General features: G+C 62.9%; 34 protein-coding genes and 2 pseudogenes. 22 read left to right on the top strand and 14 right to left on the bottom strand.

The window, feature by feature from the left end:
• Positions 1 to 348: 348 nt before the first annotated feature.
• Positions 349 to 549 (top strand): annotated as a pseudogene (locus CKO27_RS24640) (hypothetical protein); the annotation flags it as partial.
• Positions 550 to 801: 252 nt separating this feature from the next.
• Here the strand turns inward: CKO27_RS24640 and CKO27_RS18220 are convergent.
• Both CKO27_RS18220 and CKO27_RS18215 read right to left on the bottom strand, forming a co-directional pair.
• The gene (locus CKO27_RS18220) at positions 802 to 1,083 is read right to left on the bottom strand and encodes an XRE family transcriptional regulator (RefSeq protein ID WP_200376347.1); all 282 of its coding nucleotides are present in this window, start codon (positions 1,081 to 1,083) and stop codon (positions 802 to 804) included.
• Positions 1,080 to 1,463, bottom strand: a complete 384-nt coding sequence (locus tag CKO27_RS18215) for a type II toxin-antitoxin system RelE/ParE family toxin (RefSeq protein ID WP_200376346.1) — start codon at positions 1,461 to 1,463, stop codon at positions 1,080 to 1,082. The genes CKO27_RS18220 and CKO27_RS18215 overlap by 4 nt, the downstream gene beginning before the upstream one ends.
• Positions 1,464 to 1,717: 254 nt before the next feature.
• Here CKO27_RS18215 and CKO27_RS18210 point away from each other — a divergent pair, with 254 nt between their 5' ends.
• The 7 genes from CKO27_RS18210 (at position 1,718) to CKO27_RS18180 (ending at position 11,032) form a co-directional block, all read left to right on the top strand.
• Positions 1,718 to 2,026, top strand: a complete 309-nt coding sequence (locus tag CKO27_RS18210) for a helix-turn-helix domain-containing protein (protein WP_200376345.1) — start codon at positions 1,718 to 1,720, stop codon at positions 2,024 to 2,026.
• Positions 2,027 to 2,308: 282 nt separating this feature from the next.
• Positions 2,309 to 2,890 carry a GspH/FimT family pseudopilin gene (locus CKO27_RS18205; RefSeq protein WP_276570182.1) on the top strand — a complete coding sequence of 194 codons (582 nt, stop codon included), beginning with the start codon at positions 2,309 to 2,311 and terminating at the stop codon, positions 2,888 to 2,890.
• The gene (pilV, locus tag CKO27_RS18200) at positions 2,887 to 3,405 is read left to right on the top strand and encodes a type IV pilus modification protein PilV (protein WP_200376344.1); all 519 of its coding nucleotides are present in this window, start codon (positions 2,887 to 2,889) and stop codon (positions 3,403 to 3,405) included. Before CKO27_RS18205 ends, pilV begins: the two co-directional genes overlap by 4 nt.
• On the top strand, positions 3,402 to 4,844 hold the full coding sequence (locus CKO27_RS18195; protein WP_200376349.1) for a PilW family protein: 1,443 nt from the start codon (positions 3,402 to 3,404) through the stop codon (positions 4,842 to 4,844). Before pilV ends, CKO27_RS18195 begins: the two co-directional genes overlap by 4 nt.
• 35 nt (positions 4,845 to 4,879) lie before the next feature.
• Complete coding sequence (locus CKO27_RS18190; protein WP_200376343.1) at positions 4,880 to 5,356, top strand: pilus assembly PilX family protein; 477 nt, start codon at positions 4,880 to 4,882, stop codon at positions 5,354 to 5,356.
• Between the two features lie 151 nt (positions 5,357 to 5,507).
• Positions 5,508 to 10,505: a pilus assembly protein gene (locus CKO27_RS18185; RefSeq protein ID WP_200376342.1), complete on the top strand. Its 4,998-nt coding sequence runs from the start codon at positions 5,508 to 5,510 to the stop codon at positions 10,503 to 10,505.
• Positions 10,506 to 10,585: 80 nt separating this feature from the next.
• The gene (locus tag CKO27_RS18180; RefSeq protein ID WP_200376341.1) at positions 10,586 to 11,032 is read left to right on the top strand and encodes a type IV pilin protein; all 447 of its coding nucleotides are present in this window, start codon (positions 10,586 to 10,588) and stop codon (positions 11,030 to 11,032) included.
• 736 nt (positions 11,033 to 11,768) lie between these two features.
• On the opposite strand, the gene CKO27_RS18175 is transcribed toward CKO27_RS18180, so the two are convergent.
• A complete protein-coding gene (locus CKO27_RS18175; protein WP_200376340.1) occupies positions 11,769 to 12,773 on the bottom strand; it encodes a response regulator in 1,005 nt (334 codons plus the stop codon).
• 89 nt (positions 12,774 to 12,862) lie between these two features.
• On the opposite strand from CKO27_RS18175, the gene pgl reads away from it, so the two are divergent.
• The gene (pgl, locus tag CKO27_RS18170; RefSeq protein ID WP_200376339.1) at positions 12,863 to 13,564 is read left to right on the top strand and encodes a 6-phosphogluconolactonase; all 702 of its coding nucleotides are present in this window, start codon (positions 12,863 to 12,865) and stop codon (positions 13,562 to 13,564) included.
• A 13-nt stretch (positions 13,565 to 13,577) separates the two neighbouring features.
• On the opposite strand, the gene CKO27_RS18165 is transcribed toward pgl, so the two are convergent.
• From CKO27_RS18165 to CKO27_RS18140, 6 genes are all read right to left on the bottom strand, one after another.
• Positions 13,578 to 15,308, bottom strand: coding sequence for a nickel-dependent hydrogenase large subunit (locus CKO27_RS18165; protein WP_200376338.1), 1,731 nt, complete (start codon positions 15,306 to 15,308; stop codon positions 13,578 to 13,580).
• Positions 15,305 to 16,579 carry a (Fe-S)-binding protein gene (locus CKO27_RS18160; protein ID WP_200376337.1) on the bottom strand — a complete coding sequence of 425 codons (1,275 nt, stop codon included), beginning with the start codon at positions 16,577 to 16,579 and terminating at the stop codon, positions 15,305 to 15,307. The genes CKO27_RS18165 and CKO27_RS18160 overlap by 4 nt, the downstream gene beginning before the upstream one ends.
• Entirely contained in the window at positions 16,576 to 17,238 is a 663-nt protein-coding gene (locus CKO27_RS18155; RefSeq protein ID WP_200376336.1) for a hypothetical protein, read from the bottom strand. Before CKO27_RS18155 ends, CKO27_RS18160 begins: the two co-directional genes overlap by 4 nt.
• Positions 17,235 to 18,344 (bottom strand): hydrogenase small subunit, encoded by a 1,110-nt coding sequence (locus tag CKO27_RS18150; protein ID WP_200376335.1) that lies wholly within the window; start codon positions 18,342 to 18,344, stop codon positions 17,235 to 17,237. The genes CKO27_RS18155 and CKO27_RS18150 overlap by 4 nt, the downstream gene beginning before the upstream one ends.
• Positions 18,345 to 18,362: 18 nt before the next feature.
• Positions 18,363 to 18,821, bottom strand: a complete 459-nt coding sequence (locus tag CKO27_RS18145) for a hydrogenase expression/formation protein (protein ID WP_200376334.1) — start codon at positions 18,819 to 18,821, stop codon at positions 18,363 to 18,365.
• A 178-nt stretch (positions 18,822 to 18,999) separates the two neighbouring features.
• Positions 19,000 to 19,509: a HyaD/HybD family hydrogenase maturation endopeptidase gene (locus tag CKO27_RS18140; RefSeq protein WP_200376333.1), complete on the bottom strand. Its 510-nt coding sequence runs from the start codon at positions 19,507 to 19,509 to the stop codon at positions 19,000 to 19,002.
• A 121-nt stretch (positions 19,510 to 19,630) separates the two neighbouring features.
• On the opposite strand from CKO27_RS18140, the gene CKO27_RS18135 reads away from it, so the two are divergent.
• Positions 19,631 to 19,870: a HypC/HybG/HupF family hydrogenase formation chaperone gene (locus CKO27_RS18135; protein WP_200376332.1), complete on the top strand. Its 240-nt coding sequence runs from the start codon at positions 19,631 to 19,633 to the stop codon at positions 19,868 to 19,870.
• A gap of 49 nt (positions 19,871 to 19,919) precedes the next feature.
• On the opposite strand, the gene CKO27_RS18130 is transcribed toward CKO27_RS18135, so the two are convergent.
• Positions 19,920 to 20,180, bottom strand: coding sequence for a hypothetical protein (locus CKO27_RS18130; RefSeq protein ID WP_200376331.1), 261 nt, complete (start codon positions 20,178 to 20,180; stop codon positions 19,920 to 19,922).
• A gap of 190 nt (positions 20,181 to 20,370) precedes the next feature.
• On the opposite strand from CKO27_RS18130, the gene CKO27_RS18125 reads away from it, so the two are divergent.
• Complete coding sequence (locus CKO27_RS18125) at positions 20,371 to 20,988, top strand: hypothetical protein (RefSeq protein ID WP_200376330.1); 618 nt, start codon at positions 20,371 to 20,373, stop codon at positions 20,986 to 20,988.
• Positions 20,989 to 21,180: 192 nt separating this feature from the next.
• Entirely contained in the window at positions 21,181 to 22,089 is a 909-nt protein-coding gene (locus CKO27_RS18120; RefSeq protein ID WP_200376329.1) for an alpha/beta fold hydrolase, read from the top strand.
• Here the strand turns inward: CKO27_RS18120 and CKO27_RS18115 are convergent.
• The 3 genes from CKO27_RS18115 to CKO27_RS18105 form a co-directional block, all read right to left on the bottom strand.
• Positions 22,073 to 22,771, bottom strand: coding sequence for a thiopurine S-methyltransferase (locus tag CKO27_RS18115; RefSeq protein ID WP_338116109.1), 699 nt, complete (start codon positions 22,769 to 22,771; stop codon positions 22,073 to 22,075). The two genes, CKO27_RS18120 and CKO27_RS18115, sit on opposite strands and share 17 nt — an antisense overlap.
• A gap of 37 nt (positions 22,772 to 22,808) precedes the next feature.
• Positions 22,809 to 23,663, bottom strand: a complete 855-nt coding sequence (locus CKO27_RS18110; protein WP_200376328.1) for an HDOD domain-containing protein — start codon at positions 23,661 to 23,663, stop codon at positions 22,809 to 22,811.
• A 141-nt stretch (positions 23,664 to 23,804) separates the two neighbouring features.
• On the bottom strand, positions 23,805 to 27,764 hold the full coding sequence (locus CKO27_RS18105; RefSeq protein WP_200376327.1) for an ATP-binding protein: 3,960 nt from the start codon (positions 27,762 to 27,764) through the stop codon (positions 23,805 to 23,807).
• Positions 27,765 to 28,262: 498 nt separating this feature from the next.
• Between CKO27_RS18105 and CKO27_RS18100 the strand changes: the two genes are divergently transcribed.
• The 10 genes and pseudogenes from CKO27_RS18100 (at position 28,263) to CKO27_RS18055 (ending at position 44,102) form a co-directional block, all read left to right on the top strand.
• Entirely contained in the window at positions 28,263 to 30,575 is a 2,313-nt protein-coding gene (locus tag CKO27_RS18100) for a hybrid sensor histidine kinase/response regulator (protein ID WP_200376326.1), read from the top strand.
• A gap of 32 nt (positions 30,576 to 30,607) precedes the next feature.
• Entirely contained in the window at positions 30,608 to 32,602 is a 1,995-nt protein-coding gene (locus tag CKO27_RS18095; RefSeq protein ID WP_200376325.1) for a TonB-dependent receptor plug domain-containing protein, read from the top strand.
• 19 nt (positions 32,603 to 32,621) lie between these two features.
• Positions 32,622 to 33,257, top strand: a complete 636-nt coding sequence (locus CKO27_RS18090) for a YfiR family protein (protein ID WP_200376324.1) — start codon at positions 32,622 to 32,624, stop codon at positions 33,255 to 33,257.
• Positions 33,258 to 33,372: 115 nt separating this feature from the next.
• The gene (locus CKO27_RS18085; RefSeq protein WP_200376323.1) at positions 33,373 to 36,987 is read left to right on the top strand and encodes an EAL domain-containing protein; all 3,615 of its coding nucleotides are present in this window, start codon (positions 33,373 to 33,375) and stop codon (positions 36,985 to 36,987) included.
• Positions 36,984 to 37,427, top strand: a complete 444-nt coding sequence (locus CKO27_RS18080; RefSeq protein WP_200376322.1) for an HIT domain-containing protein — start codon at positions 36,984 to 36,986, stop codon at positions 37,425 to 37,427. Before CKO27_RS18085 ends, CKO27_RS18080 begins: the two co-directional genes overlap by 4 nt.
• A 218-nt stretch (positions 37,428 to 37,645) precedes the next feature.
• Positions 37,646 to 38,869, top strand: a complete 1,224-nt coding sequence (locus tag CKO27_RS18075; RefSeq protein WP_200376321.1) for an efflux RND transporter periplasmic adaptor subunit — start codon at positions 37,646 to 37,648, stop codon at positions 38,867 to 38,869.
• Positions 38,866 to 42,027 (top strand): efflux RND transporter permease subunit, encoded by a 3,162-nt coding sequence (locus tag CKO27_RS18070; RefSeq protein ID WP_200376320.1) that lies wholly within the window; start codon positions 38,866 to 38,868, stop codon positions 42,025 to 42,027. Before CKO27_RS18075 ends, CKO27_RS18070 begins: the two co-directional genes overlap by 4 nt.
• 897 nt (positions 42,028 to 42,924) lie before the next feature.
• Positions 42,925 to 43,293 carry a DNA-binding protein gene (locus CKO27_RS18065; RefSeq protein ID WP_200376319.1) on the top strand — a complete coding sequence of 123 codons (369 nt, stop codon included), beginning with the start codon at positions 42,925 to 42,927 and terminating at the stop codon, positions 43,291 to 43,293.
• A pseudogene (locus tag CKO27_RS18060) lies at positions 43,290 to 43,816 on the top strand (RES family NAD+ phosphorylase). Before CKO27_RS18065 ends, CKO27_RS18060 begins: the two are co-directional and overlap by 4 nt.
• A gap of 46 nt (positions 43,817 to 43,862) precedes the next feature.
• On the top strand, positions 43,863 to 44,102 hold the full coding sequence (locus CKO27_RS18055; protein ID WP_200376318.1) for a hypothetical protein: 240 nt from the start codon (positions 43,863 to 43,865) through the stop codon (positions 44,100 to 44,102).
• A gap of 149 nt (positions 44,103 to 44,251) precedes the next feature.
• Here the strand turns inward: CKO27_RS18055 and sucB are convergent.
• On the bottom strand, positions 44,252 to 45,024 hold a 773-nt coding region (gene sucB, locus CKO27_RS18050; RefSeq protein ID WP_200376317.1), incomplete at its 5' end, for a dihydrolipoyllysine-residue succinyltransferase.

The raw sequence follows: 45,024 nt of genomic DNA, 5'->3' as shown, positions 1-45,024 counted from the left end.
GCGAAGCGGGGGCGGGATCGCCGGGGACTCATGGATCCGGACGCTGTGACGGGCGTCGATCGTCGTTTGGCCCATAGCGGCCATCACTGGGAACGCGGGCCTCTTCCCGCGAGGCGGGCGAGACGCCCGCGTTCCCCAGCCGGACGGGACATCCGTCCCGTCCGCAAGGTTTGAGTCGCCCCGGTGGGAGCGGCTTTTAGCCGCGACGAGCGCCGACGCGAGGTTGTTCGCGGCTGTAAGCCGCTCCCACGGGTGTGCTCGTTTGTCGTCATCGCTACCGCGACGCCAACCCGCCAAAGCCGACATCGACCTAGCGGCACAACGCTACAAGCTGATTGGAGAACAGACATGAGCACCCACACCCATTCACCCGCCGTTCCCAAGGAACGCGACACGCGCATCATCGACAGCAGCGGCAACGTTTTCATCGATCTGGGTTTCGATCCCGCCGAAGCCGAGGTGCTAAAGCTGCGTACCGAGGTGATGATCCGCACCGCCGAACAGTTGAAGGCACATGGCTGGACGCAAGCCGAGGCCGCGCGACAGCTCGGGATTACCCAGCCGCGCGTCTCGCGGCTGATCAAGGGGGAAAGTGGAAGACTTCAGCCTGGACATGCTGCTGACACTGGCGACGCGCGCTGGACTGAGGACGGAACTACGCCTGACGGCGTGAAACCCTCCCAGCCGGACGGGGCATTCGCCCCGTCCGGAACCGCTTCAACCGTGCTTGCCGGATGCCCGCAAACATTCGGGACGGGGCGAATACCCCCGCCTAAGAAAACCACGTCCCGCTTGAAGGACTCAGCCCGTCAACTCAATCCGCAGGTTCTTGCCCAGCGCCCTGGCCGCTCCGGTAAGCGTGGTCAGCGTCAGACTGGTGTCGTTCTCATCGAGCAAACGATTCAGTGCAGCACGACTGGTGTGCATTTTTTTCGCCAGGGCCGTTTTGGTCAGGTGTTGCGCCTTCATTTCCTGCGCGATCTGCCACGCCACCACTCGCTTGATCGCCACGGCAGTGGTTTCTTCAAGTGTGGCTTCTTCCGCCAGGAAGTCGTCAAAACGGCTGCCCATGTGCTGATTCATCGTGCGCTCCTCAATTGTTTCAGACGGCTCCTAGCGATATCGAGTTCTTCCAGCGGCGTGGCCTGTGACGTTTTGATGAAACCGTGCAGCAATACCATGGTGTGATCCTCGACAGTGAACAACACCCGAGCGATGCGGTCAGCCAGATAAATGCGGACTTCCCAAAGATCCTTAGCCAGTTTGCGTACCAAAGGCATTCCCAGAGGCCAGCCAAACTGCACGGTCTTGATGTCCTCGCCAATAGTGCGCCGCTCGGCGGCTGGCAAAGACTTCAACCAATTGCGCACAGGTTCGTTGCCGCTATCCGTGGCGAAGAAGCGAACATCTAAAATTGGCAGATTCATTGGCTGAATCGTATCAATAAAGGTACGTTTTGGCAACTCACCGCTCATAATTCCCAGCCGGACGGGGCATCCGCCCCGTCCGGAACCGTTTCAACCGCGCTTGCCGGCTGCCCGCAAACGTTCGGGACGGGGTAAATACCCCGTCCCGCCTAAGATATTGCGCCTAATACGGGATTCCCGCATTATCGACCCATGCGCACCGTGATCGAAACTCCGACCTATCTGATCGAGATCTATCCGAAGTCGGAACAGACCAGCATCCAACCCAACGACATCAAAAAGGCCAGCCGATGAACATTGACCGCATCGCCAACGCCATCGAACAGGACGCGGGCGAAACCTTGCCGGGCCTGCGCGAGAGCCTGGCCGAGATGCACGACGGCATCGCCGCACGCATCACGACCCCGGAACAGATGCTCGTCAGATCCGCGCGCCAGGCGCTCGGTCTCTCGCAGCCGCGGTTCGCCGACCTGATTCAAACCCCGGTAGCGACGTTGCGCGACTGGGAGCAGGGGCGATTCGTACCGCCGGGCGCGGTGCTGTGCTTGCTGAGAATCGTCGCGAAGCATCCCGAGGTATTGACCGAACTGGCCGCCTGAGCGGCTATCTCAACGCCTCGCCGTTGATTTGAAAATCCCTGTACGCCTGCTCCTAAACGCCCGACTCGGTCTTGGCAGGAATCGTGCTTAGACCACGGGGCATCATGATTTGTGAGGTAGCACTCAACCCCGCTTCTGGTCGCGTTCTAGAATTACGGGTAATCCGGGAAAAAGCGGCCTGATTGGCTTGTATCTAAACGCTATCGAAGCGGCTCGGGTTGCTAGCCCTTGGCTGTCCGCCGCGACTAGAGACCCAGTATCAACACAGAGTCATCGATCACCATGTCAAAGCGAACCCAGTCAGTATCCCGCCGCCGTCAGCCCCAAACACTGCGGAGAACCCCTGGCTTTACGCTGGTCGAATTGGTCATGACCATCGCGATGGCGGCCATTCTCCTCTCGGTCGCGGTGCCGAGTTTTCAGGAGGCCATGCGAACCAACCGCATCGCGGCCTTGACCAATGAGTTATCCACTTCGCTGCAACTGGCTCGCTCGGAGGCCGTTTCCCGTGGCCGGCGGGTGACTGTCTGTAAGTCCGATGACATCCTGGCAACGTCCCCCGCCTGTGACTCGAGCGCCGATTGGCAGGATGGGTGGCTGGTGTTTCTGGATAGCAATGGGGACGGCGACCGCAACACCAGTACCGGAAGTACCGAGACTTTATTACGGATAAGTCAGCCTTCGAGCGATACTGTTGTGATAACTTCTAACGGCTTTCCTGACAATGTGCGCTATCTCGCAGATGGAAGTATTTGGCCAGTAACTAATAACCGAAGTATTTGCATAGCAATTTCCGATAAAGTACGCGCCATTGTAATTGAACCTACGGGCCGACTCAGTATTAAAAATGGAACATGCCCATGAAAGCGATCGGTTTCAGAGCGAATGACAAGCATCAGCAGGGCTTTACGCTCATTGAGGTTTTGATCGCCGCGCTGGTGCTTTCCATCGGCCTGCTTGGTCTAGCTGGCTTGCAGGCCATTTCGCAAAAGCTCAATTACAGCGCCTATCAGCGTAGCCAAGCGGCGAGCCTGGCCTATGAGATTGCCGATGCGATTCGCGCCAACGCCGCCAACGCTTCCGGATATGTCCCCATTAGCGAAGCTCTAGATGACTGTGACGAAGAATTCTCGCGTTCGGATATCGGCCCCGTAGCGAAAGACGATTTGAGCGAATGGGAGAATCGAATTTCCTGTTTGTTCTCTAGCAGCGCTCAGCGCGAGATCGAGCTGTTAGCAGATAGTGTCAGAATCAAAATCTCTTGGGACGAGTCACGCGCACGCGCGATCGAAGCTGGGGAGGAAGAGCCAGACGACCAAGAGGACACTGATTCTGGTGAAGATCTAAGAGACGAATTCGAGATCACTATCCAATTATGAATACTCAAAATGTCGGCTTATTTCGCTGGACTCGCACGTCGCCTCAGCAGGGTTTTACGCTGGTCGAAATACTCGTCGCCATGACCGTTGGGCTCTTTCTCACGGGCGGTATTCTGTCCCTGTTTGTCGGCAGCAAGCAAAGCTATACCAATAACGGAGCGATTGGCGCCGTGCAGGAAAACGGACGTTACGTTCTGGAGACGATGACACAAGAGCTGCGTCAGGCCGGGCTCCTCGGTTGTCAGCGTAGCTTGATGCTGCAAAAAGAACTTTCGGCAGTACTCTCGCCCGCGCGCCTGATGTACGGGTTCTCGGATGATACGTATAGAATCTACAACGCACTCGCGCTGGTCAATCCGGTGAACACGAACCCCGACACCACCGCTGAAGCGCTGGACTGGTGGTTATACAACATCAATAATCAAGCCCCGATCGAAGGTTTCGACGGTCAAGGGATCGCATTTGTACCGTCCTCACCCCCTGCTTTTATCAGTACCTTAGATCTTTTCGACAAGTTAGGCATCGATGATGCGAACAAAGATCATGACGTGATTGTCAGTCGCCGGGTGTTTGGTCGACCAATTCCGATCATACGGCACGACATCGATGAAGACCCGCTGACCCCGTCTCCGCCTCTTGTCATTCTGGATGAATATGCCGCAGACCTCAAAATAGGAAATATTGTGGTCGCCAGCACTTGCGAGCATGCCACGGTTTTTCAGATCACCGATATCAGGAAAAACACACCGTGCGATGGCTTTCATACACTGGAATTCAAGCCACTTTCACTGGGCCATCTGGACTATTCCCCGCCAGGCAACCAGGAGTACGAGAGTCCGCCCGACCCTGACATCAACGTCAGCCTTGGCAGTCGCTACGCCAATGATATTAGCGATATCGACATGGCAAATGCATGTGCGACGACGAATAAGCGCTATCTCATAGAGGATACCATCGGCGCGATCTACCGTCTGCAAGTGAATATTTATTACGTTCAAAACAACGGCGACGGTGTGCCATCTCTCTACAGAAAAAATGTATTCGAGCCAAATCCCGAGGAACTTATTACCGGCGTCTATGGCTTGCAGTTTCTCTATGGCACCAACAGCCTTGCCTCCAGTTGCGCTACTGAAAATCAGCCCGATCTCACCGATTATAAAACTGCGGATCAAATCGCGAACTGGAACGAGGTCAACGCCGTAAAAGTGTCCCTGTTACTCGGGAGCATGGATGACAGTCACGCTAACATCGTCGATAGCGCCATGAAGCTGCCTTTCCCCGATGCCGGCGATGGCTCGGGCGTTTTCGATGCCTCATCCTTGGCGGCGGCGGATCGAAAGCGCTTATTTCAAGTCTTCACATCGACGGTTTATCTGCGCAACAAGCTGCCTTGCCTTGGTCTCGATCAATGGACAAAGCCCCCCAGTTCCGAGTTGTAGGGGTTCGGATGGCGCGTCATATTGGAATGCAACACATGAATAGGCAAAACAGCATACAAAAACAGGCCGGCGTGGTACTTGTCATCGGTCTCGTTTTTCTGATGATGATGACGATCGTTGGCGTGACCGCGATTCAGAGTTCGACCATGCAGGAAAAAATGGCGGGCAATGTCAGTGATCGAAACCTCGTGTTTCAAAACGCCGAGGCCGCATTGCAGGCCGGAGAATTGCAGGTAATCGATAAGGATTGTACGTTTCTTGATAGCAACACCGCTGGTCAACCAGATCCGGATAATACCGATTGGAATGACGCTAATGTGGTTAAGCTCGATACGGTCTTTCCGCATAGGGCTTATGCCTTGACTCGCGTGCCGCCGCAGCAAAGCGAGGATGAGAGCGAGGAAGCGGAGGCCGAGGGAACCTGTGGTGGATTCTACTTCGTCACGGCAAAGGCCGAGTCTCCCAAGGGGATGACGGTTGTTTTGCAATCAACGGTATTTAAGCGGTTTTGAAGGGATCGAGGTCGTCTTGTCGCTGTTTCGACAAGAGCTATTGTTCGGTCTCTATGGCAGTCAGCGTCGGCGGGCTTGTAAAAGCCAATAAGCGGTAAACAGCGATCCTAGATGTTTTCAGGATTTCATTTTTTGTATTCAGGAGCAGGTGATGATAATCAATATTGTCAACCGCGAATCTGGCTTAAGGTTCCGTTCGCTGCTGCAGTGCTTCGGCCTGGCCATCATGGCTTTTTCATCTTCGGTGTATTCCGAGCCAGCGCAGTATCCACTATTCATGGGTGGAGACATCACGGCTCCGCCGCTGACCATGCTGGTCATGGGGCGCGATCATACTCTTTATTACGAGGCGTACAATGACGCTTCGGATCTCAACGGTGACGGCGTCCTGGACGTCGGATACAAACCCGAGGACGTGGACTATTTCGGCTATTTCGACTCCAATCTCTGCTACGGCTATACTAATGATCGATTCAGCCCGATCGGCAACGCGACGAATAAAAAATGCAGCGATAGTTGGAGTGGCGATTTTCTTAACTATATCACGACCGCGCGAATAGATGCGCTGCGCAAGGTGCTGTATGGCGGGCGTCGTATCATCGACGAGGGCGACGAAGGCGACGATTGCCTGCCGGATGATTGCCTAACCGTCCTGGAGCGCTCTTATATTCCGCAGGATGCGCATAGCTGGGGCAAGGAATACCATAGTCCCGCGCATGATGGCTATGAAATCAGCGACTATACCCCTCTTTCGACACCCTCCGAAGGTACGCGACATCTATTCGCCAATACCACGCTACTGAAATCCGGCAACATGGAGCCGCGGATGCGCGTGCTGAACGACTCGCAGTTTCGGATATGGGAATGGGTAGCTATCGAAAACCCCGTTGCGGGCACTAATTGCAATAATGGTTCGAATAAGAGCTGCACAACGGCTAGTGTTCCTATTAAGGGTACTAATCCTAGTACTGCCGAAGGTTTTCAGAATTTGATCACCCAATGGGGTACCGATACTCAAAAATGCGGCAGCGGAAACATAACGAACGGCTTAATCAACGGGTCCGGGAATCCTTATAGTAGTGTAGCGCCTTGCAGTGGTGGTGAATATTATCTAACCACCATTGAAGGCAAGATATATGCGCCGACCGCTGGTGATTATGTATTCGCGACTAATGGCGACGATGCCGTCGAAGTCTATATTGATGGCGTGCTTGCGGCGTATTGGTATAACGGACATGCCGCAAAGACAGGAACCGCTACCACTATTGTCTATGGATCCGATGGAATTGCTAATAGCGTTGGTGGCATTGACGGCGATACGAATCCTCACCTCATTGGAACCGTAACGCTCGAAGCGGGATGGCACGATCTGTCTTTCCATCATGAGGAGATCACTGGCGGCGATAGTTACCAACTCCTTTGGAAGCCGGCGGGCGGCGTTTGGGCAACCGTCCCAGCTCTCAGTTTGCGTGGTCCTTTAGGCGAGACAGGCAGCGTTCCGCAGATCACTACCTATAGCATGGAGCGGACGGTGCCCGCCTCGACTATGGTCGACTATTTTGTCCGTGTGGAGGTTTGTAATAAGACGTATCCAGATGCCGTTTGCAAAACCTATCCTGCCGGCACCATGAAACCTGTGGGGGTATTGCAGCGTTACGGTGAAAACAACGAGATGATGTTTGGTCTGCTCACCGGATCCTACACCCATCCTTACAACACCCGTGGCGGTCTCTTGCGGAAGAATATCGAGAGCTTCCAAAATGAAATCAATACGCAAACGGGTCAGTTCACGGATCTCCTGGGTATTGTCAAGACAATCGATCGAATGCGTGTGGTCGATTTTGGGAGAGGCGATGCTTACTATTATGTGAGTCATGAAACGAAGTTCCCAATGTCGACATCGACTAAAAAATATCCCGACTGGGGTAACCCGATCGGGGAAATGGTTTATGAGACGCTTCGCTATTTTTCAGGCCAGGGCAAGTCGTCGACCTATGAGTTTACTCCGAGCCTTACCAATAAGAAGGAGGTCGTTCCTCTACAGCACCCTCTCAATACCTCGCTTGAATTTCCGGCCCCTGACTGGCGAGATCCTTATTACACCTATACCGTGAACGCGGAGACTGGAGTTACCGAGGGTAAGGCCACTGATCTATACTGCTCTCCGGGCGTTCAACTTATTATCAGCGACGTCAATCCATCCTATGATACCGATCAGGTGCCAGGTATTAGTAGTGCTTTTGGAAGTTTCCCTGGTGTTTTTCCAGGGCTGAATGCAACTAATGAGGCTAATGCGATCTGGGCAGAGGAAGGTAGGACTGTTAGCGAGCATTTTATCGGGCAATCTGGAACGGAATATGATGGCGCGCCTAGCGCCAAGAGTGTTACTGGGCTGGGATCCATAAGGGGGCTGTCACCTTCGGAGCCGACCAAGGAGGGTGGTTATTATACCGCCGGGATCGCCCGTTACGCTTTTAATAACGATTTGCGAAGCGATATCGAGGACAAACAGGACATCAATACGTTCGCGGTCGCCCTTGCCTCTCCCTTGCCTCGAATCGAGATTCCGGTCGGTGATTCTAGGGTGACGCTGGTCCCGTTTGCCAAGTCGGTGAAATGGGATTCAAGTGGAATTGATCCTACTGAAGGTAAATTTCAGCCGACAAATACTATAGTCGACTTCTTTATCGAGCAATTCGCGAATACCGCGGAGGACGGTTCGGATGCGGATCCTGAGATTAATGATGGACTTCCTTCCATCAAATTCCGCATCAACTACGAGGATGTCGAGCAGGGCGCCGATCATGACATGGACGCGATTGTCGCGTACACGCTAGAGGTCAAGGATGCTGACGATGACGGTACTGAAGAGTTGGTTGTCACCTTGAGTTCGCAGTATGCGGCGGGCGGCATTGTTCAACACATGGGTTACGTGATCTCCGGTACGACCAAGGATGGCGTTTATCTGGAGGTTCGTGACGTTGATACGAGCGAGGCCGGCGATCAGAGCTATTTCCTTGACACGCGCTCAGGGCTCGAGCCCGGCGACTGCGCGGGCGGCTCTCCGGCAACCGCTTGTAGTAATCCATTACCGCTGTTCGCGACACGGACGTTCGAGGTAAGCGGTGCGTCTAATGTCGCCACGGTTCTGGAGAATCCGCTTTGGTACGCCGCCAAGTACGGCTCGGAGGGCAATGAGGGTCTAGCTCGTAGCGAGGCATCGCCAAATTACTTTCTGGTGACCAATGCCGGCACCTTGCAAAAGCAACTGGAAACCGCTTTCGAGAGCATGATCCTGCTCGGTAAATCTTCTGCTTCGTCGATCTCGGTGGATAGCGTCCGGATCGACACGGATACACGCGCCTTTCTGGCAAAGTTCGACAGCAAGGATTGGAGCGGCACGGTCATCGCGTCGGAAGTGGATGCGAATGGAAAACTGAGCCAGGAAGTCTGGAACACCGACACCGTCGGTTTACCGCCGCACGCCGACAGAAACATTTTTACCTTCGATCCGGGCGACGCGGACAGGGATGCGGCCGGCATAGCCTTTACCTGGGGTACGTTGACTGCGGCTCAGCAGGACGCCTTGGGCGCGGATGAGACCGAACAGGCCGCCGTGCTCGGTTGGTTGCGTGGAGATTCCACTCGTGAAGGGTCGGGCGATACCGATTTTCGCGAGCGTGATTACGTCTTGGGAGACATCGTCAACTCCAATCCCGTGTACGATAAAGGCACGGATACGCTCTATGTCGGCGCCAATGACGGCATGCTGCATGCCTTTGACGCGGCGGATGGTTCCGAAACCTTCGCTTACGTGCCAAATGCCGTCTTTCCGGCGCTGGCCAATCTCACCAGCCAGGGCTATACCCATCGCTATTACGTCGATGGTTCGGCATCCATTGCGCATGCCGACGACCAATCCATCCTGATTGGTACCCTGGGTGCTGGAGGTCGGGCCGTGTTCGCACTGGATGTGAGCGACCCCGAGAACTTCGCGGCCGAGGATGTGCTGTGGGAGATTTCGGATACGAGCCAGCCGGAAGACAATACGGCCTTCGATGGGCCGGATTATAAGGAACTCGGCTACATGGTCGGGCAGATGCCGCCGACACCTGCGATTGGATATTGGAAAGGCCAATTGGTGGCGGTATTCGGCAACGGCTTCGACAGCGGTACTGGCGCGACCCTGTTCGTTACCAATGCCCTAACGGGTGCGCTGATTGACAAATTGACTGTGTCGACCGACGCCGATAACGGTCTCGCGGGAGCGGCCTTGGTGCTCGACAGCGACCAACAGATCGCTGGCGCCTATGCCGGTGACCTAAAGGGCAATCTCTGGAAATTCAACCTGACGGGTAATGCGCTTGCCCTGGCCTCCAACGGTGCCCCACTCTTTGTTGCCCAGGATGCCAATGGCAATAGACAACCGATTACCGCTGCCGTGAATTTCACCAAGCATCCAGAGGGAGGCAATCTCGTTGTCTTTGGCACGGGCCAGTATATGCGCACCAGCGATCCGACCAATTTGCTGGGACAGACAGCCTATGGTGTTTGGGATAATGCCAAGCTGAAAACTGAAACCGATACTCTGGCTTGGACCGGCGGATCGACCACGAACCGGGCGGCTTTACTGGAGCAGGAGTTTCTGTATGAGGATGTCATCGGCGAAAGAAAATGGCGGATTGTTTCGAATAACACGATCAGTTGGGCAACGCATCGCGGCTGGTACGTGGACTTGATCTCGCCCGTGGATGGCGCGCAGGGGGAGCGCATCAATTATCAGGCGGGCATCATTCCCGGCAGTGGTGAGGCAGTGTTCACCAGCATCGTACCCACGGCGTCGGATGACCCTTGCATGGCTGGCACGGCTTACCGCTGGATTTTCATGCTTGATTCGCTGACTGGTGGGATTTCCGATTGGACGCGCTTTGACGTCAACGAAGATGGTGTCTTCGACATTGATGATGTCAAGAAGATCGCGGATCCTGATGATCCCGATGCGGATGCCTCGTTGGTTCCCTACATCGGCTTCACGACAGACTTCGGCGGTTCGGTATCCACCGGAGGAAGCGGTACCGATGTGATTCTACTGAACGAACGCAAACTGCCCGGCGGCCCACCTCGCCAAAGTTGGCGCCAACTGCGCTGAGGCTTCGTCCATCTTCGCCCGCCGCTGTCGTTCCGATGGCGGTGGGCGAATCACAGTCTGATCATCCAAAGGACAACCTAATGGTCAAGCGTTCCTGGCATCCTGGCTTCACTCTGATTGAGCTAATGATCACTGTCGCCATTGTCGGTATTCTGGCGGCGATTGCTTATCCTTCGTACCAAGAGCATGTACTCAAATCTTGGCGCGCCAATGCCGCAGGCTGTCTGCTGGAAATCGCGAACCGTATGGAGCGGCGCTATACCGGTAGCTCCAGCTATGCGCCTCCAGGTGATCCAGATCCACTGAGCAATTCCGGATGCGCGGTGGAAGGCGATATGCCGAATCGCTATGAATTTAAACCTGAAGGAACGTCCGATGAAACCTCCTTCGAGTTTCGCGCTGTACCTAAAGAAGATAGCGTTCAGCATAAAGATAAATGCGGCAGTCTGACGATCAATCATTGGGGACGGAAAAACGTGGTTGACGCCGCCACGGGCTATGATGCGGCAACCTGCTGGCGCCGATGAGGTTCGGCGGACGGTCTGATTGATGTCGGGGTTGAGTCGTCGTTGTGCCCGAGATGCGGTGACTATCGCTCCAACGCCTCATGGAACGCCCTCGGGAGACCGGGGGCGTTTTTTGTGGCGCGGAACCTGGAACCTTGGCGCGGGGTTCGATGGGTTTCGCTTCGCTCTACCCATCCTACGACTACGACGCTTGGGGGTTGCTGGAGTGGGTCGATGGTCGCTCGTCGTGAAACCCTGGCTTGCGCTAATCCGTTTGGGGTTGAAGTAGGGCTTTGAGTCGTTCGATTTCGGCTAAGGCGGCTTCCTTGGTGGCCAATGCCCGCTCGGTTTCGGCGCGCGGTTCGTCGATCTTCCCGGCCAACGCCTTACCTTTGAACGCCTTGAGGAGGCGGGGCTTATTTGTTTGGGTGCGAATCGGTCATGTCGGCGCGGGGATCGATGGGTCTCGCTTCGCTCTACCCATCCTTGTATGTTCTGTTCCAACGGATTGACGAAGGAGTTTTGATAAAGGGAACCTCAGAGTGCGATCAGGGCCACTGATTAGTAAAGACGGCGGTGCCCCAATCGAGAGGATCCGCGCGTGGAGGATGGGCCTCGCCGCGCTCGCCCCATCCTTTCATCTTGAGCCTCGGAGCGTACAGGATGGGTGTCGCTCTCGCTCTGCCCATCCTTCGGATTGGAGCACTACCCGCGTTGGAATCGGGTGATTCCTTACGCGGGGCGTCTGGCCGACCTTTCAGGCCAGCTTGAGCAGGTAATAAACCAGGCCGGCCGCGCCCATCCCAAGCACGGCGGCGAGTGCGACGAGTCCGTAGACCTTGCCCATGGCCTTTTGCAGACCCTGCTCCAGGGCCTGGATGGATTGTTGCGAGGCGCCGAGCGCGGTCTTGAGGGTTTCCTGGGATTCACGTCGCGCCATGCTAACCGCCTTGAGGGCGATGTCCTGGCTGTCTTCCTGGGTGCCCGATCCGCTCGCCCCCGCGCGTGGCTGGACATCGCGCAGATATTTCTCCAGCGATTCCATGATGACGCCGCGCTCGGCCAGAATGGCGCGTTTGATGAGGTCGGGCAGGGTCTCCGTGGCGAGGCGTGTCGAGATGGCCTGGAGATCCGCCATCGTGGGCTGAGGCGCCGCCGAGCGCTTGGCGGTCTGCTCGGAGCTTAGGCGTTGCTCCATCATCCGATGGGATTCGTTCAGGATGCTCTCGGTCAGGTCGCGGCGCAGTTCCTCGACCAGGGGCGGGAGCAGCTTGGACAGACGCTGTTCCAGGCGGTTGTCCACCAGTTTTGTGATCGCCTCGTTCGACGGTCCCCGGTCCGCCGGCGCGCTGGTCGCGGAGCTTGGCTCCACGGCGGGTGCCCGTCCGGTTCCAGCCTTCAGCTTGTCTTGCAGCCGCTCCATCATCTCCGGCAGCAGCTCGGGCGCGGCGGATTTCGGCAGGATGCCGAAGACGCCCTTTTTCTTCGCCGTGGCGACGAATTCCGGCTCCTCGTGCGAGGTACACATGATCACGGGGATGGCGGCGGTACGCGGGTCTTCCCGAATGACCTCCAGGGCCTCGAAGCCATTGAGCCCTGGCATCATATGATCCATGAGGATGGCGTCGGGGAGAGATGTCTTGAGCTTCGTGAAGGCGGATTCCGCACAGTCGGCGGTATCCACTTCCACGCCGTAACGCTGGAGTTGCAGTCTCAACGCATAGCGCGCGGATTTCGAGTCGTCGACCAGGAGTATCTTCATCGGGGCAATCACTTCCAATGATTGTGTGGATTGGTTGACGCGAGGCTATCCGCCGGACGCCATCTCTTCGTCAAAAGGTTCATTGTTCCATGTCCGATACAGAGATCGCCTTTCACTGTTTCGAGTCCGCCGAGCAGGTCGCGACCGAGGCGGCGCGACGCATGCTCGCCGCGGCGAATCAGGCCATCGGCGCCCGCGGGCGGTTTCAATTGGTGTTGGCCGGCGGGCGAACCCCCCTGGCCGCCTATACTTTACTCGTTGATCAATCCGCGGACTGGGACCGATGGCACATCTTTTTCGGTGACGAGCGCTGTGTCCCGGAGAAAGATCCGGATCGCAACAGCTCGGCCGCCGCCAGCGCCTTCCTGGATCGGGTGCCGATCCCAGCGGCGAATCGCTATCCCATCCCCGCCGAACTGGGTGCCGAGGAAGCCGCCGCGCGCTACGAATCACTGATCCGGCCGCGACTCCCGTTCGATCTGGTCGTGCTGGGGCTTGGCGAGGACGGACACACGGCGAGCCTGTTTCCAGGCCAGGCGATTCCGCTCGGATCACTGGTGATGCCGGTCCATCAGGCGCCGAAGCCGCCACCGGATCGGGTCTCGCTGACACCGCGCGCCCTCGTGGCCAGCGCGGCCATTCTGATCCTGGTTACCGGCGGCGGCAAGCGGGAAGCCTTGCGAGCCTGGCGCGAAGGCGCGGATTCGCCGGTGGCCAGGGTCGTCTCGACGGCTCCTGTGGAGGTGTTGATGGACAGGGCGGCTGCGGGTGTCGCCACCGCCTGGGCCTAGACGGACCCGCCCATCAAGTCACCTTGATCCGCAGTTCCTCGCCCGATTCGGGATCCGTGAGATGGACCGCGCAGGCGATGCAGGGATCGAACGAATGGATGGTGCGGAGGATCTCGATCGGCTGCTTGATGTCGGCCAACTGGTGATTGTGCTCCAGGGCCGCCTCGTAGGCGCCGGGCCGATCCTGGGTATCGCGCGGTCCGGCGTTCCAGGTCGAGGGAACCACCGCCTGGTAGTTGGCGATCCGGCCGTCCTCGATCACGATCCAGTGACCCAGCGCGCCGCGCGGGGCCTCCATGATGCCGGCGCCGCGCGCCTGACGCGGCCAGGTCGAGGGATCCCAGAGGGTTTCGTTGAAGGTCTTGGTGTCTCCGGCCTTGATGTTGGCGATCAGGCTGTCGTACCAGCCCTGCATGGCGTCGGCCAGGATCTTGGTCTCCAGCGTGCGGGCCGCTGTGCGTCCCAGGGTCGAGAACAGGGCTTCCACGGGCAGGTCGAGCGTCGAGAGCGTCATCTCGACCAGTTCCCTGGTCTGGGCGTGGCCGGTGGCGTGGAGCAGCAACACCCGCGCGAGCGGACCGACCTCCACCGCCTGTCCCTTCCAGCGCGGGGATTTCATCCAGGAATAGCCTTGCGCGATGTCGAGCTGGGTGTAGGGTGGCTGGACGCCACCCCGCCCGTCGTACTCCAGGTTGGTCTCGCCGTCGTAGGGATGCAATCCCTGGTCGTTGCCCGTCGAATAGTCATACCAGGAGTGGGCGACGAATTCCTCGATCTCGCCGCTCGCGTGCAGATCCACCTCGTGGATGGTCGAGAGGTCGCGGTTCAGGATGGCGCCGCGCGGGAAGAGGAAGGTCGCCGGATCCATGGCCGCGCCCGAGGGTAGATCGCCATAGCAGAGGAAGTTGCCGAGACCTTCGCCGCGCGTGCCCCAATCCTTGTAGAAGCCCGCGATGGCCAGGGTGTCCGGGACATAGACCTGATCGACGAAGGTCACCATCGACTGAATCAGGCGCTGGACCTCGGCCAACCGCTTGGCGTTGATCGCCGAGTCCGAATTCAGATCGATCGGGCAGGCCACGCCGCCGACCAGGAAGTTGGGATGCGGGTTCTTGCCGCCGAAGATGGCGTGCAGCTTGGCCGCGTCGCGCTGCCAGGCGAGTGCCTCCAGATAATGGGCGACCGCCATCAGATTGGCCTCGGGCGGCAGCTTGTAGGCCGGATGGCCCCAGTAGCCGTTGGCGAAGATGCCGAGCTGGCCGGATTCGACGAAGGTCTTGATCCGCTTCTGGGTGTCGGCGAAATAGCCGGGCGAGGATTTCGGCCAGCCGCTGATGGATTGCGCCAGCGCCGAGGTCGCCTTGGGGTCGGCGCTCAGGGCGCTGACCACGTCGACCCAGTCGAGCGCGTGCAGGTGATAGAAGTGCATCACATGGTCGTGCACGTACTGGGCGCCGATCATGAGATTGCGGATCAACTGGGCATTGGCCGGCAGCTCGATCTTGAGCGCGTCCTCCACCGAGCGCACCGAGGCGATGCCGTGGACCAGGGTGCAGACCCCGCAGATACGCTGGACGAAGGCCCAGGCGTCGCGTGGATCGCGGCCCTTGAGGATGGTCTCGATACCGCGCACCGAGGTGCCGGAGCTGTAGGCCTGGGCGATGTTGGCGCCGTCCATCCGGGCCTCGATGCGCAGATGGCCCTCGATACGGGTGATAGGGTCGACGACGAGTCGTTCGCTCATGAGCCTGTCTCCTTCTCGACCAGATGGTCGGCGATCATTTCAGTCAGTCCGACCACGGGGATGTCCATGTTGAACTCCTCCAGACCCTCTTCGAGCTGGGTCCGGCAGGTCGCGCACATGGTGACCATGCGCTCCGGCGCGACCTCCTCGATCTGGGCCTTCTTGCGCTTGAAGGCGGCCATCTTGAGCGGCTCGGCGCGCTCGTTCGAACTCACTCCGCCGCCCGCGCCACAGCACCACTGGTATTTGCCGTGCTCCTTCAGATCCACGAAGTTGTCGGCCACCAGGTCCATGAGGTTGCGCTGTTGCTGGATGACGCCGCTCTTGCGGGCGAGGTTACAGGGATCGTGCAGCGAGAGCCGATCCATCTCCTTGCCCTCGGTCTTGATCCGTCCGGCGACACGCAGTTCCTCCAGCACCTCGATGATGTGGAAGACCCGGAAGGGGTAGGCGCGACCGATCAGGTTGGGGCCTTCCCAGCGGATGGCGGTGAAGGCGTGACCGCATTCGGGACTGATGACATTGGGGGCCTTGAGCGTCTCGGCCGCCGCCACGACCCGCTCGACCAACTGGGCGGCGATGTCCTTGTTGCCGATCTGGATGCCAGCGTTGGTCGCCTCGAAGCACTGGGTCGAGAGCGTCCAGGTCACGCCCGCGTGGTCGAAGATCTTGGTGATGGCTTCGAGATATTCGGGGAAGTTGATGACTTCCATGGAGGAGAGCATCACCAGATAGTCGGCGCCGACCTGGTCGACCGGAACCTTCAGACCCGTGCTGTCCTCGACATGCTTGATCTGCACCGCGAGCGTCTTCCATTGCAGACCCATGGGGCTGCCGGTCTTGATCGCCCGCACCGAGGCGCTGATCAGCCCCTCCGGCGCATGCCCGGACTGGACCATGCCCTCGCGCGATTTGCGGATCATGTAGGCCAGATCGTTGCCGACCGGACAGACCATGGAGCAGCGTCCGCACATGGAGCAGGAGTCGTAGAGCAGCTCTTCCCACTCGGCCAGCATGGCGTCGGTGACCTTGCGCTGGAGACCCAGCAGACCCTTGAGCTTGCCCAGGAGGGTGAATTCGTTCTCCCAGATCAGGCGCAGGGGTTCGAGTTTGAGGATCGGCGTGTATTTGGGATCGCCGGTTTCCAGGTAGAAAGGACAGGATTGGGCGCAGATACCGCAATGCACGCAGCTTGAAAAGAACGCGGCGGTCGGCGCGTCGATCTCGGCGCGGAAGGCGGCGAGACCCCGTTCGAGTGTCAGCTCGCTCATGACTGAACTCCCTTGCGGCCGAAGGCGGCCCCGTTATACCAGCGCGCGATAAAGGCGGTGAGGATGTGCGTGAGTTTGGTGAAGGGCAGCAGGATCAGCAGGATCTCGGCGCTGAGGATGTGCATGCCGAGCGCCAGCGGATAGGGATTGACCATCCGGTGATAGGCCAGATAGCCGGTCAGCACCACCATGAAAACCACCGTCCAGACCAGATAGTCCTCGATGGTGCTGATGCGTCGCTTCACCGGATGGTTGAGCCGATGCACCAGGGTCGCGACCAGGCTCAGGAGTGTGATCGCCGTGAGGAAATCCACCACCGGATTCGGCAGCGCCGGCCAGGAGATCCCGAACAGGCCCTTGGCCAGTTCGATATGGGGTACGAACAGCAGCAGCGCGGCCAGAAACCCGAGGTGCCAGATCCAGCCGACAACGACATTGAAGGGGGCGCGTTCGAAGGTGCCCCGGTCCGCGACCGTGCGGGTGAGCATGGTCCGCAGGCCAGCCGGCCACTCGCCCGCGCGCGGCTCGGCGTAGTTACGGGCGCGGCCGAGCAGGAAGATCTCGGCGAGTCGCGCCAGCAGACCGATGGCGAAAATGACCATCGCGATGTCGAACATCGGACCCTTGGTCCACAGCAGGAACTCCATCGAGCCGCTCATAGTTTCTGCTCCAGTTCTTCGACCGTGACCGGTTGGCGCGTGCCCGCCGCGTCCTTGACCTTTTTACGGGCCAGCGCCGCGAGCCCGCCGCCGACGACCGCGCCGACCGCGCCCGCCTGCAGGAGCGTTTCGGGTCTCAGGGTCAGGGGTACGGACAGCGGCTCGTAGAAGCCGCCGGCGTCCCAGAAGCTCGGCTCGGAGCAGCCGAGACAGGGATGTCCGGACTCGATCGGCCAACTGGTGCCGTCGTTCCACTTCATGGTGGCGCAGGCGTTGTAGGTGCTCGGCCCCTTGCATCCCAGCCGGTAGAGACACCAGCCGAGCTTGGCGCCTTCATCGTCGAAGCTCTCGGCGAAGAGCCCCCGGTCGTAGAAGGGGCGGCGATAACAGCGGTCATGGATCGACTGGCCGTAGAAGGCGAGTGGACGGCCATAGCTGTCCAGCTCGGGCAGTCGGCCGAAGACCAGGTAATGGGCCAGCACACCGGTGATGACCATGGGGATCGGCGGACAGCCAGAGACGTTGACCACTGGTTTGTCCTTGACCAGATCCATGACCGACATGGCCCCGGTCGGATTCGGCTTGGCCTGGGGAATTCCGCCGAAGGCCGCGCAGGTCCCGACCGCGATCACGGCGGCGGCGTGCTCGACCGTCTCCATCAGGGTTTGGTAGTTGCTGTGTCCGGCGACGGTCGAGAAGCCTGGGTTGGCGTCCGGCCCTGGGATCGAGCCGTCGACGATCACCAGATATTCTCCCTTGTTCGCCTCCATGGCCTGAAGCCGCGCCTCCTCGGCGGCCTCGCCCGCGGCGGCCTGTAGGGTGTGGTGATAATCCAGCGAGATGAAGTCGAGGATCAGATCCTCCAGGGTCGGGGCATGGCTGCGGGTCAGCGACTCGGTGCAGCCGGTGCATTCCTGGAAAGAGAGCCAGATGACCGAGGGGCGTTTCGCCGTCTCCAGCGCCGCCGCGATGGCCGGCGCCAGGCTCGGCGGCAGCGCCATCATCGAAGTGGTGGCGGCGCAGAACTTCAAGAATCCGCGGCGCGACAGGCCGTGATCTCGCAGGCTCTCGCCAAGTGTTTTCTCGGGGGTCTTGCGGGCGGCCATGGGCCCTCCTGTCGGGTGTCAGGACGTTGGTGGCGAGTCGCCCGGTTCCAGATCCCGCCTGGGCATTCGGGAGTCGAGCGTGGCGATCGACTCCGCGAGGTCTTCTGGGCGCGGGCGCAGGATCTCCGGTGTGAGGGCGATCTCGATATGAAGGGTCAGTCGCTGGTCTTCCGTGCCGCGATAGTCCACCAGCCAGACGCCGGGGATGGCCGTCTCCTGGATGAGCGTCGGACCCAGTGCCTCGACGCTGGCCTGGACCTCGCCCCGGCCCAGGACATCGGTCAGCCGCTCCAGATCGCCGGGTCCGAAGGGCATGGCGTTGAGGTCGATCCGCGTTTCCTCACCCGTTTCGATCAGGATCCCAAGGGCATGGCGGATCTGGTGCAGGATGGAAAGCGCGTGCCCATGGTCACGCGGAGCCTTCGCGCAGGCGGGGCCTGGCGAGGACTGGCTGGCGATCGGATCCAAGCCTGACATGGTCTAACCTCGGCGTCGAATGAGGAAAGTCTAGGCCGATTCGACGGCGTTGAACTTGATTCAGCGCAGTCGGGTTCAGAAATTCAGCAAGCACGAATATGCTTTTGTGACGAAGTTCCACCCTCGTGGAGAGACTTGGCGGCCATGGCGCGGGGTAGGGTGGTTACATTTCGATCGCTCAGGTCGGACTTTCGCGGACCGGACTTCCGGCCGTCCACTCGGCATCCCAGCGCGCGAGCAGATCCATGGCTAGGCGCATGGCGAGCGGCACGGCGGCCTCGACCTCCGGGGTCAGTCGCTCGCCCCAATCGATGACGCCCGGCTCGATGCCGATCAGGGCGCGCCGTTCGGGCAGGCTGTCCGAGAGCCGGGCCATGTCCATCAGGTCGGACAGACTGACTTCGTGGACCGAGCGCGCCTGGGTCCGTAGTTGCCGGTCCATGGCCTCGTCCTCGAAGAGTCGGAGGCTGCCGGGGGCATCGCTCAAGGCTGCGGCATCCACGACGATCAACCGTTGACTCTCGCCGATCGGACCCGCGAGCGTGAAGCTCAGGGTTCCGCCATCCATGAAGGCAATGGCCTCGTCGGGTTCGAGCGCGGCCTCCAGACGGCGCACGACCTCGGCGCCTACGCCCTCGTCGGTCATGAGGATATTGCCAATGCCAAGAATGAGGGTACGGGGTTTCATGCTGATGTTCTCCGGATGATCCCAAGCGGATTCGTTGAAATGATGATCCAGGTTCTTGCCGCCGGGCGGGGACACGCCTAGCCTGTGCGTCAAGGCACTGACGTCAACGGAGAATCCCGCGATGTGTTTCGGAATACCCATGCAGGTGCGGACTATCGATGGCTTCATCGCCCGGTGCGAGGCGAAGGGCGTCGAGCGGGAGGCGAGCCTGTTCATGCTTCAGCATGAAGCGATCGCGGTCGGCGATTATGTCGTGGTCCACCTTGGACATGTGATCGACAAGGTCAGCGCCGAGGAGGCGAGAGCGGCTTGGGAGATCTACGACGGGATGCTCGCGGCGCCGGGAATGGAAGGCCGCTGAACCGCCGGACCAGACCAACGCCGGGGAGGTGGCCCAGTGCGGGGTGGGGTCATCCATCGGTTGCTCGAACGAAAAGGGGCCGTCGCTTGGAAAGCTCGACTCCGAATAATCCGGTTTCGCGCTCTGCTTCGATCGCGGCCAGCCGGTAGGCCGGCAAGATGGCCTCATCAAGCTTCGATTCTAGGCTCGGGTTGCCTGCCAAGTGCGATGCTAACCGAATGCCCTGCTCTTTGCTGAGCTTCCCCGCGCGCGGAAGTGAAACCTGCTCGTTGCTCCAAGCGTGGAAATCCTGCTCATAAAGACTCGTCATCGCGCTCTCCAGTGTTCGCTCGATGCCCACACCGCGCCCCGAGCATCGCCTGCTCCCGATCGGCATGGCGCCCCGCGACGGGGAAGTTGGGGCCAACCGAGACTTGCTTCGAGTTTTTTCCTGACTGAATGGGTTAGTCTCCGATGTCGATCTGGCATGAGTTGCCTCGGAACAACCAGAGCGGGTTACCATGAAGCGCTTCTCCTTTCTTATCCCATTGATATGGCTAGCGGGTTGGACGCGGTCCTGGGCGGCTCCCGATGCTGGCGACCTGAGCTTGGAGGCCTCGGTCTTATACGTGGCGTTGATTCTGGCATTTCTGGGAATGACGGTCGGGGTGTTCGCCAGCACGAAGAGGGGATTCAACATTTTCCGAGCGGCCATCGCTGGATTTGTTCTTGGTCCCTTCGCCTTCCTGCTGTTCTTCAGGCCCGGACCGGCTTCATGCTCGGAAAGCGGTGTTAAATGGTGGCTTCTCGGCGGCCGGATGTCCGCGGACGATGCGGCTGGCCAGGACGCCGTGAAAGAGACTGGTTTGCCCGAGCCGGAGCGGCAATCTCCGCTTCCGGAAGCCCCGTCGAGTCGCAAGGCCAAGCCCGCCGCGGCAAAAGACCTAAGCTCCGAGTTTGCTCAATATTCCGAGATGTTGAGACGGACGATGCCTGGGGCGCTCATCCGTGAGAATCCCATCGATTACGCGGAAAAATTTGGGGAGGCGCCGGTGATTCGATGCTCCAACCCGGATTGCAACCGGTTACTTCCGCCACCGCATCACCAATGCCCGCATTGCGGAACTTTTCACGCCTGAGCGGTTGTGAAACCGGCCGATGCTCGACCCGTAGGATGGGCAGAGCGAGAGCGATGCCCATCCTACGAGCGGTTTTAACCGGCAAGCCGTTACAGAGACTTGAGCACCGTTGTACTCGGTGCTCTTTGGTGGGGTGATGGGTTTCGCTTCGCTCTACCCATCCTACGAGCGGTTTTAACCAGAGGATTTTCGATGAGTTCCGTCGTCAAGGATCAGTCCCATTCGTCGGATGCCCTGAGGGCTCCGCGCGAGGTTTTCACGACAAGCGATGGATGGCGTTTGTCCTATTACGCCGACTCTAGCCACCAGGGACGGCCACTGGTGCTCATCCACAGCATCAACGCCGCCTCCAGCAGCTTCGAGATGCGGCCCTTGTTCGAGCACTACCGTCAGAGTCGCCCGGTTTACAGTCTCGACCTGCCCGGCTTCGGTCACTCGGAGCGGCGCGAGACGGGGTATTCGCCGGAGCGCTATGCCCAGGCGATCGCGGAGTTTCTCGATACGGTGGTTCGGGAGCCGGCGGATCTGATCGCCCTTTCCTTGAGCGCGGAATTCGCCGCGCGCGCCGCGCGGGACGCGCCGGAGCGCTTCGCCTCGCTGGTGCTTATCTCCCCGACCGGCTTCGGTTCGCAATCCCTGCCGAGACCGAGCGCCGCCAGGCTGATCTCGGGGCTCGTGAAACGGCCGGTCCTGAGTCAGCGGATCTACGATCTGGTCGCCTCCAGGCCCAGCATCCGCTACTTCCTCGGACGATCCTTCGTCGGCAGGATTCCGGACGAGATGGTCGCCTATGCCCACGCCACGTCGCACCAGCCCGGCGCGCGTCATGCGCCGCTGACGTTCCTCTCGACAGGTCTCTTCAGCGCCGAGCCCATGGATCGGCTCTACGCCAAACTCGGGAATCTGCCCGTGCTGGCGATCGCCGATCAGGATCCCTACATCGACTTCGCGCGTCTGCCGGCGTTCGTCGCGGCTCATCCGAGTTGGCGGATGCTGGCGCTGGCCCCCCATCGGGGGCTGCCTCATTGGGAGAAGCCGGGCGAGACGTTCACGGCCCTCGACGACTTCTGGGCCTCCGGTCGCCTCAGGAACGCGGCTTGAGCCAATAGACGCGCTCGCGCAGACGGGTCAGCCCCCGGCGACGGAAGTTGGGCGAGTCGTCGAGCGCGTCGAAATTCGCCAATGCCTCGATCCGGTAGCGATCCTCGAACAGCCGCCCGACCTCGTCGGGCTGGACGGAGAAGGGCGGGCCGCTCATTTGCTCCTGATCGTAATCCAGGGTGATGAGCAGACTGTCGATCGGGCTCGGAAACAGGCGTCGCAGATGGCGCGCGTAGCGATCGCGCATGGGCGGAGGCAGGGCGATCAGCGAGGCGCGATCGAAGATTCCGCCCACGCCTTCCAAATGCGCCGGCTCAAGATCGAAGAAGTCGCCGCATAACAGGGTCAGCTCATCCATCTGGTAGCGCCGAAAGGGCGGGGTCTCCGTGATCCGGGGACTGAGCCCCTGTTCGGCGAAGAAGGCTTCGACCGCGGTCTCGCTGATCTCGACGCCAACCACGCGATGACCCTGGCTGACCAGCCAGATGAGATCCAGCGTCTTGCCGCACAGTGGCACGAAGACCTGGGTCTCGCGCTCCAGCCCTAGTCGGGGCCAGTGTTCCTGTAGATGGGCATTGATCTCGTCGAGGTGCCAGCCGATCTCTCGACGTTGCCAACGATCCAGCCAGAATTGAGTCTCCATGGTGTGTTGCATGACCTCGTTGGGTTTGTGCGCGGCCATGAATCGAAAACCCTGGAAACACGGCGGCGAGCCTGGACTACCACCCCCCATGGAGTGCTTGTTCGTTGAGATCCTGCCAGTCGCCCTCGCCGATATCCAGGGTCTGCCAGGCCTGCTCGCGATAGTCCTGCATCTCGGGCGTGTCGTGGGTGCCGTGGGACAGGGCCACCAGATAGTGGGCGAGCTTCGCCAGCGCGATCAGATAGGGGATCGTCGGTTCGTCGACCTCCAGGTTCTTGACGCTGTGATGATGCAGGATCGCCAGGGCGATGGGCTCCGGGAGCTTCCAGTTGTGCGCGAGCAGGAAGCCGACCGTCGTGTGATCGACGCCCAGCGTGCTCCGTTCGTAGCTCAACAAGACGCTCGGCTCGCTGTTGCCGCGAAAGCTCCACTCGGAGATGTAATTGTCCGAGACATTGGCGAAAATCAGGCTACCGACATCGTGCATGATGCCGAAGAGATAGGCTTCGTCCTGGCTGATTCCAGAGGTCACCCGCGCGATGGCCGTGATGACGCGCGCATTCTCCATGATCGACTCCCAGAGCACCCGCACCGAGCCTTGATTGACCCCCATCATCCGATTGATCGCCTCGGCGGTCACGATCGTGGTCAGGCGCCCCAGACCCAAGAGTCCGACCGCCTGCGACACGCTGGTGATCGGCGCACTCAGGTTGAAGGCGGGTGAGTTGATGGTCTTGAGGAGCTGACCGGTCAGGGCGGGATCCTGCGCGATGAGGTCGGCCGCGACCCGGAGGTCCGGCTCCAACTGACCCATCTCCTTGCGCAGTGCCAGCACGACATCGGGAATCTGAGGTATGCCCGCCCGGCGCACGACTTGGAACGCGGCCTCGAAGGCGGTCTTGGTTGGATAGAGGTGGCGGGTCGATTTCATAAGGCTGTTTCCCGCTGTAGCCGTCACGGCTGGTTGGTTGCTGTCATCTGGGTTCGAGACGCGGCTATTTATACGCCAAGCGTCCCATTCGCGATCGAACCCTTGTTCGTTTTGTGGCTGCGGTCGCAACAATGAACGCCCTCAGTCGTCCGCCGCCGGACGGTGCTGGATTTGCTTGATCAGCTCCAGGGCCTCCTCGAATTCGAACCCGATGGCCAACTGCTCGACCTGCTCGAAACGGGCTCCCAGACTGACTTGCAGCAGGGGCTTCTCGGCCTGCATGAGACCGATGGCGCGGGTGTTGTTCTCGCGCAAGAGGGCGGTCAGGGCGTCGAGAACCTGTCCCAATCGTCGCGGATCCGGCGCTGGAGCGGTGGCCGCGTCGAGCGCGGGCGGCGGTTGCGAGGTGAGAGGCTCCAGAACCCGCGCCAAGGGGGCGAGCGCCTGGTCGATCGCCGCGATCAGCTCCCGGATCCGCTCGGCGGCCAGGTTGGGATCCGCCCGGATGGCGCCGTCCAGGCTGGCCGCGGCCTCGGCGACGGCGCTCGCTCCCAGGGTGGCCGAGACGCCCTTCAGGCCATGCGCCAGCGCGCGGATCGAGGCGCGCTCGCCGGTCTCCAGCGCCTCGACCATGCGGTCCGTGTCACGGCGATGAGTCGCGACGAATCGCTCCAGCAACCTCAGGTATTTTTGCCGTTGTCCGCTCATGGCCGACAGGCCCTGGGCGGTGTCCATGCCTGGCATCCGGATCAGGCGAGCCAGGATGGCCTCGGTCGATGGCGGCCCGTGGTCGCCGTCGGAAGGGACCGGCAACCGGTCTTTGCTGGCCTCTGGCGTGGCGGCGGGCAGCGCCGCCGCGGATTCCGACGGCAACCAGCGCAGCAAGGCGTCGAAGAGATCGAGAGGCGCGACGGGTTTGGCGATGAAGTCGTTCATCCCGGCCTCCAGACAGGCCAGCCGATCCTCCTCGAAGGTATTGGCGGTCATCGCCAGAATCGGCTTGTCGGCCCAGCCGGGGAGGGCGCGGATGGCGCGGGTCGCCTCCAGTCCGTCCATGATGGGCATTTGCACGTCCATCAGGATCAAGGCGTAGTCTCCGGTGCCGGCCTTCTCGACCGCCACCTGGCCGTTCTCGGCGGTGTCCACCTCGAGCCCGACGGCATGCAGCAGATCCAGCGCGACCTCGCGGTTGACGGCATTGTCCTCGGCGAGCAGCAGTCGGACGCCGGCGTGGCGGTCGCGCAACTGCCCCTCGGCGAGCGCCCCGGCCCAGTGCGCGGTCGGCCGGTCGCGCTGGCCACGCTCGAGCCGGACGTTGAGCCAGAAGGTACTGCCCTGGCCAGGCGTGCTCTCGGCTCCGGCTTCCCCGCCCATGAGCCGCGCCAGTTGCATGGTGATGGCCAGCCCCAGCCCGCTGCCGCCATAGCGGCGGGTGGTGGAGGTATCGGCCTGCTCGAAGGCGCGGAAGAGCCCGGAGAGCTTGTCGCGCGCGATACCGATGCCGCTGTCCTGGACCTCGAAACGCACCAGCACCCCGTCGGCGTCCTCGCCCATGAGGCGCGCGCGCAGACTGACGGTCCCCCGCTCGGTGAATTTGATCGCGTTGCTGGCGTAGTTGAGCAACGCCTGACGCAAGCGGCTGACATCGCCCCGCAGCCAGCGCGGCACGCCCTCGCTGCCGATGGTCAGGGTCAAGCCCTTCGCCCTAGCGGATTCGGAAATGAGCGAGCGCACCTGATCCAGCAAGGATTCGAGCGCGAAGTCGCCGATTTCCAGAGACATTCGGTTGGCCTCGATGCGGGAGAGATCGAGGATGTCGTTGAGGATGGTGAGCAGGTGGCGGGTGGCGGTATCGATCCTGCTCAGTCGCTCGGCCTGGGCCAGGGTGACGCCGTCTCGGCGCAGCAGATGCGTCAGGCCCAGGATGGCGTTCATGGGCGTGCGGATCTCGTGGCTCATGTTGGCCAGGAAGGCGCTCTTGGCGCGGGTGGCGGCCTCGGCCAGCTCGGCGCGCCGCTCCATTTCCGCCTCCATGTCCCGTTGCGGCCTGATGTCGCGCGCGAAGCCGACGGTGCCGAGCACCGCGCCATCGACATCGAGGATGGGCGCCTTGAAGGTCTCGTAGATCTGGCTGGGATCCGTCGCCAGGCGCTCCTCAAGGGTCATGGCGCGGCGGCTGTCCATCACCTCGGTATCCTCCGCGCGGTGACGCTCGGCCACCGCGTGCGGCCAGAGATCGAAATCGGTCTTGCCGAGCAGGTTCTCCGGGGTTGTTCCATTGAAATCGGCGACGACGCGGTTGACGGCGAGGAAGCGGCCCTCGCGATCCTTGAGCCAGGCCATGTGCGGCAGGTTGTCGATCAGGGCCTGCAAGGTGTGGCTTTGCCGGCGCAGCTCCTCGGTGCGCGCGCTCACCAGCTCCTCCAGGTGGTGACGGTGACGCCCGAGCTCCTCGTTCAGCGCCTGCCGCTCGGTGATGTCGAAGCTCAGACCGAGCAGATGCCGCGGCGTCCCATCCTCGCCGAGGATCAGACGACCCTGGGAAGAGATCCAGCGCACCCCGCGCTTCGGGTGGTGGATGCGGTAGTCGCAATGGTATTCGGTGCCTTGCTCGATCGCCGTCTGGACGGCGCCGATGAGGCGGTCCCGGTCCTGTTCGTGGACAGGGGCCACCGAGTTTTCGAAATGCATCGGCGTGCCGGGCGCCACGCCCCAGAGATCGTACATCTCGGGTGACCACCAGGCCGCTCCGCTCGGCAGATCCCAGTCCCAGGCACCGCCGGCGGCGGCTTGCAAGGCCCAGCCTAGGCGCTGGCTCTCCAGGTGCCGCTCGGCCTGGGCTTGACGGATGCGCTCGGCGAAGGCCAGTTGCTGGCGCTGGCGCAGCAGGTGGAAACCGCTGCCGATCATGAACAGGGCCAGCAGACCGGCGAGGGCGATCCAAATGGAGATCCGCGCGGCCCCGGCATCGACCTCGGACAGATCGATCTTGGCGAGCAGATACCAGTCGGTGTCGGGAATGGACAGGATCGAGGCCAGTACGTCAAGGTCACGGTAATCGCGACCGATCAGGGTCCGCTCGGTCGTCTCGGCGTCGCGCGGCACCCAAGCCGTGATGGCGTCGGGCGTCGTCACCGCCTGGAGCACTCCGGGCGCCGCGTCCTCGCGGTGACTCGGCCGAGCGAGGAAAACGGTCTGGCTGTCCTCGCGCCGAAACAACAGCGCCTCGCCGCTGATGTCCGGGGCCGGCCAGTGCGCGAGGATCTTGCTCAGCCATCCCCCTGGATCCAGGTGCAGGACGATCAGCGGCGTCGGCGTGATCCCCGCGAGGGGAACCACATAGTCCAGCCGCGCATGACCGGCGATGCCGCGATAGGGACCGAGGCGCTTAATTTCGCGGTCACGGCTCGCGAGCTGCGCCGCGGCCGCTAATTCCGGGCTGATCCGGACCGGCGCGCTGGCCGTGCCCCAGAGGCGTCGCGCCTGGGAATCCAGCAGGGTGACGGCGCTGAAACCCTTGACGCGGATGAGGTTTTCCAGGCGTGCCTGCAAGGCGGCCGCGCTCGCCATATCGCCATCGACCTGCCAGCGCCGGAACAGTTCGTCGAGAACGCCGCTGGTCTGGACCAGGGTCGCGTCCGAGCGCCGCTCGCTCAGCCAATCGGTGATCTGTTGCCGTTTTTGCGCCGCGATGGCGTGAATCCGCTGCCCGGTCGTGTCGTGCTGTTCGCTGAAGGTGTGCAGGATGGCCGCCAGGGTGAGCGCCACGAGCACGATGCCGAGCATCGCGAGCGGCAGGCGCGCGCGGGTCGGCGTCAGGCCCGGCGCCTCGGCGTCAGCCCCCGGCGCGCGGGCCTCCTGGCGCACCGGCGCCCGCAGGAGCCGATACAGCAGCAGCGAGGTCAGGGTGACGAAGGCGATGCCCTTGAGCGCGCTGGCGAGCGCGAGGTCGGCCGGATCGCTCAGCAGCCAGTCCAGCATCATGTCGGACAGCAGGATCCAGAGGCCCGCGAACACCGCGTAGACGAGAACGATGCCAAGCCTGCCGTTGGTGGGAGGGCGCGGGCTGGATGGGATGGCTTGAGTGTCCGTGTTGGTCATGACCCTTGGTCGTCGATGGGCTCAAGGATTTGGAGCGATGTTCGCCGTCGTTCCAAATCCCGCCGTGGGACGGACGGCGCCAACCTCTCGTTCTTGACGGTCGCCTGATCTCTAGCCGCTGATTGTCTCTCGGAAACCGCCTGCCTGTCCCGCCTGGCGAGCCGTATCTGGATGAAACTAGAAAGAGCCGTCAGCCCTCAGCGATTCGCCGCCCGCCGTTCATGGCCGAGGGTTTCACTTCTTGCGGGCTAGCGGGGCCTGTACGCATCTGGTGGCGCCCGCCGGCTGTCCATTTCTTGATCGACGGATCCTCCGGGCGTAGCATCGCGCGCTGCCCGTTTCCTGGCGACCGACTCTCGATCATGCCGCCATCCGCTTTCAGACCGCGCCGCTTGATCCGGTCGGGCGCCGCTCGACTGGTCCATCCTTTCCCTTGCTCGCCCGCGACGGGTGCGACGGCCGTTTCTCCGGCCAGCGGCTGGTCGTGATGGGACGTCGATGATCCCTTTCGTCCGTCGTCTGCCCATCAAGACCAAGATCATCCTCATGGTGGTCGCCAGCACCAGTCTGGTCCTGGTCCTGGCGACCCTGACCTACATGCTCGCGGAGCATCGCGCGCAGCGCGCCAACCTCGTGGGCTCGGCGACCGCGCTGACGCGCGTCATCGGTCTCAACGCCTCGGCCGCGCTGGTCTTCGACGATCCCTCGACCGCCAACGAGATCCTCGGCGCCCTGAGCGAGCAGCCCGAGGTGCTGACGGGCTGGATCCTCAAGCCGGACGGCAACCGGCTGGCCGCCTATACCAGGGCGAACGCCAACCCGTGGCGTCTGCGCGAGATCGCCGAGACATCCTTCGAGCATTCGACCCCCGGCGTGGCGCGTTTCCACGACCGGCACCTCTCGGTCATCCAGGAAATCCGGGTCGACTCGCGTCCGGTCGGTTTCATCGATCTGCGCTTCGACCTGGCGCCGCTGGAGGCCAGCGCGCGGCGCCAGCTCATGATCGCCGCGCTGGTGTTGCCTCCCGCGCTGCTGCTGGCCTATCTGCTCGCCTCGGGTCTTCAGCGTCTGCTCTCGCGCCCGTTGATGGCGCTGATGCGGACCATGGATCAGGTCTCGCGCGAGGGGGACTACACAATACGGGCGCGTGTCTTCGGCGAGGACGAGCTGGGCCGCCTGACCCAGGGGTTCAACGGCATGCTGGAACAGATCCGCAAGCGCGACGATGCCCTGGCCGAGGCGATGATCGAACTCAAGGCCGCCAAGGAGGCGGCCGAGTCGGCCAGTTCGGCCAAGTCGTCCTTCCTGGCCACCATGAGCCATGAGATCCGCACCCCGATCAGCGGCGTGCTCGGCATGACCGAGCTGCTGCTGGACACGGATCTGTCCGATCCGCAGCGTCGACTCGCGCGCTCGGCCCATCGCTCGGTCCTCAATCTCCTGGACATTATCAACGACATTCTGGACTTCTCGCGTATCGAGGCGGGCCGGCTGGAACTGGAGTGCGTGGCGTTCGATCCGCAAGAGGTGCTCGACGATGTCCTGGAGGTGCTCCAGGAGCAGGCGCGTCGCAAGGGCATCGGACTGGGCGCGCGGCGCGCGGCCTCGGTTCCGCGCTCCCTGATCGGCGATGGCGCGCGCCTGCGCCAGGTGCTGCTCAACCTCGCCGGCAACGCCGTGAAATTCACCGCGCGCGGGCGGGTGGATATCCTGCTGGAGTCGGACCAACTCGCGGACGCCGGAATCCTGCTGCGCTGCTCGGTCCGCGATACCGGAATCGGTATCGCGGAGGAGGCCCGCGAGACCATCTTCGAGGAGTTCAGTCAGGCGGATACCTCCACCTCGCGCCGTTTCGGAGGCTCCGGGCTGGGACTGGCGATCTCGCGCAAACTGGCGCGTCTGATGGGCGGCGATATCCAGGTCAAGAGCTGGCCCGGCGAGGGCTCCACCTTCGTTCTGACCGCGCGCCTGGAGTTGGATCCGGAGCCCATCGGCCGAGCGACCGGATCCGGTCCGCTCGTCCCGGACGGTCCGCGCCTCAAGGGGCGTGTCCTGGTGGCCGAGGACAATCCGGTGAATCAGCAGTTGGCGCTGGGCATGCTCGAGTCTCTCGGGTGCGAGGTCATCCTGGTCGACGATGGGCTTGCGGCCTACGATCGGGTCGTGACCGAGCGCTTCGACCTGGTTCTAATGGACTGCCACATGCCGGGTCTGGACGGATTCGACGCGGCCCGGCTGATCCGCGAATGGGAGCCGGATCGCCGGCGTCTGCCGATCGTCGCCCTGACCGCGGATGTCCAGAAGGAGACCCAGGCCAGATGCCTGGCGCTCGGGATGGATGGCTTCCTGCTCAAGCCCTTCAACCGCCGGCAGTTGGCGGGCGTCGTGGCGCGCTTCCTTCCCCAGGGCGAGCCGCCGGCACGTTCCGCCGGGCGCTCCGCGGGCGCCCCCGCGACGGACGGCTCGTTGCTGGATGCCTCGGCGCTGGAGCAGATCCGGTCCCTGCAGCAGCCGGGTGAGCGGGATCTGCTGACCTATATCATCGACCTCTTCCTGAGCGACACGCCGGTCACCCTGAGGCAACTCAGGCAATCCCTCGGTCGGGGAGATCCGCGCGCCGTCCAGGAGGCCGCGCACCGTCTCAAGTCCGGGGCCGCGAATTTGGGCGCGACGGATTTCAGCGTGGCTTGCCGGGATCTGGAGCGGCTCGCCGCGGAGGGTCGAGTTCCGGACTCCGAGACGTGTATCCTTCGGCTGGAGGCGGATTTCGAATCCCTGGCCGAGGCGCTGCGCCGCGAGCGTCGCGCCTGAGTACGAGACTGAACGATGGAGCCCCCGATTGGATGTTGACGCGACTGACTCCCACTCCCCCCGCCAGGGCTCCCGTCCTGCCCACCATGGGCCTGATGCTCGTCCTTCCGATCACCGCCTCGGGCGGAAGCCTCGGGGAGCTCAAGGGCATGAGCCTGGAGGAACTGGCCGATCTCCAGGTCTCGATCGTCTCCAAGCGTCCGGAGCGGCTGGCCGACAGCGCGGCGGCGGTTTACGTGCTGACCGAGGAGGACATCCGCCGCAGCGGCTATACCAGCATCCCCGCGCTGTTGCGGCTGGTGCCGGGCTTCAGCGTGGCGCGCATGGACAGCGCCGAGTGGGCGATCACCGCGCGCGGCTTCAATGGCCGCTTCGCCAACAAGCTGCTGGTCATGATCGATGGTCGCAGCGTCTACACGCCGCTGTTTTCCGGGGTCTTCTGGGAGTCCTTCGACACCCTGCTGGAGGACATCGAGCGCATCGAGGTCATTCGCGGTCCGGGGGCCTCTTCCTGGGGCGCCAACGCGGTCAACGGCGTGGTCAACGTCATCACCAAGCACGCCGGGCGCACGGAAGGGACGCTCGTTTCCGGTTACGCGGGCGATCGCGAACGGGGTCTGGCGGGGCGTCAGGGCGGGGCGATCGGCGAGACCGGCTATCTCCGGCTCTATGCCAAGCATGAGGATCGCCTGCCCCAAAAAGGGTTGGCGGACGGCTCGGACAAGGACGATCTCTCCGGTGATCGTGTCGGGTTTCGTGGCGACTGGGATTTGACCCCCGCGGACAATCTCAGCCTCTGGGGCGATCTCTTCTCGGTCGATTCGCACGATCCCTGGATCGATGGGAGCGACCTGATGCTGCAATGGGAGCACGCGCGCGATTCGGGCGCGGGCGACACGCTACGGATCTCCCATGATCGTTTCGAGATGGAGACCGCGACCAGCACCGACGACGCCTCCATCCGGGAGGATCTGGACACCTTCGAGGTCGAGTATCGCCACCGCTTCGCCCCGGTGCGACGGCACGACCTGAACCTGGGCCTCGGTTATCGCTGGTATCGCAGTCTCATCGAGGGCTCGGAGGTTCGCGCCGCCGATCCCGCCGAGCGTTCCTTCGAGCTGTTCAGCGCCTTCGTCCAGGACGAGATCGCCCTGGTGCCGGATCGCTGGTACCTCACCCTGGGCACCAAGCTGGAACACAACGACTTCACCGGTTTCGAGATTCAGCCCAGCCTGCGCGCGCGCTGGAATCCGCGACCCGACTCCACGCTCTGGGCCGCGATCTCACGCGCCGCGCGCACCCCCTCGCGCGGCGAATACGACCTGGTCGGGGTGAGCACGGTCGTGGCGGCGAGCCCCGATACTCAGTGGATGCCGCTGATCGCGCGCTTCACGGGGGAGGATCGGATGAACAGCGAGCGCCTGATCGCCTACGAGCTTGGTTATCGTTGGCGGCCGGCACCGGTCCTGGGGATCGATCTGGCCCTGTTCCATAACGACTATGACCAGTTGCGAACGCTCGAATACTCGGATTTACGGCTGGAACTCGATCCCTCTCCGCGCTGGATCCTCTCGGTCACGCCGGACAATCTCCTGAAGGGACGGACCTATGGTCTCGATCTGGTGGTCGATTGGCGCCCCGGCGCGTCTTGGCGGCTCCAGGCCTGGTACTCGCTGATGGGGATGGATCTGAATCCGGTCTCGGGCAGCACCGATCCGGAGGGGGTGGCGCTCGCCGGACGCTATCCGCGACAGCAGGCCGGGCTGCGCGTCGGTGTCGATCCGCGCCATGACCTGGAGTTGGATCTCTATCTTCGCTTCGTCGACCAACTGCCGGATTTCGACGTGGACGCCTATGGGGAGCTGGATGCCCGACTGGCCTGGCGGCTGGACCCTCGCCTGACCCTGGCCCTGGTCGGGCGCAACCTGCTGTCCCCGTCCCATCTGGAATACGGCGTGGAGACGCTGGGGAGCACACCGCACGAGATCGCTCGGGAAATTCTGCTGCGGGTCGAATTCACATACTGACATCCAGGGATGGCGATTCATGGAACGAAAGAGACGCGGGCGAGTGTCCTGGCGGGCGAGGGAACCCAGGCGGCCTGGCCAGACGACCCGAGCCGCTCGCCTCCGGGGCTTGGCCTTCCTGGGCCTCTGGTTGAGTCTGCCCGGCGGCGCGATGGGCGCGGCGGAGACGTTCGCGGAGCTGGAGGTCCGGGCCGTCTATCTCTACAACTTCGCCGCCTTCGTCGAGTGGCCACCGACCGCCTTCGCCTCGTCCAGCAGCCCCATTCGCTATTGCGTGGCGGGCAATCGCGGGCTTCTCCTCAATCTGGAGCGGGTTCTGACGGCAGAGACGCTGGGTGGACGCACCCTGGAGCTGGTGGCGGTGGGGGAGGATCCAGCGCGCTGGGAGCCCTGTCATCTACTGTATGTCGATCATGGGTTCCAGCATCTGGTGCCGGCCATGTTCGAACAACTGAGCGGAAGGCCCGTGCTGACGGTCGGTGATTCCGAGACTTTCGCCAGCCGGGGTGGGATGATCGGTCTGGTTCGTCGAGGGGGCCGCTTGCGGACCTTCATCAATCGCGCGGCGCTCGCGCGTGTTGGCATTCGATTGAGCTCGAAGCTGCTGCGACTCTCAACCCTGATCCTCGACAAGGACGCGCCATCATCCCAATGACCGCTTTCCGGAACCCCCGACCGGCGTCGCTCCAGCCGCGGCCGGCGCGATCGTCTCAAGGAAGGCCAAGCCCCGGCGAGTCCGGGATGCTCATCGACGGTTTGGATTCCACGCCATGAACCTGCAACCACCCAATGCCATCAGCCGCAAGCCTCGGCGCATCCTCGTGGCGGCGGCCCTGGTGTCGCTCCTGTTGGTCATGCTGACCCTGCTCGCCCTGTGGTCGATCGCGTATCGCCACGCCCTGGTGAGTCATTTTTCGGTGCTGACCCAGGCGATCGGCAGGACCACCAGCCTGGCGCTGGAATTCGGTGACGAGAAGACCGCCGTCCGACTCCTGGAGGCGCTGCGGGCGGATCCGGATGTCAGGCGCGGCTGGCTGATGGACGCGGATGGTGCCTTGCTCGCCATCCATCCCGCCGAGTGGCCGGTTTCGGACGAGCCGTCCCGCGCGAGTCCGGGCGATCATCCCGACTGGATTCCGGCCTTGCTCAAGGACGGCGGAAGCCATCGCTTCACGGACCGGACGCTCCAGTACGCCGTGCCCATCCTCTCCGATGGCGAGCGGATCGGCTCGCTGGCGGTCGAGGCCGCGCTGGTCGGGTTCCACGCCGATCCGCGCTCGACTCCCTGGCTGTTGCTGGGGATCCTGGTGTCGGCCGCCACGCTGGCGCGTCTCCTGTCCGAGCCGCTCCAGCACCGTGTCGGCGCGCCCATGTCGCGGCTCCTGGCGGTCATGGAGCCGGTCACCAGCGAGCCGGATTACCGCCTCGGCGCGGCGCCGGGCGCGGAGGACGACATCGGCCGTCTGATCGCCGGGTTCAACGACATGCTGGGGCGTTTGGGAGGGCGCGACCAACGGCTGGTCCAGCCTCGACAAGGGCTCGGGGGCGAGGTCGCGGATCGCGACTGTCCGGCGGATCCAGCGGGACCGGCCGTTACGCCGGGCGACTGGCCCGAGACGCCGGGGATCGTGGGTCGGAGCGAGGCGCTGGAGCTCAGGGTTCTGGTCGCCGAGGACAATCCGGTGAACCGGGAGCTCGCGGAGGCCATGCTCCGGCAGTTGGGATGCCGGACCACGCTGGTGTGCGATGGGCGGGCGGCGATCGAGGCCAGCGCGCGCGAGCCCTTCGATCTGATCCTCATGGATTGCCAGATGCCGCGCCTCGATGGCTACGAGGCGACCCGCCGGATCCGCGCGCGCGATTCCGCGGCCACGGCCAGGCGTCTGCCCGTGATCGCCCTGACCGCTCACGCCATGACCGGGGATCGGGAGCGCTGCCTGGCCGCGGGCATGGACGACTATCTGGCCAAACCGATCTCCTTGTCCCAACTGCGCGAGACCCTGCGGCGCTGGTCGACCCCGGCCGGTCGTCGACCAGCCGGGGTCGAGGATCCGCCGAGCGAGCCGGCCGAGACACAGCCCCTGGCGCTGCCGGAGCGGGCCGATGGCGAGAGCCGCGAGGCCGTCGCCGGCCACGGGGGCTCGCTGGATCCCGTGGAGGTCTCAAGGCCTTTGGTCGTTCCGAGTGGCGGCCCTGGATCGGATGGAGCCCTCCCGGATCCCGACCGATCCGACGAGACCCGGCCGGTCGTGCCCGAGCGCAAACCCCTGATCCTCATCGTCGACGACGACAGGGTGATGCATCCGCTGGCTGATTCCAGCCTCGATCTCTTCGGTTTCGAGTGCGTCGGATGCCTGAGCGGTCAAGAGGCGCTGGAAGCCGTGCGCCAGAGGTCTCCGGATCTGGTGGTGCTGGATGTCATGATGCCCGGCATGGACGGTTTCGAGACCTGTCGGCGGCTGCGTGCCGAGCCGCAATTCGCCCTGATTCCAATCCTCATGGTCACCGGACTCGACGACATCGAATCCATCGAACGTGCCTATGAAGCCGGCGCGACCGATTTTCTCGCCAAGCCGCTCAACTGGTCACTGCTGGTCCACCGTATTCGCTATCTGCTGCGCGGCCACGCGACGCTCGCCGCCCTGCATCGCAGCGAGGCCCGGCAGGGCGCGCTGATTTCCGCGATCCCGGATGCCTTGCTGCGGGTCGATCGCCAGGGTCGCATCCTGCATTTCAAGCCGGGACGGGTGCTCCGGGGCCTCGGCGACAGGCCGGAGGCGAGCGTGACCGAGATCTCGCAACTGCTGCCGCCATCCATCTGCGCGGTGGTCAGGCAGGAGATCGCGGCCTCGCTCGAGGATCGTTCGATCCGGGAGATCGAGTTGGAACGCCCCGATGGCGATCAGGAAACCCTGGCGTTCGACGCGCGTTTCATCGCCATCGACGCCGATCAGGTCATCATCCTGCTTCGCGATATCAGCGAACGGCGTCGGCGCCAGCGGGTGATCCAGCATCTGGCCTATCGCGATGGGCTGACCGGTCTGGCCAACCGGCAACAGTTCAATCAGGATCTGGCCGAAGCGCTCAAGCGCGCCAGTCGTCGCGACGATCCCGTGGCGGTGCTGTTTCTCGACCTGGATCAGTTCAAGCGGATCAACGACTCATTGGGTCACGGCATTGGCGACGAACTGCTGCGGGGCGCGGCCGCGCGTCTCGAGGCCGCCGTGGACGAGGTCACGCGGGCCGAGAACATCCGCGAGGGCACGCTGTTCAAGACCGTCGCCCGACTGGGCGGGGACGAACTGACGGTGCTCCTGAGCGGCGAGGAGGCGGGCCGGATCGCCCGCCTGGTCGCCGAGCGGGTCATCCATCGGTTCCGCGAGCCCTTCGATATCGCGCCTCACAGCATCGTCTGCACCCTGTCCGTCGGCATCGCGCTCTGTCCGGAACATGGCGATAGCGCCGAGATCCTGCTCAAGCACGCCGATACGGCCATGTATGTCGCCAAGCTCAAGGGTCGCAACACCTACCGGGTGTTCACCCCCGCCATGGGCGAGGCCGCCTCGCGCAAGCTCGATATCGAGGCGCGCCTGCGCCGGGCGCTGGAGCGCGGCGAATTCGTCCTCGACTACCAGCCGATCGTCCATGTCGAGACCGGAGAGACCCTGTTCGTGGAGGCGCTGCTGCGCTGGCTGGATCCCGAGCGTGGATTGATCGGTCCGGATTCATTCATCCAGGTCGCGGAGGAATCGGGTCTGATCCTGCCGCTCGGCGCCTGGGTCATCGACGAGGTCGGACGCCAGCTTGGCCTCTGGTCGCGTCAGGGTCTGTCGCTCGGCGTATCCCTCAATCTGTCGGCGCGTCAGTTCAGTCAGTGGGGGTTGGTCGAGCATCTGCTGGACGTCGCGCGCGGGCTGCCGCCGCGCTCGATCCAACTGGAAATCACGGAGAGCCTGCTGCTCGATCAGGATGCCTACCTGATCGATACACTGGCCCGGCTGCGCGCCCAGGGGCTGCGGATCGCCATCGACGACTTCGGCACCGGCTATTCCTCGCTGGCCTATCTTCAGCACCTCCCTATCGATACCCTGAAAATCGACCGTAGCTTCGTCCATGCTATCGGCGGTGCTTCTCCGAGTGACACGGTGGTGAGGACCATCATCTCGCTGGCGAACGGGCTCGGGCTGGAGGTCGTGGCCGAGGGGGTGGAGACCGAGGAGCAGTATCGATTCCTGGTTCGCGAGGGATGTCTGGCGGTGCAGGGTTATCTGTTCGCGCGCCCGCTCGCCGCGGATCGGATCCAGACCTATTTGCTCCGGGGCCATCGCGTTCCGGGCGCCAAGGCCGTCTATTCGTCGGTCTCCGAAACGAGGGTCAACGCATGAAATCAACCGGATCCCAAGGCCCACGCGACTTCGAGCCGCACGAACGGCTCAAGGCCGACACCTGGCCGCTGGGTGCGTCCCAGGAGAGTCTGCTGCTCCTGATGAACAACGCCCTGGTTCCCTGGCTCATCCTGGTGCCCATGACGCGGGAGCTGGAACTACATCGTCTGGAACCGGAGCGGCGCCGTCGGATCCGCGACGAAATGGATCTGGTGTGCGATTTCCTGGAGCGCGAGTACCGGCCGCACAAACTTAACATCGCGACCCTCGGCAACCTGGTCCCCCAACTCCACATCCATCTGATCTGCCGCTATCGACAGGATGTTTACTGGCCCGCGCCCGTTTGGGGCCGTCAGGAGCGCCGCGACTACCAGACCGAGGAGGTCGAGCATCTGCTGGAGCGTGTGCGCCAGGAGCTTGGTCAGACCTTTGGATCCTGAGGTGGGGCGATGGGTCGGGCGGGTAGGCGCGGACGCCGATAGGATTTCGTGGGAGCGGCTTTTAGCCGCGATGAGCGCCGACGCGAGGTTTCTCGCGGCGGCAAGCCGCTCCCACGGGTGTGCCCATCGGCCACCCCGCGCGAACAGCACGGCTTTGTCCATTCCCGAAGGCTTTTGAGCTAGCATGAGCCCGCCGCTCAATTCGACGAGGATCTCAGATGTCACCCCAGGCCGTCCTGTTGGAACCCCAGGCGTCGCTGCCACGCGCGCTCTCCTGTCGCGATTCCCTGTCTCTCCCATTTCCCCGCCGCGCGTGCGCGTTTGTGCTGCTCGCGGGACTGGCGCTGGCGCTCTCGGGTTGCGAGCGGGCCGAGCAAGCCCCCGCGCGCGAGACCCCGCCGCCGGCCGTGGTGGCGGTCAAGGCCGAGGCGCGGACCATCGAGGAAGAGGCCAAGTTCGTCGGCCGGGTGGTCGCGCTGAATCGGGTCGAACTGCGGGCACGGGTGGAGGGCTTCCTCAAGGAGCGGCGCTTCACGGAGGGGCAGTCCGTTAAGGTTGGCGATGTACTCTTCGTCATCGAGCCCGACCAATATCAGTCGGTGGTCGATCAGCGCCAGGCCGATGTGGAAAAGGCCAAGGCCGATTACCAGAACGCGGACGCCCAGCTCAAGCGCGGCCAGGAGTTGCTGGTCCAGAAGAACATCGCCAAGGCCAAGGTCGATGAATTGCAGGCGGCGGCCTCGGTCGCCAAGGCCAGCATCGCCCAGGCGGAGGCGGCCCTCAAGGCGGCCGAACTGGATCTGGGCTACACCCGGATCATCGCCCCGGTCGCGGGCCGCATCGGGCTCGCGAGCCTGACGGTCGGCAACCTGGTCAGCCCGTCCTCCGGCGTCCTGGCGACCATCGTCAGCCGCGATCCCATCTATATCCAATTCCCGGTGACCCAGCGCGAGCTGCTCGCGGCGCGCAACCAGGTCAAGGCCAAGGGCGGCGACATCCATAAGGTCGCGGTGCGGGCGCGGCTCTCGGACGGTCAGTTCTATCCGCATGAGGGACACCTGGATTTCGTCGACGTGACGACCGATCGGGGAACCGATTCGGTGACCCTGCGTGCCGAGCTTCCGAACCCGGACGGCATCCTGGTGGATGGCCAGTACACCAGCCTGGTGGTGAGCAGCGGTGAGCCCGAGTCGGCGATCCTGATCCCGCAATCGGCGATGCAGGTCGATCAGCAGGGCGTCTTCGTGCTGGTCGTCGATGCCGAGAGCAAGGCCCGGATGCGCCGCATCCAGACCGGCCCGAGCAAGGGGGCGAATATCGTCGTGACCCAGGGGCTCGCGGAGGGCGAACTGGTCATCAGCGAGGGCATTCAGAAGGTCAAGCCGGGTCAGGCGGTCAAGGCCACGCCCGCCCCGGCGGTCGGCGGGGGCGCCGCGTCATGATCTCCGATATCTTCATCGACCGGCCCCGGCTCTCGATCGTCATCTCGGTCGTCATTACCCTGGCTGGTCTGATCGCCATCACCCAGATCCCGGTCGCCCAGTTCCCGGACATCGTCCCGCCCCAGGTCTCGGTGACCGCCGCCTATCCAGGCGCCAGCGCCGCCGTGGTCGAGTCGACCATCGCCCAGCCGATCGAGTCTAGGATCAACGGCGTCGACAAGATGCTTTACATGAAGTCGACCAGCGCCAACGACGGCAGCTATTCGCTCAACGTCACCTTCGCGCTGGGGACCGATCCCGACATCAACACGGTCAATGTCCAGAACCGCGCCAACCTGGCGATGGCCCAGCTCCCCGAGGAGGTCAAGCGTCAGGGGCTCACGGTCAAGAAGAAGTCCACCGCCATGCTCCAGGTGGTGGCCATCTCCTCGCCCAAGGGCGCCTATGACGCGCTCTTCCTGAGCAACTACGCGGCCATCAATGTCATCGACACCCTGGCGCGGGTGCCGGGCGTCGGCGAGGTCTCCCAGTTCGGGCCGCTCGACTACAGCATGCGTATCTGGCTGGATTCGGACCGACTCACGGCGCTCAATCTCACTCCATCGGATGTGATCGCCGCCATCCAGAGCCAGAACGTCCAGGCGGCGGTCGGGCGCATCGGCGCCCAGCCCATGACCCCGGATCAGCAGTTCCAGATCACCCTTCAGACCCAGGGCCGGCTGAGCGATGTAGCGGAGTTCGAGGACATCGTGGTGCGCGCCAACCCGGACGGCTCGACGGTGCTGGTGAGGGACGTCGGGCGGGTGGAACTGGGCGCCAAGCAGTCGGATTCGGTCAGCCGTCTCGACGGCCGGGACACCGCCGGCATGGCCATCTATCTGGCTCCGGGCGCCAACGCGGTGGCGGTCGGCGACGGCATCAAGGCGGCGATGGAAAAGCTCTCGGAGCGCTTTCCGGATGACATGGACTACACCATCGTCTACGACACCACGGATTTCGTGAAGGCGAGTCTGGAGAAGGTCGTCCATACCCTCTTCGAAGCCTTCGTCCTGGTCATCCTGGTGGTCTTCCTCTTTCTCGGCAGTTGGCGCGCGACCCTGATCCCCTTGATCGCCGTGCCCGTGGCCCTAGTCGGCACCTTCGCCTTCCTGCTCTCGATTGGCTTCTCGGCCAATACCATCTCGCTGCTCGCGGTGGTGCTCGCCATCGGTATCGTGGTCGATGACGCCATCGTGGTGGTTGAGAACGTCGAGCGGCTCATGGAAGAGGAGGGGCTGTCGCCGCGCGAGGCGTCGAAAAAGGCGATGGGCCAGATCACCGGACCCATCATCGCCATCACCCTGGTGCTGCTCTCGGTGTTCCTGCCGGTCGCCTTCATCCCCGGCATCACCGGGCAGTTGTTCCAGCAGTTCGCGGCCGTGGTCGCCTTCGCCATGCTGATCTCGGCGATCAACGCGCTCACCCTGTCGCCCGCGCTCTGCGCCATCCTGCTCAAGCCGACCCACCACAAACGCGGCCCCATGCGCTATGTGATGGGCGGCATCGATCGGGTGCGCGACGGCTATGCCGCCATCGTCCGGCGTCTGGTGCGCTTCTCGTTGCTGGTGCTGCTCCTGGTGGCCGGTGCCGGTGCCGCGACCGGCTGGCTGTTCCAGATCACCCCGACCGGCTTCCTCCCGGAAGAGGATCAGGGCGCCTTCATGGCCCAGATCCAGTTGCCCGAGGGCGCCTCGGTCAATCGCACTCTGGAGGTCGTCAAGCAGATCGAGCAGTTGGTCATGAAGGATCCGGCGATCGCCCATGTGCTCACGGTGCCCGGCTACAGCATCCTGGATGGCAGCATCCAGTCCAACAGCGCCATTCTCATCGGCCGGCTCAAGCCGTTCGAGGAACGCCCGACGCCGGATCTCAAGGTCAATGCCGTCATCCGGCGGGTCGCGGTCGAGACCGCCGGGATCCCGAGCGCGCGGGTCATGCCCTTCAACCTGCCGCCCATCATCGGCCTGGGAACCGGCGGCGGTTTCGAGTATCTGCTCGAGGATCTCCAGGGCCGTCCGCCCGAGGAACTGGCCGCCGTCATGCGCGCCATGGTGCTGGCCGCCAATCAGGATCCGGCGCTGGCGCGGGTCTTCTCGACCTGGGCGACCAACAACCCCCAGATCTATCTCGACTTCGACCGCGAGAAGGCGCAGACCCTGGGGGTCAAAATCAGCGATATCTTCACCGCGCTCCAGGCCACGCTGGGCGGTTACTACGTCAACGACTTCAATAAATTCGGGCGTGTCTGGCAGGTCAAGATCCAGGGCGAGGAGATGGATCGCGAGCAGTTCGAGGACGTCTACCGCATCCATGTACGCAACAGCGAGGGCGAGATGATCCCCATCCGCGCCCTCATGTCCCCGGAACTCATCCTCGGACCCCAGTTGCTCCAGCGCTACAACAACTATCGGGCCGTCACGCTCCAGGGCGGGCCGGCACCGGGGCGCAGCTCGGGCGACGCGCTGGTCGCGATGGAGGCCCTTTCCGCCAGTACCCTGCCGAGCGGCTACGGCTTCGAGTGGACCGGCACCGCCTTCCAGGAGAAGGAGGCCGGCGGCAAGACGCCTATCGTGCTCGGGCTGGCGGTGCTCTTCGCCTATCTCTTCCTGGTCGCCCTCTACGAGAGCTGGTCGATGCCGGCGGCGGTGCTGCTGTCGGTCACCATCGGCGTGCTCGGGGCCATGACGGCGCTGTTGATCGCCCAACTGCCCAACGACCTCTACGCCCAGGTCGGCATCGTGGTGTTGATCGGACTGGCGAGCAAGAACGCCATCCTCATCGTCGAGTTCGCCATGGCCGAACGCGCCGGAGGCAAGTCGATCCTAGAGGCCGCCACCAACGCCGCCCGGCTGCGTATCCGAGCGGTGCTCATGACCAGCTTCGCCTTCATCCTGGGTCTGGTTCCGCTCATCATCGCCAGCGGCGCGGGAGAGGCCAGTCAGCGCGGGGTCGGAACGGCCGTGTTTGGTGGGATGCTGGCGGCCTCGCTGATCGGGATCTTCCTGATCCCCATGCTCTATGTCGTCTTCCAGCGGTTGCGCGAGAAGTGGCATGGCCAACCCGCCGACCCGATCGCCACGGGACAGGCGGCTCAAGCCCCGGCGCGGTCCGGGGAATGAGCGTCCTGGTTCGGAGAGAAACATAGGGTAGTGCTCCACTCTCGGTGCTTAAGACACAAGCGGCGTAGGATGGGCAGAGCGCAGCGCTGCCCATCCTGTACGCTCCGAGGCTCAAGACCCAAGACTCTCCGAGTGTGAGCAGGAGAGCGACGGATTTCTGGCGGCCGGTTCGCATCAGCGACGGGAATCCGTCGTCGCCCGAGGATTCCAGTGATTAAATCATTGTTATAAAAGTTATTTTGAACTTGGCCTGGATTTGGCTTGGGAAGGGTACGATCAATATCCCAGGGGAATACCCGTGAATCGGAGCCACCAAGCCAATACCCCGCGTTTAACTCTCGTTCCCACGACCATGCCGACGCTCTGTCGGCAGGCACCCACACCCCTCCAACTCTTGCAGTCAATGATGAGTCCGCCGTGCCAGGATCATTCCTCCCATGAGCTGGACGAGTCCTCTTATACGGACCTCGCCACGGCCATGGAGATCGCTGATCGCGTGCACCGAGTCATCGCGACCTGCCAGGCGGCGGAGCCAACCCGAAGCGCCCACGGGAACGCCAGGCAGGCTGGTTGACACTTAGGGCGTGTCATCAATTCTCGTTGTGAGGGATGAGCCCGGAGACCAAGGATCCCTCCATCCCTGGAGCCGAATGCCGGGTTGTAGGGGCGAATTCATTCGCCCCTACAAGGATGTCGCGCGACATCCGCGTCGAGCGCGTCGATCCAACCTTGGAGCGGTGGCCGGGCGGACGATCCCACTACGAAGACAATTGATGACACGCCCTAGAGCAGGCGACTGACCTGTCCCGGCGGGCCGCTGAACGGGCGGCGACTTGAGCGATGCCTATACTGTGCGTAGAATGTGCATCTCGTCTATGCGCTCTCAGGAGAAACGCCATGGCCGTCATCTTCGCGGAGGTGCTCGAAGCGACGCGGGAACCTGGTACGTCGCGGTTCTCGGCATCGGGCGTCGCCGACATCCTCGGCCTGCAACAGCAGGATCTGGCCGAGCTGGCGGGGGTCCATCGCAACACCCTGCGCACCCACCCGGAATCGCCAAGACTGCAATCCGCACTGCGTGACCTGATGCGCCTGTTGTCGGCCGCCACGGCGGTACAGCCGGACCCGCAACGCGCCGTCTTCCTGGTCAAGAACGAGCCCATTCCAGCGTTTCGACACAAGACCCTGTTGCAGTTGGTACAGGAAGGCCGGACCGAGGATGCGATCGGCTATCTGGAGTCAATCGGCGCCGGCTTCGTCGGATGATCCTGGTCGACCTGCCCCCCGGCACCACGTTATTCCGGGCGCATACCCCACAGTGGGCCAGCCGGCCCACCAGCGGCGCCGGCGCCGCACTCCGAGGGGGGCGCTTCAACCGGGAAGGCGTGGAGGCGCTGTACCTATCGCTGGATGAGGTGACCGCCTTGCGCGAATATCAGCAGACCTCGCCCTTCCTCCACCCTGCACGATGTGCTCGTACACCGTGGCCCTGCATGATCTGGTCGACCTGCGCCAGCTCCACGACGGCGCCCCCTGGGACGATCTATGGCATGACTGGCGCGAGGACTGGCGTCACCTGAAGTTCGAGCGGCACATCGAGCCCCCAACCTGGGTTCTCGGCGACATGGTGCTGACCCATGGCTACACCGGCATCCTCTTTCCGAGCCAGGCGCACGAGGGTGGAACCAACGTCGTCGTTTACTCAGACCGGCTCAAGGATGGCAATTCAGTCACCGTCAACGATCCCGACGGGCGACTTCCCCAGGACATGTCCAGTTGGACGCGATGATCTCCCTCAGGTTGTCGGTTTCCAGCCCGCCATGAACGATGGGGACGTGCAGACACAACAGCGCGAGGTCCAACGTTTGCTGGGCCGCTGCCTGCCGCGCCTGTGGCAGTATGAGCGCCTGATGAAGGCTATCGTCACGTACCACGACATTTCGGGGCCGGCGCATGAGCTGGAGAACATCCGCGCGGCGCGCGTCGATGAGGCTTTCACCAAGACGCTTGGCACCCGGCGGGACGGTTGTTCGGATTGTGCGTCCTGGCCGAGGGGCCGACACCGCCGCCGATGACACGGCGAACGAGTCCGATGACGTGCGCGCCCGGGCGCGTCCAGCCAGGCGACCGTGGACTTCGCGTCCTGATGCCGAGGACGTGCGCGCCCGGGCGCGTCCCTGCCCCGCCCGAGGGGCGGGGTGGATGGGCCACGAACCGCGCCGATCTAGACCCGCAACACCAACCGCGCCGGATCCTCCAGCGCCTCCTTGATGGTGACCAGGAACTGCACCGCCTCGCGTCCGTCGATGAGGCGGTGGTCGTAGGTCAGGGCCAGATACATCATGGGGGCGGCGACGATCTGGCCGTTCTCGACGATCGGGCGCTCCTGGATCTTGTGCATGCCGAGAATGGCGCTCTGCGGCGGATTGAGGATCGGCGTGGAGAGCAGCGAGCCGAAGACCCCGCCGTTGGTGATGGAGAAGGTGCCGCCGGTGAGTTCCTCGTAGCTGAGCGTGCCGTCGTTGGCCTTGCGTCCGAAGTCGGCGATGCCCTGCTCGATGTCGGCCATGGCGAGCTGGTCGCAGTTGCGCAGGATCGGCACCACCAGCCCGCGCGGGGAGCTGACGGCGATGCCGATGTCGTAGTAGCCGTGGTAGAGGATGTCGGTGCCGTCGACCGTGGCGTTCACCACCGGGAAGCGTTGCAGGGCCTCGATGGCGGCCTTGACGAAGAAGGACATGAAACCGAGCCGCACGCCGTGGCGCTGCTCGAAGGCGTCCTTGTACTTGTCGCGCAAGGCCAGGATCGCCGTGAGATTGACCTCGTTGAAGGTGGTCAGCAGGGCGGCGTTCTGCTGGGCCTGGACCAGACGCTCGGCGATGCGCGCGCGCAGGCGGGTCATGGGCACGCGCTGCTCGGGGCGACCGGCCTCGCCGCTGAGGCTCGGGGCCGGTGGCGGGAGGGGAGGGGACGGGGCGATCGTCTCGGGATCGCTGG

The organism is Thiocystis violacea, from assembly GCF_016583575.1.
Classification (GTDB): Bacteria; Pseudomonadota; Gammaproteobacteria; order Chromatiales; family Chromatiaceae; genus Thiocystis; species Thiocystis violacea.
Note: the sequence above shows the minus strand (reverse complement) of the source record. Positions and strands in the feature narration are given on the sequence as shown.

Excerpts from the sequence above, each read along its gene's own strand:
- CKO27_RS18220 (WP_200376347.1), bottom strand. The coding sequence starts at position 1,083 with ATGAATCAGCACATGGGCAGCCGTTTTGACGACTTCCTGGCGGAAGAA.
- CKO27_RS18210 (WP_200376345.1), top strand. The coding sequence starts at position 1,718 with ATGAACATTGACCGCATCGCCAACGCCATCGAACAGGACGCGGGCGAA.
- CKO27_RS18205 (WP_276570182.1), top strand. The coding sequence starts at position 2,309 with ATGTCAAAGCGAACCCAGTCAGTATCCCGCCGCCGTCAGCCCCAAACA.
- pilV (WP_200376344.1), top strand. The coding sequence starts at position 2,887 with ATGAAAGCGATCGGTTTCAGAGCGAATGACAAGCATCAGCAGGGCTTT.
- CKO27_RS18195 (WP_200376349.1), top strand. The coding sequence starts at position 3,402 with ATGAATACTCAAAATGTCGGCTTATTTCGCTGGACTCGCACGTCGCCT.
- CKO27_RS18190 (WP_200376343.1), top strand. The coding sequence starts at position 4,880 with ATGAATAGGCAAAACAGCATACAAAAACAGGCCGGCGTGGTACTTGTC.
- CKO27_RS18185 (WP_200376342.1), top strand. The coding sequence starts at position 5,508 with ATGATAATCAATATTGTCAACCGCGAATCTGGCTTAAGGTTCCGTTCG.
- CKO27_RS18180 (WP_200376341.1), top strand. The coding sequence starts at position 10,586 with ATGGTCAAGCGTTCCTGGCATCCTGGCTTCACTCTGATTGAGCTAATG.
- CKO27_RS18175 (WP_200376340.1), bottom strand. The coding sequence starts at position 12,773 with ATGAAGATACTCCTGGTCGACGACTCGAAATCCGCGCGCTATGCGTTG.
- pgl (WP_200376339.1), top strand. The coding sequence starts at position 12,863 with ATGTCCGATACAGAGATCGCCTTTCACTGTTTCGAGTCCGCCGAGCAG.
- CKO27_RS18165 (WP_200376338.1), bottom strand. The coding sequence starts at position 15,308 with ATGAGCGAACGACTCGTCGTCGACCCTATCACCCGTATCGAGGGCCAT.
- CKO27_RS18160 (WP_200376337.1), bottom strand. The coding sequence starts at position 16,579 with ATGAGCGAGCTGACACTCGAACGGGGTCTCGCCGCCTTCCGCGCCGAG.
- CKO27_RS18155 (WP_200376336.1), bottom strand. The coding sequence starts at position 17,238 with ATGAGCGGCTCGATGGAGTTCCTGCTGTGGACCAAGGGTCCGATGTTC.
- CKO27_RS18150 (WP_200376335.1), bottom strand. The coding sequence starts at position 18,344 with ATGGCCGCCCGCAAGACCCCCGAGAAAACACTTGGCGAGAGCCTGCGA.
- CKO27_RS18145 (WP_200376334.1), bottom strand. The coding sequence starts at position 18,821 with ATGTCAGGCTTGGATCCGATCGCCAGCCAGTCCTCGCCAGGCCCCGCC.
- CKO27_RS18140 (WP_200376333.1), bottom strand. The coding sequence starts at position 19,509 with ATGAAACCCCGTACCCTCATTCTTGGCATTGGCAATATCCTCATGACC.
- CKO27_RS18135 (WP_200376332.1), top strand. The coding sequence starts at position 19,631 with ATGTGTTTCGGAATACCCATGCAGGTGCGGACTATCGATGGCTTCATC.
- CKO27_RS18130 (WP_200376331.1), bottom strand. The coding sequence starts at position 20,180 with ATGACGAGTCTTTATGAGCAGGATTTCCACGCTTGGAGCAACGAGCAG.
- CKO27_RS18125 (WP_200376330.1), top strand. The coding sequence starts at position 20,371 with ATGAAGCGCTTCTCCTTTCTTATCCCATTGATATGGCTAGCGGGTTGG.
- CKO27_RS18120 (WP_200376329.1), top strand. The coding sequence starts at position 21,181 with ATGAGTTCCGTCGTCAAGGATCAGTCCCATTCGTCGGATGCCCTGAGG.
- CKO27_RS18115 (WP_338116109.1), bottom strand. The coding sequence starts at position 22,771 with ATGGCCGCGCACAAACCCAACGAGGTCATGCAACACACCATGGAGACT.
- CKO27_RS18110 (WP_200376328.1), bottom strand. The coding sequence starts at position 23,663 with ATGAAATCGACCCGCCACCTCTATCCAACCAAGACCGCCTTCGAGGCC.
- CKO27_RS18105 (WP_200376327.1), bottom strand. The coding sequence starts at position 27,764 with ATGACCAACACGGACACTCAAGCCATCCCATCCAGCCCGCGCCCTCCC.
- CKO27_RS18100 (WP_200376326.1), top strand. The coding sequence starts at position 28,263 with ATGATCCCTTTCGTCCGTCGTCTGCCCATCAAGACCAAGATCATCCTC.
- CKO27_RS18095 (WP_200376325.1), top strand. The coding sequence starts at position 30,608 with ATGTTGACGCGACTGACTCCCACTCCCCCCGCCAGGGCTCCCGTCCTG.
- CKO27_RS18090 (WP_200376324.1), top strand. The coding sequence starts at position 32,622 with ATGGAACGAAAGAGACGCGGGCGAGTGTCCTGGCGGGCGAGGGAACCC.
- CKO27_RS18085 (WP_200376323.1), top strand. The coding sequence starts at position 33,373 with ATGAACCTGCAACCACCCAATGCCATCAGCCGCAAGCCTCGGCGCATC.
- CKO27_RS18080 (WP_200376322.1), top strand. The coding sequence starts at position 36,984 with ATGAAATCAACCGGATCCCAAGGCCCACGCGACTTCGAGCCGCACGAA.
- CKO27_RS18075 (WP_200376321.1), top strand. The coding sequence starts at position 37,646 with ATGTCACCCCAGGCCGTCCTGTTGGAACCCCAGGCGTCGCTGCCACGC.
- CKO27_RS18070 (WP_200376320.1), top strand. The coding sequence starts at position 38,866 with ATGATCTCCGATATCTTCATCGACCGGCCCCGGCTCTCGATCGTCATC.
- CKO27_RS18065 (WP_200376319.1), top strand. The coding sequence starts at position 42,925 with ATGGCCGTCATCTTCGCGGAGGTGCTCGAAGCGACGCGGGAACCTGGT.